Annotated in this window: 38 protein-coding genes, 1 tRNA gene and 2 rRNA genes; 24 read left to right on the plus strand and 17 right to left on the minus strand. The window is 54.0% G+C overall.

Annotated features, from left to right (window positions below):
• Positions 1–70: 70 nt before the first annotated feature.
• The 3 genes from zapG (at position 71) to degS (ending at position 3,166) form a co-directional block, all read left to right on the plus strand.
• Positions 71–469, plus strand: a complete 399-nt coding sequence (zapG, locus tag C0557_RS23305) for a Z-ring associated protein ZapG (RefSeq protein ID WP_074778608.1) — start codon at positions 71–73, stop codon at positions 467–469.
• Positions 470–640: 171 nt separating this feature from the next.
• The gene (gene degQ / locus C0557_RS23310; protein WP_074778610.1) at positions 641–2,011 is read left to right on the plus strand and encodes a serine endoprotease DegQ; all 1,371 of its coding nucleotides are present in this window, start codon (positions 641–643) and stop codon (positions 2,009–2,011) included.
• A gap of 87 nt (positions 2,012–2,098) precedes the next feature.
• The gene (gene degS, locus C0557_RS23315) at positions 2,099–3,166 is read left to right on the plus strand and encodes an outer membrane-stress sensor serine endopeptidase DegS (RefSeq protein ID WP_007369880.1); all 1,068 of its coding nucleotides are present in this window, start codon (positions 2,099–2,101) and stop codon (positions 3,164–3,166) included.
• Between the two features lie 54 nt (positions 3,167–3,220).
• Here degS and mdh read toward each other — a convergent pair whose 3' ends face one another.
• Positions 3,221–4,159, minus strand: a complete 939-nt coding sequence (gene mdh, locus C0557_RS23320) for a malate dehydrogenase (RefSeq protein WP_043956365.1) — start codon at positions 4,157–4,159, stop codon at positions 3,221–3,223.
• Positions 4,160–4,567: 408 nt separating this feature from the next.
• Here mdh and argR point away from each other — a divergent pair, with 408 nt between their 5' ends.
• The 3 genes from argR to yhcN (C0557_RS23335) all read left to right on the plus strand — a co-directional run bounded on the left by argR (position 4,568) and on the right by yhcN (C0557_RS23335) (position 6,042).
• Positions 4,568–5,038, plus strand: coding sequence for a transcriptional regulator ArgR (argR, locus tag C0557_RS23325; protein WP_074778612.1), 471 nt, complete (start codon positions 4,568–4,570; stop codon positions 5,036–5,038).
• A 378-nt stretch (positions 5,039–5,416) separates the two neighbouring features.
• Entirely contained in the window at positions 5,417–5,680 is a 264-nt protein-coding gene (yhcN, locus tag C0557_RS23330; protein WP_208661534.1) for a peroxide/acid stress response protein YhcN, read from the plus strand.
• Positions 5,681–5,778: 98 nt separating this feature from the next.
• The gene (yhcN, locus tag C0557_RS23335; RefSeq protein ID WP_035887996.1) at positions 5,779–6,042 is read left to right on the plus strand and encodes a peroxide/acid stress response protein YhcN; all 264 of its coding nucleotides are present in this window, start codon (positions 5,779–5,781) and stop codon (positions 6,040–6,042) included.
• A gap of 57 nt (positions 6,043–6,099) precedes the next feature.
• Here the strand turns inward: yhcN (C0557_RS23335) and C0557_RS23340 are convergent, their stop codons facing one another.
• From C0557_RS23340 to aaeX, 5 genes are all read right to left on the minus strand, one after another.
• Positions 6,100–6,369 carry a hypothetical protein gene (locus C0557_RS23340; RefSeq protein WP_043956362.1) on the minus strand — a complete coding sequence of 90 codons (270 nt, stop codon included), beginning with the start codon at positions 6,367–6,369 and terminating at the stop codon, positions 6,100–6,102.
• Between the two features lie 46 nt (positions 6,370–6,415).
• The gene (locus C0557_RS23345; protein ID WP_208661536.1) at positions 6,416–7,870 is read right to left on the minus strand and encodes an NAD-dependent succinate-semialdehyde dehydrogenase; all 1,455 of its coding nucleotides are present in this window, start codon (positions 7,868–7,870) and stop codon (positions 6,416–6,418) included.
• Between the two features lie 82 nt (positions 7,871–7,952).
• Entirely contained in the window at positions 7,953–9,920 is a 1,968-nt protein-coding gene (aaeB, locus tag C0557_RS23350) for a p-hydroxybenzoic acid efflux pump subunit AaeB (RefSeq protein WP_208661538.1), read from the minus strand.
• Between the two features lie 5 nt (positions 9,921–9,925).
• Positions 9,926–10,858 (minus strand): p-hydroxybenzoic acid efflux pump subunit AaeA, encoded by a 933-nt coding sequence (aaeA, locus tag C0557_RS23355; protein WP_208661540.1) that lies wholly within the window; start codon positions 10,856–10,858, stop codon positions 9,926–9,928.
• Positions 10,859–10,865: 7 nt separating this feature from the next.
• Positions 10,866–11,069 (minus strand): p-hydroxybenzoic acid efflux pump operon protein AaeX, encoded by a 204-nt coding sequence (gene aaeX / locus C0557_RS23360; RefSeq protein WP_007369870.1) that lies wholly within the window; start codon positions 11,067–11,069, stop codon positions 10,866–10,868.
• Between the two features lie 176 nt (positions 11,070–11,245).
• Here aaeX and aaeR point away from each other — a divergent pair, with 176 nt between their 5' ends.
• Positions 11,246–12,169 carry an HTH-type transcriptional activator AaeR gene (aaeR, locus tag C0557_RS23365; protein ID WP_074778618.1) on the plus strand — a complete coding sequence of 308 codons (924 nt, stop codon included), beginning with the start codon at positions 11,246–11,248 and terminating at the stop codon, positions 12,167–12,169.
• A gap of 39 nt (positions 12,170–12,208) precedes the next feature.
• Here the strand turns inward: aaeR and tldD are convergent, their stop codons facing one another.
• The 8 genes from tldD to csrD form a co-directional block, all read right to left on the minus strand.
• The gene (tldD, locus tag C0557_RS23370) at positions 12,209–13,654 is read right to left on the minus strand and encodes a metalloprotease TldD (RefSeq protein WP_074778655.1); all 1,446 of its coding nucleotides are present in this window, start codon (positions 13,652–13,654) and stop codon (positions 12,209–12,211) included.
• Between the two features lie 84 nt (positions 13,655–13,738).
• Positions 13,739–17,551, minus strand: a complete 3,813-nt coding sequence (gene yhdP / locus C0557_RS23375) for an AsmA2 domain-containing protein YhdP (protein ID WP_208661542.1) — start codon at positions 17,549–17,551, stop codon at positions 13,739–13,741.
• A 54-nt stretch (positions 17,552–17,605) separates the two neighbouring features.
• Positions 17,606–19,075, minus strand: a complete 1,470-nt coding sequence (gene rng / locus C0557_RS23380) for a ribonuclease G (protein ID WP_074778622.1) — start codon at positions 19,073–19,075, stop codon at positions 17,606–17,608.
• Positions 19,065–19,658, minus strand: a complete 594-nt coding sequence (locus C0557_RS23385; protein WP_074778624.1) for a nucleoside triphosphate pyrophosphatase — start codon at positions 19,656–19,658, stop codon at positions 19,065–19,067. The genes rng and C0557_RS23385 overlap by 11 nt, the downstream gene beginning before the upstream one ends.
• An 8-nt stretch (positions 19,659–19,666) precedes the next feature.
• Complete coding sequence (gene mreD, locus C0557_RS23390; protein ID WP_007369864.1) at positions 19,667–20,155, minus strand: rod shape-determining protein MreD; 489 nt, start codon at positions 20,153–20,155, stop codon at positions 19,667–19,669.
• Positions 20,155–21,153 carry a rod shape-determining protein MreC gene (gene mreC, locus C0557_RS23395; protein ID WP_007369863.1) on the minus strand — a complete coding sequence of 333 codons (999 nt, stop codon included), beginning with the start codon at positions 21,151–21,153 and terminating at the stop codon, positions 20,155–20,157. The genes mreD and mreC overlap by 1 nt, the downstream gene beginning before the upstream one ends.
• A gap of 64 nt (positions 21,154–21,217) precedes the next feature.
• Complete coding sequence (gene mreB, locus C0557_RS23400) at positions 21,218–22,261, minus strand: rod shape-determining protein MreB (RefSeq protein WP_006818047.1); 1,044 nt, start codon at positions 22,259–22,261, stop codon at positions 21,218–21,220.
• A 307-nt stretch (positions 22,262–22,568) separates the two neighbouring features.
• Positions 22,569–24,512 carry an RNase E specificity factor CsrD gene (csrD, locus tag C0557_RS23405; RefSeq protein ID WP_208661545.1) on the minus strand — a complete coding sequence of 648 codons (1,944 nt, stop codon included), beginning with the start codon at positions 24,510–24,512 and terminating at the stop codon, positions 22,569–22,571.
• A gap of 290 nt (positions 24,513–24,802) precedes the next feature.
• On the opposite strand from csrD, the gene msrP reads away from it, so the two are divergent.
• From msrP to C0557_RS23490, 17 genes are all read left to right on the plus strand, one after another.
• Entirely contained in the window at positions 24,803–25,801 is a 999-nt protein-coding gene (gene msrP / locus C0557_RS23410; protein ID WP_208661547.1) for a protein-methionine-sulfoxide reductase catalytic subunit MsrP, read from the plus strand.
• Positions 25,802–26,401, plus strand: a complete 600-nt coding sequence (gene msrQ / locus C0557_RS23415) for a protein-methionine-sulfoxide reductase heme-binding subunit MsrQ (RefSeq protein WP_208661550.1) — start codon at positions 25,802–25,804, stop codon at positions 26,399–26,401. It begins immediately after the preceding gene.
• A 234-nt stretch (positions 26,402–26,635) separates the two neighbouring features.
• On the plus strand, positions 26,636–27,088 hold the full coding sequence (gene aroQ, locus C0557_RS23420) for a type II 3-dehydroquinate dehydratase (protein WP_064563334.1): 453 nt from the start codon (positions 26,636–26,638) through the stop codon (positions 27,086–27,088).
• A gap of 21 nt (positions 27,089–27,109) precedes the next feature.
• Positions 27,110–27,571, plus strand: coding sequence for an acetyl-CoA carboxylase biotin carboxyl carrier protein (gene accB / locus C0557_RS23425; RefSeq protein ID WP_007369858.1), 462 nt, complete (start codon positions 27,110–27,112; stop codon positions 27,569–27,571).
• A gap of 10 nt (positions 27,572–27,581) precedes the next feature.
• On the plus strand, positions 27,582–28,931 hold the full coding sequence (accC, locus tag C0557_RS23430) for an acetyl-CoA carboxylase biotin carboxylase subunit (RefSeq protein ID WP_208661552.1): 1,350 nt from the start codon (positions 27,582–27,584) through the stop codon (positions 28,929–28,931).
• A gap of 108 nt (positions 28,932–29,039) precedes the next feature.
• The gene (locus C0557_RS23435; RefSeq protein ID WP_043956350.1) at positions 29,040–29,282 is read left to right on the plus strand and encodes a YhdT family protein; all 243 of its coding nucleotides are present in this window, start codon (positions 29,040–29,042) and stop codon (positions 29,280–29,282) included.
• Positions 29,272–30,723: a sodium/pantothenate symporter gene (panF, locus tag C0557_RS23440; RefSeq protein WP_007369855.1), complete on the plus strand. Its 1,452-nt coding sequence runs from the start codon at positions 29,272–29,274 to the stop codon at positions 30,721–30,723. The genes C0557_RS23435 and panF overlap by 11 nt, the downstream gene beginning before the upstream one ends.
• A gap of 11 nt (positions 30,724–30,734) precedes the next feature.
• Complete coding sequence (gene prmA / locus C0557_RS23445; RefSeq protein WP_208661555.1) at positions 30,735–31,616, plus strand: 50S ribosomal protein L11 methyltransferase; 882 nt, start codon at positions 30,735–30,737, stop codon at positions 31,614–31,616.
• A gap of 465 nt (positions 31,617–32,081) precedes the next feature.
• On the plus strand, positions 32,082–33,047 hold the full coding sequence (dusB, locus tag C0557_RS23450; protein ID WP_035888013.1) for a tRNA dihydrouridine synthase DusB: 966 nt from the start codon (positions 32,082–32,084) through the stop codon (positions 33,045–33,047).
• Between the two features lie 25 nt (positions 33,048–33,072).
• Entirely contained in the window at positions 33,073–33,369 is a 297-nt protein-coding gene (fis, locus tag C0557_RS23455; RefSeq protein ID WP_000462905.1) for a DNA-binding transcriptional regulator Fis, read from the plus strand.
• A gap of 163 nt (positions 33,370–33,532) precedes the next feature.
• Positions 33,533–33,694, plus strand: a complete 162-nt coding sequence (locus C0557_RS23460) for a DUF2556 family protein (RefSeq protein ID WP_007369851.1) — start codon at positions 33,533–33,535, stop codon at positions 33,692–33,694.
• 164 nt (positions 33,695–33,858) lie between these two features.
• The gene (locus C0557_RS23465; RefSeq protein ID WP_208661557.1) at positions 33,859–35,937 is read left to right on the plus strand and encodes a bifunctional diguanylate cyclase/phosphodiesterase; all 2,079 of its coding nucleotides are present in this window, start codon (positions 33,859–33,861) and stop codon (positions 35,935–35,937) included.
• A 344-nt stretch (positions 35,938–36,281) separates the two neighbouring features.
• A complete protein-coding gene (locus tag C0557_RS23470) occupies positions 36,282–36,503 on the plus strand; it encodes a hypothetical protein (protein ID WP_035888016.1) in 222 nt (73 codons plus the stop codon).
• A 477-nt stretch (positions 36,504–36,980) separates the two neighbouring features.
• Complete coding sequence (locus C0557_RS23475) at positions 36,981–38,006, plus strand: amino acid ABC transporter substrate-binding protein (RefSeq protein WP_074778639.1); 1,026 nt, start codon at positions 36,981–36,983, stop codon at positions 38,004–38,006.
• 72 nt (positions 38,007–38,078) lie between these two features.
• Positions 38,079–39,260 (plus strand): amino acid ABC transporter permease, encoded by a 1,182-nt coding sequence (locus C0557_RS23480; protein ID WP_208661559.1) that lies wholly within the window; start codon positions 38,079–38,081, stop codon positions 39,258–39,260.
• 9 nt (positions 39,261–39,269) lie between these two features.
• Positions 39,270–40,373 carry an amino acid ABC transporter permease gene (locus C0557_RS23485; RefSeq protein ID WP_208661561.1) on the plus strand — a complete coding sequence of 368 codons (1,104 nt, stop codon included), beginning with the start codon at positions 39,270–39,272 and terminating at the stop codon, positions 40,371–40,373.
• An 8-nt stretch (positions 40,374–40,381) separates the two neighbouring features.
• Positions 40,382–41,140 carry an amino acid ABC transporter ATP-binding protein gene (locus C0557_RS23490; protein ID WP_007369845.1) on the plus strand — a complete coding sequence of 253 codons (759 nt, stop codon included), beginning with the start codon at positions 40,382–40,384 and terminating at the stop codon, positions 41,138–41,140.
• A 207-nt stretch (positions 41,141–41,347) separates the two neighbouring features.
• Here C0557_RS23490 and rrf (C0557_RS23495) read toward each other — a convergent pair.
• The 3 genes from rrf (C0557_RS23495) to rrf (C0557_RS23505) all read right to left on the minus strand — a co-directional run bounded on the left by rrf (C0557_RS23495) (position 41,348) and on the right by rrf (C0557_RS23505) (position 41,707).
• Positions 41,348–41,463, minus strand: a 5S ribosomal RNA gene (gene rrf, locus C0557_RS23495).
• A 38-nt stretch (positions 41,464–41,501) separates the two neighbouring features.
• Positions 41,502–41,577, minus strand: a tRNA-Thr gene (locus C0557_RS23500).
• A gap of 14 nt (positions 41,578–41,591) precedes the next feature.
• Positions 41,592–41,707 (minus strand): 5S ribosomal RNA (rrf, locus tag C0557_RS23505).
• Between the last annotated feature and the right edge of the window lie 174 nt (positions 41,708–41,881).

Here is a 41,881-nt window from a genome sequence, read left to right on the forward strand (position 1 = left end):
GCACTATCAGGCGCAGGCAAGGAGCTTGCAGCCCACACCCTACGGAATCACACAATAACGGGAGAAGTACATGACCTGGGAATACGCGCTAATCGGGTTGGTTGTCGGCATTATCATTGGTGCCGTGGGTATGCGTTTCGGAAACCGTAAATTGCGCCAGCAACAGGCCTTGCAGTATGAACTGGAAAAAAACAAAGCGGAACTGGAAGAGTATCGCGAAGAGCTGGTGAGCCATTTTGCCCGCAGCGCGGAACTGCTGGATAACATGGCGCATGATTATCGCCAACTGTATCAGCACATGGCGAAAAGCTCGACCAGCCTGCTGCCGGAAATGTCCGCAGAAGAGAATCCGTTCCGCAACCGTCTGGCCGAATCTGAAGCCAGCAACGATCAGGCGCCGGTGCAGATCCCGCGTGATTATTCTGATGGCGCTTCCGGCCTACTGCGCGGCGGCGCAAGCCGTAAATAATCCCGCCCTGCCAACTGTTTTTTTCGGGCGCGTTCCCCGCGCCCACCCCATCTTCCGCATCACAGCTATTATTTAGTCATTCACCTCATTGTTACCCGGTTGAAATTTCAATAACATCAAACTGTTTTGGGGCGTCATTCCTTTCACTTCAGGTTACGAGAGCCAGCATCAATGAAGAAACCAACCCTGCTGTTGAGTGCATTTGCGTTAAGTGTCGGGTTAACTCTCTCGGCACCGTTTCAGGCGATGGCAGCAATGCCATCACAAGTGCCCGGTCAGGGCGCGTTGCCAAGCCTTGCGCCCGTGCTGGAAAAGGTATTGCCTGCAGTGGTTAGCGTGCAGGTAGAGGGGACGACACAAGGTCAGAAAGTTCCGGAAGAGCTTAAGAAGTTTTTCGGCGATGATGTACCGGATCAACCGCAGCAACCGCAACCTTTTGAAGGGCTGGGTTCCGGCGTGATCATTGACGCCGCAAAAGGCTACGTGCTGACAAACAACCACGTTATCAATCAGGCGCAAAAAATCAGCGTGCAGTTGAACGATGGTCGCGAGTTCGATGCCAAGCTGATCGGCAGTGATGATCAAAGCGATATTGCTCTGCTGCAATTACAGAACGCCAGCAACCTGACGCAAATTGCGATTGCCGACTCCGATAAACTGCGCGTTGGCGATTTTGTCGTTGCCGTCGGCAACCCGTTCGGCCTTGGGCAGACGGCCACTTCCGGTATTGTTTCCGCGCTGGGCCGCAGCGGCCTGAATCTGGAAGGGCTGGAAAACTTTATCCAGACGGATGCCTCCATCAACCGCGGTAACTCCGGCGGCGCGCTGCTTAACCTCAACGGCGAGCTTATCGGCATTAATACCGCTATCCTCGCACCGGGCGGCGGTAGCGTAGGAATTGGCTTCGCCATTCCGAGCAATATGGCGCAAACCCTCTCCAAACAATTGATTCAGTTTGGTGAGATCAAACGCGGTCTGTTGGGTATTAAAGGTACGGAAATGAGTGCGGATATCGCCAAAGCCTTTAATCTTAACGTTCAACGCGGCGCCTTTGTCAGCGAAGTGCTGCCTAACTCCGGTTCGGCAAAAGCCGGGATCAAATCCGGTGATGTTATCGTCAGTCTGAATGGTAAGCCGCTGAACAGCTTTGCCGAACTGCGTTCACGTATTGCCACGACAGAGCCAGGCGCGAAAGTGAAGCTCGGCCTGCTGCGCGATGGCAAGCCGCTGGATGTGGAAGTCACGCTGGATAAAAGTACCTCTTCATCCGCCAGCGCCGATCTGATTTCACCGTCATTGCAGGGTGCAGAACTGAGCGACAGCCAGCTCAAAGATGGTACCAAAGGCATCTCGGTAAATAATGTCGAAAAAGGCAGCGCCGCCGCGCAGGCCGGTCTGCATAAAGATGATGTGATCATTGGCATTAACCGTGAGCGCGTTCAGTCGATCGCTGAAATGCGTAAAGTGCTGGAAACGAAACCTTCGGTAATGGCGCTGCACATTGTGCGTGGCAACGACAGCATCTATCTGCTGCTGCGCTAAGTCCTTCACTCTCCGGACATCATCATGTGATGTCCGGAGAACTCATGTTATGCTGCTGCCGTTCTTCCTTTTAGCGATAATCCCATCATGTATGTGAAGATTTTACGTTCAGTTGCAATCGGTTTGGTTGTGGGTGGCCTGATCATCGTCGCCATGCCTTCGCTGCGCAAAAACATCCCACTTAGCGCTCCCCAGCTTGAAAGCGCTGACGAAACGCCGGCCAGCTATAACCCGGCAGTACGCCGCGCAGCGCCCGCGGTGGTCAACGTCTATAACCGCAGCCTGAATAGCTCCACTCATGATCGCCTGGAGATCCGTACACTTGGTTCCGGCGTGATTATGGATCAGCGTGGCTACATCATTACCAACAAGCACGTCATCAATGATGCGGACCAGATTATCGTTGCCCTACAGGATGGGCGGGTGTTTGAAGCACTGCTGGTTGGCTCGGATTCCCTGACCGACTTAGCGGTGCTGAAAATCAATGCAACCGGCGGTCTGCCGGTGATCCCCATCAATACAAAACGCACGCCGCATATCGGCGATGTGGTGCTGGCAATCGGTAACCCATACAACCTTGGTCAAACAACAACGCAGGGGATTATCAGCGCTACCGGGCGTATCGGCCTGAACCCGAGCGGGCGGCAGAACTTTTTACAGACCGATGCGTCCATCAACCATGGGAACTCCGGCGGCGCGCTGGTCAACTCGCTGGGCGAGCTGATGGGCATCAACACGTTGTCGTTTGATAAGAGCAACGACGGCGAAACACCGGAAGGCATCGGTTTTGCCATCCCTTTCCAGTTGGCCACCAAGATTATGGATAAGCTGATCCGCGATGGTCGGGTGATCCGGGGTTACATTGGTATCGGCGGGCGAGAAATTGCGCCGCTGCATTCACAAGGCGGCGGTATCGACCCAATTCAGGGGATTGTCGTTAACGAAGTGTCGCCTGGCGGTCCTGCCGCACGCGCCGGGATTCAGGTGAATGACGTCATCACCTCCGTCAATGGTAAAGCGGCCGTTTCCGCGCTTGAAACGATGGATCAGGTCGCCGAGATCCGCCCTGGTTCCGTCATTCCGGTTGAAGTGATGCGCGACGATAAGAAACTGACGCTGCAAGTTACCATCGAAGAGTATCCGGCAACTAACTGATTGCCATAAAAAAACCGGAGCACAGGCTCCGGTTTTTTTGGGGCAGCGATTGCGTTAGCGGTTAACGAAATCCACACCCAGTTGAATATCTTTTTTCAGCGTGTCCAGCATACCTTCCAGCGACTGTTGTTCATAAGCGCTAAGCTTGCCGATGGCATGACGCTCTTCAATGCCGTTTTTCCCCAGTAACAGCGGCTGTGAGAAGAAACGCGCATACTCGCCATCGCCTTCAACATAGGCGCATTCAACCACGCCTTTCTCGCCTTGCAGCGCGCGAACCAGCGACAAACCAAAACGCGCAGCGGCCTGCCCCATCGAGAGCGTAGCCGAACCGCCACCCGCCTTCGCTTCCACCACTTCAGTACCGGCATTCTGAATGCGTTTTGTCAGGTCTGCGACTTCCTGCTCACTAAAGCTGACGCCCGGTACCTGCGACAGCAGCGGCAGAATGGTTACGCCGGAATGCCCACCAATCACCGGCACTTCGATATCGCCCGGTGATTTATGTTTCAGTTCAGCAACAAAGGTATTGGAACGAATAATGTCCAGCGTGGTAACGCCAAACAGTTTGTTCTTGTCGTAGACGCCCGCTTTTTTCAGCACTTCCGCCGCAATGGCGACGGTGGTATTAACCGGGTTAGTAATGACACCAATACAGGCTTTCGGCGCGGTTTTCGCCACCTGGGTGACCAGGTTTTTCACAATGCCCGCGTTGACGTTAAACAGGTCGGAACGATCCATACCCGGTTTACGCGCCACGCCAGCGGAAATCAGTACGACATCGGCCCCTTCCAGCGCAGGAGTCGCATCATCGCCGGAGAAACCTTTAATGCTCACATCAGTTGGAATATGGCTGAGATCAACAGCAACCCCGGGGGTTACAGGAGCAATATCATAGAGAGAGAGTTCTGAACCAGAAGGCAGTTGTGTTTTCAGTAGTAGGGCTAGCGCCTGACCGATACCGCCGGCCGCGCCGAGGACTGCGACTTTCATCCTAAACTCCTTATTATGGTTAGCTAAATATCTTGTTACTCCGTTGCGGCGACCTTAATTCACCCTGATAATTATGGCAATGCATGCGCAAAAATTCTGCGGCATACTCCACTTTAAGATCTTATAAGAAGGTAAATACGTCGTCAGATCGGCAAACTAAGCAACTAACACTGAGAGTTTATAATATAGCTGCGATATCCACCAAAATAACATCAACTTTATAACATTTAATTTACTTTTTAATGTTATTTGCGACGTAAGGCACATGTGCCTGTCCTTCAGCGCAAGATTTGGTAAACTCCGCGCCTTTCAGCATACATTTCAGAATTTCCCACATGAGATTGTTTGCATAAAAATTCATTAATATGCATAATAATGTTGTTTTCACGGCCATATTACGGGTGACTTATGCGAAGCTCGGCAAAACAAGAAGAATTAGTTAAAGCGTTTAAGGCGCTTCTTAAAGAAGAGAAATTCAGTTCTCAGGGAGAAATTGTCCAGGCTTTACAAGAGGAAGGCTTCGACAATATCAATCAGTCTAAAGTCTCCCGCATGCTGACCAAATTCGGTGCGGTGCGTACGCGCAACGCAAAAATGGAGATGGTCTACTGCTTGCCGATTGAACTGGGCGTCCCGACAACCTCCAGCCCGCTGAAGAACCTGGTGCTGGATATCGACCACAACGATGCCGTGGTGGTGATTCACACCAGCCCGGGCGCTGCGCAGCTTATCGCGCGCCTGCTGGATTCCCTGGGTAAAGCGGAAGGTATCCTCGGCACCATTGCTGGCGACGATACGATTTTTACTACCCCGGCCAGAGGCTTCACCGTTAAAGATCTCTACGAAGCGATCCTCGTTTTGTTCGAACAGGAACTCTGATATCACTTTTCCCCCGCTTTGATTGCGGGGGAATGTTCTGCCTCTCCCCCTCTGCTCGCGACTTTTCACTCACATTAATTTAACAGTTAGTGCGATTTTCTGTTTCAACTCCCCGGTGCAGTGAATGCCATCGCACAAAAAATCAAATTCAAATATCTATATGATTTTCTTAGCTATCACCAATCATTTTTTAATCATATCCAGGTCTTTTATTCCTTATCGTTATAAAAAATGATTTCAATAAGGCTTAATTACCATAGAAATAATTAGCGTGGTATTAATTTTTTCAGTGACTAGTGTATACTTGATTTTGTGATGAGGGTCACGAAACAAGACCCCAATGAATTGAAGTAAAAGAATACGACGAGGTAAAGAATCATGAATATCAAATCAACTGTTGCAACACTCGGCATTCTCTCAGCACTGTCATTTGGCGCTTTTGCTGCCGATTCCATCAGCGCAGACCAGGCACAATCACGCCAGCCTATCGGTACCGTATCCGTAGGTGCTGTCGCCTCCTCTCCGATGGATATGCGTGCTGAACTGAACAAAAAAGCAGAAGAACAAGGTGCTTCTTCTTACCGCATTATCGAAGCACGTACCGGTGACAACTGGCACGCAACAGCCGAACTGTACAAATAAGTTTTACCGATAACCCTATGTCATCACTCAACGGCGCCAGGCACAAAAATAGCTGTTTAATCCTCCCTGCCGTTGAGACTCTCTTAAGGAGACAAACTATGAAACGCAATCTCATCATCGCATCCCTTGGCCTTGCATCCCTGATCTCTTTCGGCGCAAGCGCTGCAACGCTGGTTAACAGCGAACAGGCAAGCAACCTGCAACCTATGGGCAGTGTTTCTGTTTCACAGGTTGCTGGTGTACCGATGGATATTCGCCAGGAACTCTCCGCAAAAGCTGACCAGGCGGGCGCCAGCAGCTATCGCATCGTTGAAGCACGTACGGGTGACCACACCCACGTCACGGCAGAACTGTATAAATAAACCCTCGTCGTCTAGTCCGACGACTTGCCCCTGCCTGTCAGGGGCTTTTTTTTGCCTTCAGCGCACGTTAAAACGCAGCTCGCCTTCCAGCTCCTCTTCCGCTTCATCAAACAACAGGATCAATGCGCCAAAACGGCGGCGCTGTCGCTCCGGCAGATGAACAAACTCAATCTCCAGCGGTAAAGGTAATGCCCCCGCCATCACTGCATCCCACAGTGAATCAAGATCGTGAATTTTGTCGCTTCCCAGCTCGAACCGGCGCGAGAACTCGCGGTAGAACGCGCCCTGATCGTCGATGTTTTTAAAATCGAAAGTGTAGGTATTCATTATTTCCGCCACCAGCCCAACAGGGCGGCATCCGCCGCCCGACGCGTTATAATCCGCCGAGATGCAGGGTTTTCACCTCAAGGAACTCCTCCAGCCCCAGCACCGACCCTTCGCGACCCAGACCCGACTCTTTCACTCCACCGAACGGCCCCAGTTCGGTGGATACCGCACACTCGTTAATACCGATCATTCCGCTCTCAATGGCCTGCGAAACGCGGAATACCCGCTGCAAGTTTTGCGTATAGAAGTAAGCCGCCAGGCCAAACGGCGTCGCATTCGCGCGCTGGACGACTTCTTCTTCGCTGGTAAAGCGGAAACAGGCTGCCACCGGGCCAAATGTCTCTTCCTGCGCCAGCTTCATGCCATCGCTACAATCGCCCAGCACGGTTGGTTGCCAGAAGTTACCGCCAAGACTGTGCGCTTTACCGCCAGCCAGCACTTTAGCGCCTTTAGCCACCGCATCTTCCACATGCTCACGCACTTTCTCGACGGCGGCAGGCTCGATCAACGGCCCCACCACCACGCCCTCGTCCAGACCATTTCCCACTTTTAATGCGCTTACCGCCGTACTCAGCTTTTGTGTGAAAATGTCGTAGACAGACTCATGAATGTAGAAGCGGTTTACGCTGACGCAGACCTGACCGGCATTGCGGAATTTGTTCGCAATCGCCCCCTGAACGGCCGCATCGATGTCGGCATCTTCAAAGGCGATATACGGTGCGTTGCCCCCCAGTTCCATCGACACTTTTTTCATGGTTTCGGCGGCGTTGCGAACCAGCGTTTTCCCTACCGCAGTTGAGCCAGTGAAGGAGATCTTCCGCACCTCGTGGCTGGCCATAATCGCATCGCTGATTTCTGCCGTGTTACCGGCAACCGCATTGAGCACACCATCCGGTACGCCCGCTTTCTTCGCCAGCGCCAACAAGGCAAACGCGCTGAGCGGAGTATTGTTCGCCGGTTTGATAACGCCGGTACACCCTGCCGCCAGCGCTGGCCCCAGCTTGCGGGTCAGCATCGCCATCGGGAAGTTCCACGGCGTGATGGCAGCCACCACACCAACCGGTTCCCGGGTTGCCAGAATGCGCGAACCCGGCTTGATCGGTGGGATAATCTCACCGTTGGCGCGTTTTGCCTGCTCGGCAAACCACTGAATGAAGCTGGCGGCATACTCGACTTCCCCCTCAGCTTCTTTCAATGGTTTCCCCTGCTCGGTGGTCATTAAGCGCCCTAACCAGCTTTTATTTTCAATGATCAATTCATACCAGCGATAGAGGATGGCGGAACGCTCTTTCGCGGTTTTCGCCCGCCAGCCAGGAAAAGCCCGACTCGCCGCAGCAATGGCATCTTCGGTCTCTTTTTTTCCTGCTTTAGCGACGCTGGCGATGATTTCATCGGTGGCCGGATTCAGAACGTCAAATGTGGTGTCCAGGGATTTCCAGACGCCATCCACCAGATAGCCGGTCTGAAACAGTGGGTTGTCCTGCAATACCTGAGTTGTCATTTGCTCTCCCGATCGGTGTGTTATCAGTTCCCACCAAGTATAGCCATAAAAAAACCGACGCTTTTTGGCGTCGGTTCTCTGTTTAGTTGCTGGTCAGCGCATGCTGATATTTGTGGAGCATCCCGGTTAATCGCTGCACCGGCTCGGTCACCTGCGGCGGCGCATCCCAGATGCGCAGTTTCTCCTGGTAGATATCCAGCTCTTCCAGCAGTTGCGTAAAGTAACGCCGTCGTCTGTTATCCGATCCGGCCGAAATCACTTGCGACGCGGTACGGCGTAACTGGCGATGAAAAGCGGAAAGATCATCGTTGATCGGCACCGGCGCATCGCGCAGACGCTGGTGGGCAATAATCAACGTTAATGCCAGACGAAACTTCGCCACGTCGCCGGGGAATTTGTTCAGCAGTAAAAACAGTTGCTGATACAGCGCCGGCAGATGGTTCTCTTTACGTCGCGCCGTATTGGTGGTCATTGCCGATACCGCCGCCGAAACAAACTGATTCAACAACGTACGCCCGGTGCGCGCCTGCGAGTTATCCCGCACCAGCAGCAGAACCACCATCGCCAGCACCACGCCCACTAACTGGCCGAGCGCATTATCGAGAAACTGGCTGAATTTAAAGGTCATTGGGTTATCAAGCACCAGAATGTTGATGGTGCCCGCCAGCGTCGCCATCGATCCCAGACGGCGCTTCTGTACCTCAATGCCGATGAAAAAGGCCAGCACCGCCAGACTGATACAGAGCAGTAGCATGCTTTGTTGTGTCGAGGGAATAATCACCAGAAAGAACAATGCTCCGATCGGTAGCGCCCACAGCATGCCGTAGATAAAGTCTTTTGCCACCATTTTCGGGTTCGGCAGACGCATCGCCAGCGAGGTAACAACGGCAATCATGACCATTGATCCACTGCCGGATGTCCAGCCAGTCCATAGCCAGAAAAGCGTACCCAGCATGCATGATAAGGTGGTGCGCCAGAAGTTAACCATTGCGTGGTGACGTTCGGCGGATTCCGCTTTTACCACCACTTCGCCCTGGAGAACCTCTTCTTCAACTGCACTGATTTTGGCATTACCGATGACACCGCGTTTCAGCAGCAGATAGCGCGTCGCCGCGCCCACCCAACTGTAGATGGTTACTGGCGTATCACGCTCACCGGTCCAGGCCACCACCCGGCGCATGCGTTTCAACTGTTTATGCACATCCTGCACATTGTCGACAGGATCCGCGAACAGTTCCCGGAAGGTATCAGTGACCAGTTCCGGGCGCGTATTCTGAATAAGGTAGGTTTCGCAAGCCTGAGTAATCAGCGTCAACGACAGCGTGTTGATGACTTTTAACCGCCGGTTAGCACGCCCCCAGCGGGAGGATTCAATCTTCAGATTGCTGCGCATGCCTTCCAGCGCGGTGGTACGGCGCACCAGCGCAGCCCACGCTTGATCCACCTCTTCTCTATCGCCGTGCTTGATACACAATTGCATCAGTTGATAGTGCGCCACCAGCAGAGCGTCCAGCTCACGGTCAATCTCACGTTTGATCGAGCGTGGGGAAAACAGCAGATCGGCAACAATAGCGCAGAGGATGCCGACGACGATTTCGCTACAACGCTCCACGGCATATTGCGGCGCCAGCAGCGGCTCGGTCTGAATGGTCACGACGATGATTAACGCGGTATATCCTGCCAGCCCCCAGGCATAAGAGTTTTCAACCCGTACCAGCGAGGAGAGCCAGGTACAAAAACCAGCCCAGATACAACACACCATCAGCATCAGTAGCGGCGTGCGGATCAAGACAATGATGATCGCCAGACCGGCAATACAGCCGATAAACGTCCCGACAATACGCAGCATCCCGCGGTAACGGATAGCGCCAGAATAGGGCTCGCCACCGGCGGCAAACGCCGGGCCAGCCGCAACGATCGCGGCGGTCAGCACCGCCCAGCGCGGCGTTTCAAGCTGAAAGTGAAAACCGACAAACAGCGCCAGCACCACGGCAAAGGCCAGCTTGACGGCAAAGCGCAAATGCTGGCTGGCTATCGACAACAGCCCCATAGCGATTACCCCAGCTCACGCAGGCGGTGGGCCATTTTACGGAAGAAGGAGTCCTGGCTTTCGTCACGATCGGTTTTCCCGGTCACGACAACGGTCGCGGTCGTGCCCGCAGGCCAGAGATTTCCCAGCTGTTTGTCGAGGCGAATACGTACCGGCACGCGCTGGGCCAGACGCACCCATTCCAGGTTGGAATCGATGGTTGCCATCCCTTTGCTGTCGTTGCTGCTGCTGGAGTTGGTCACACCGGCGGCAATACTGTCCACCGTGCCTTTCAGCACCCGGTTACTGCCGAGCGGCGTGATCTCCGCCCGGTAGCCAGGACGAACGCCTTCGAGTTTGGTCTCTTCCATATAAGCCAGAATATAGAAAGAGTTCTGTTTCACCAGCGCCACAGCGGTGGAACCGCGGGTAATAAACTCACCGGCGTAAACATTCAGGTTGGTAACCCAGCCGTCAGCCGGTGCGCGGATGATGGTGCGCTCCAGATCGAGTTTCGCCAAGTCGCGAGCCGCTTGCGCTTTCGCCAGCTGGTGCATCGCCGTTTGCAGTATGTTGTTCGCCTGGTCGATCTCTTCGCGCGACATCGCCTGTACGCCTAACTGATTACGACGTCCGGCCTCGCGGCGCTTCTCGTTGACCAGTGCATCGTAATAAGCAACATCCGCCTCATCTTCTGCCAGCGCTTTCTGGTAGCGGGGCTGATCGATGGTGAACAGCACTTGCCCCTCTTTTACCAGTTGGTTGTCATGCACGTTGACCGAAGTCACCAGCCCGGTGACATCCGGCGCAATGGCAACGACATCTGCGCTGAAGCGCGCATCGCGCGTCCAGGGAGATTCGGTGTAATAGACCCAGGCGCGGAAAATTGCGATGAACGCCAGGATAACCAGAACGACCGTAATGGCGGTACGGGAGATATTTCTTGTTAGTGTTTTCACTTCGACCTCAAACAAACAGACGCGACAGCAGATAAAACAAGCAGCAGTACAGCGCAGTATTAAATAACGCGGGATGCCAGACGAAATCATAGATTCCGGTGGGGATCAGCACCCGTCGCACCAGCCAGAAAATCGCCAGTGACAAAATCAATTCGAAAAAAATCGGTGGGAACGACAAACCGAACACCACGATTACGGGAAACAGACTCATGTTGACCTTGATTCGAGAACAAGCAGGTGAAATTGTTTTTACGTCACCGCAGGAATAGGACAAGGAGTGCCAGGGCGAGAGTGACGTGAATATTCTTCAGAGATAGTATATTAACGTAACTGTTATGCTGTTATCTATATTGTGTGATCTAAATCACTTTTAAGTAAGAATGAATAATGGAACGACTAAAACGCATGTCGGTGTTTGCCAAAGTGGTGGAATTGGGTTCATTTACCGCCACCGCCCGACAGCTGGAAATGAGCGTTTCGTCCATCAGCCAGACGGTGGCGAAACTGGAAGATGAATTACAGGTCAAGCTGCTAAACCGCAGCACACGTAGCCTGGGGCTGACCGAAGCCGGAAAAATTTACTATCAGGGATGCCGTCGCATGCTGCATGAAGTGCAGGATGTCCATGAACAACTTTACGCTTTCAACAACACGCCGATTGGCACGCTGCGCATTGGTAGTTCTTCAACCATGGCGCAAAATGTGCTGGCAAAAATGACGGCAGAGATGCTGAAAGAGCATCCGGGGTTGACCGTTAACCTGGTAACCGGCATCCCGGCGCCGGATCTGATCGCCGACGGGCTGGACGTGGTGATCCGCGTCGGCGCATTGCAGGATTCCAGCCTCTTCTCCCGCCGCCTTGGCGCGATGCCGATGGTGCTGTGCGCGGCGAAAAACTATCTTGCCCAATATGGCGTGCCGGAAAAACCCACCGACCTGGCAAATCATTCGTGGCTGGAATATAGCGTCCGTCCGGATAATGAATTTGAACTGATCGCGCCAGAAGGGATCTCAACGCGGCTGATCCCGCAGGGACGTTTTGTCACCAACGATCCGATGACGCTGACGCGCTGGCTGACCGCCGGTGCCGGGCTGGCTTATGTCCCGCTGATGTGGGTGATCGATGAGATCAACAGCGGCCAACTGGAGATCCTGCTGCCGCGCTACCAGTCCGATCCGCGCCCGGTTTATGCGCTGTATACGGAAAAAGATAAGCTCCCGCTGAAAGTGCAGGTCTGTATTAACTACATGACGGAATATTTTATTGAAGTGGCGAAGGTGTATCAGGGAATGCAGGGGCGCAGTGCCTGAGCGGGTAATCCTCTCCCCACAGGGAGAGGATTTTAACGATTAAGCCGTACCGCCCACCGTCAGGTTATCTACTTTCAGCGTCGGTTGACCCACGCCAACCGGCAGGCTTTGTCCCTCTTTGCCGCATACGCCAACGCCGTTATCCAGCTTCAGATCGTTACCGACCATCGAGATCTGCTGCATGGCTTCGATCCCGGAGCCAATCAGCGTTGCGCCTTTCACCGCTTTGGTCACTTTACCTTTCTCAATCAGGTACGCTTCCGAGGTGGAGAAGACGAACTTGCCGGAGGTGATATCCACCTGGCCGCCGCCGAAGTTTGGCGCGTAGATCCCGTAATCAACGGACTCGATAATTTCCTGCGGCGTCGATTTACCGGCCAGCATATAGGTGTTGGTCATGCGCGGCATCGGCAGATGAGCATAAGATTCACGGCGGCCGTTGCCGGTCGGTTTCATGCCCATCAAACGCGCGTTCATCTTGTCCTGCATGTAGCCTTTCAGCACGCCATTTTCGATCAGCACATTGTACTGCCCCGGCGTGCCTTCATCGTCAATCGCTACCGACCCGCGACGATCGGCAATCGTGCCGTCATCAACCACCGTACAAAGCTCTGAAGCCACCAGTTGGCCCATCTGCCCGCTGAATACCGATGTGCCGCGACGGTTGAAGTCGCCTTCCAGACCGTGACCAACCGCTTCGTGCAACAGCACGCCCGGCCAGCCCGCGCCCAGCACCACAGGCAGCGTGCCCGCAGGCGCCGCAACAGCAGACAAGTTCACCAGCGCCATGCGCACGGCCTCTTTCGCCCACGCATCTGCACGCACATCGCCATCAACATCTTGCAGGAACCAGTCATAACCGAAACGACCGCCACCGCCGCTGGAACCACGCTCGCGTTTACCGTCATCTTCCACCTGCACGCTCACCGAGAGACGCACCAGTGGACGCACATCGGCGGCCAGCGTACCGTCGGTCGCCGCAACAAGAATCAATTCATAAACGCCGGTCAGGCTGGCGGTCACTTCCTGCACGCGCTTGTCGGCCGCGCGCGCCACTTTATCCACGCGGCGCAGAATATCCAGCTTCTCTTCGCGGCTCATGCTTTGCAGCGGATCAAGGCTGGTATAAAGCGCCGTATGTTCCACCGCACCCAGCGTCTTCACTTTGCCGTCGCCGTCTTCACGCACAATGGTACGCGCGGCCTGCGCGCTCTGCTCCAGCGCCAGCAGGCTTATCTGGTCGGCATAGGCAAAACCGGTTTTCTCACCGCTCACAGCGCGAACGCCCACGCCCTGATCGATATTGTAAGAGCCATCTTTAATGATGCTGTCTTCTAAAACCCAGGATTCGTGATAGCTCGACTGGAAATAGAGATCGCCATAATCAAGACGACGCGCGGTCAATTGACCGAGAATGGCAAACAGATCCTGATGACTCAGGCCATTCGCTGCCAGCAGTTGTTCACTCACCAGATTAAGACTCATCATTTTTTACTCATCGTTGCCGCCACATCGGGCAATAAAAAAAGCGATACAAGGAGCTTGAGGCAATTCGCCGATGCCGTCAAATCATTGCGTTTTGTCCGTGCGCGGCTGGCGCAGGACTTCGTTAATCTGCGGCTGATCGACCGGGCCAGTAATGCGGTAGCGCAGAATAGAGACTTTATTCCATAGCGGCCCCAGCACTTTACTGGCGGCAAACACTGCCGCGCCTACGATCGGGTTGACGGCGAAAGCGGCCGCCACGCCTACGGTTGCCGAAATTTCCGGGGCCACTACCGCTTCAACATCCAGCTCGCGGCGCACCAGATCGACCGAACCTTTCATCGCGATATCCGCTTCCAGCCCGTCCACCAGCGTATCGTCGCTGTGCAGCACGCCATCTTTGATCCATGCAGTGCTGCGGATCGAATCAAACCAGAACCCTTCACTGCTGAAGGTATCGCTAAAATCGAAGCGCAGTTTGCGCAGTAGCGCATCGACGCTGAACAGGCGCAACACCTGACCCGCATGACCGGTACTGATATCGGTGATCTGCCCTTTCCCCAGCCGCGTACGCAGAATGCCGTTCAGCGACTCTTCCTGCGGCTGCCACGGCGGGCTGCGCCAGTGCAGGTCGTAGTTGATATCGAAAGAGGCGTCGCGTACCGGCGTCGGCACGCCAAAGAAACTCATTGCTGAATCAAGTTTCTCACCGCGCAGCACACCTTTCAGCGAGGTGCGTTCCGCCCCTTCCCGGTTCACCCATTCGCCGTCTGCCGTCAGCCGCGCGGTGCCGCTGTCCACCAGGCCATTCGCCAGCGTCATCGTATCGCCATTAATCGAGAAATCACCGTCGATGCGGCCATATTTTTGCCCCCACAGCCAGCATTCAGCACAGCGCAACTGCAAATCCGGCCAGCCGGTAAAATCAATACGGGTTTTGCCGCGCAGCAACGTCGACGGCGACGAAATATCATCATCATTCGGCTGCGTATTCGACGGATTGTAATAGAGGTAACGAATGGCCGCCTGCCACGGCGCATTATCGCGCAGCGTCAGCGTACCGCTAATTTCCCGCGCCTGCGCCTCAATGGTCGAGCCGGAAAGCTGCGGCTGCGAGACGATACTCAGGTTATTCCACTGCTGCCCGCCCAGCGTCAGCGCTGGCGTGCGTAACGTGATGCTGGAGGGGAAACTCGTTGAATTACTGACATTATTCGCCACGCCCTTGCGGAACAGCGCCAGCCACTGCGCGCCGTTCATCGCGGGGAGATTCAGCTCCAGCCCGGCCTGTTCCGGCAATGGCGGAAGGGTGCGGCTATCCGACGCCCAGATCCCACGATCGAGCGTAAGTTTATTGTTAAGCAGCCAGCGGCTGTTGAAGTGATTATTGCTACCGGCGTTGCCGGTCAGCGCAAAGCTACGCAGATCGCCATCCACTTTTAGTTTTACCGGCAGCGCCTTACCTGCGGCTTTATCCAGCGGCGGCGGCAAGGTGCTGGCGATGTTACTCAGATCGCCATCAATATTGACCTTGTAGGTCGCACCGCCGCGATGCGGCAGTTCGACACCAACATCCCCTTTCCACGCCACGCTGCCACCGAGCGCAGACTCAAGTTGTGCGGGTAATACGCCCGTGCGCGCTGGCTGCCAGTTGCCGTTGAGATTGACCGCAACCTGGTACGCTTTATCGCCTTCGGTGGTGGAAAAATCGAGGTTCAGCGGCTGATTAAACCAGGTCGCCTGTAACGGCTCGCTCTTCAGGGTGCCATTATCGAAACTGAATTTGCCGCTGAGGTTTTTCAGCGTGCTGTTGAGCGGCTTGATAAACAAGCTGTTGTTACGCAGTGCCACATCGCCTTTGGCGACGGTCATCTCGCCATCCAGCGGAATATCAAGATGTAAGCGAGCGCTTACGTCGCCATCAAGTTGCAGCTCATCCAGCGCGCTGGCCAGCGTATCGTGCAGCGGCGTCTCTTTGAAATAGGGGCCAACTGCTTTGCCAGGGCCGTTAATATCGGCATCGATCAGCAGCTTCTCTTTTTCGTAATCCGGAATAATCGCGGTCAGATTGCTGGCGGTCACGCCGCCGAGGGCCACCTTATCGCTTTTCATCCACAGACCGTCATTGAGGAAATCCAGCTCGATATCCAGATTTTGCAGCGCCGGCCAGTCAGGCTGAAAAGCAAAGGTCGCATTGCGCAGCGGCACCAGCACTTCAAACTGACCTTCATTGTGCTTATAGGGGAATAAGTGCGGGTTACCGCCGTACACCAGCGTGGCATCCTGCGCCTGTCCGCCTTTAATGGCGGCGCTGAGATACGACACCAGCGCTTTGCCCATCAGGTTTTGTGGGAAGTAGCGCCAGGACTGCCCGGCGTCGGAAACATCAATCCCCGCCAGAATGCCAAGCCAGGGTTCATCACCTTGGGGCTGGAGATAACGGAAACCGCCGTGCGCATGCAGCGCGTTCGCCTGCACATCAATGTTATGCCCATCAAGCTGGAAGCCATGTTCGTTCTTCTGCCAGTTCAGCGTAGCGTCCGCTTGCTCAATCTCCAGCGGAGCCGGGAACACGCCGACGTATGGCATTTTCGCCTGTGTCACTGCGCCCGTTAAGCGCCCATCAGCGAGGCTGCCTTCCAGCTTGCCGCTGAAATGTTCAACGCCCGGCAACAACTGCCACTGTTTCCAGCGGATATCTTTCCACTGTGCCTGAAAACGCGTTTTGTCGGCTGCCTGCAGCGGGATATCCAGCGCCAGTTGCTCCAGCGAACCTTCCGGCTGCATGGTGCGCCAGATGTCGTACAGGGACGGCGAGATCTTCTGCGCAATAGGCAGCAGCCCTTCCAGCCCGCTCAGCTCAAGGTTGTTGGCGCGAACGCGTAATTCATCGCTGCGAACGCCGTTCACTCCGCCCGCTTCCTGCGCCGGAACCCAGGCGAAACTCAGCGCGCCCTGCGGCCATGCGCGGTCATCAATAGCGATACGTGTTACCGGCACATCAAACTGCCAGCCTTGCTGTTGACGGGAAACATGAACAGTCAGGTTATCGACCGTCAAACGATGGGTGGTTGCCTGCTCTCCCTGCCAGCTTGCGCCGCCTTTTTTCAGCCACGCATCGCCGCTTTCCACCACGCCTTTATTCAGCGTCATCCAGCCCTCAAGGCTAAAACGGGCAGAGTCGAGCGCCACGTTGTCCTGCATCCATGTGCCGAGCCACGGTTTAACATCAATATCATCGGCTTGCAGCCAGACACGGCCATTATTCAGCAGCCCGTTGTCGTCGCGGAGATCCATCCGAACCTGCATCACACCGTGCTGCCCGGTCAGGCTCGAGAGACTGACTTGCCCCTCAGCGCGGTGACGATCGTTGCCGTTAAGCCAGGTAAGCTGCGGGATCGCCAGTTCGGCGCGTTGGCCGGAAAGCGTCAGAAAACTGACGCGGCTGTCGCGAAGATCGAAATGATCGAACTGGCGTAAGAAGAGATCGCTGATGCGATCGCTGGCAATCGGCTCACCGTTGTCATTCCGTTGCAACGGCGTATTGGTGCGCGCGACCAGTTGATAAAAGGTGAGATTGCGGAACTGCCAGCGCAGGTGCAGCAGGCTCTGCCAGACATCCAGCGCCAGCGTCACGCGCTTAACGGAAAGATCGCCGCCATCATTCAGGCGGGCTTTGATATCGCGCACTTCCAGCTCAGGGCCGAAATTCTCCCAGCGCGCCTGCAACTGGCTGGCCGAAACCGGAATGCCGGTTTGCGCCGTGATGCGCGTCAGGATCTCCTCGCGCCAGTTATCCAGGTGCGGCAACACCAGGCGCAAACCGCTCACCAGCAGCGCCGCGATAACAATCAGCGTCGCCCCTGTAAGCAGCAATATCCCCGGCAGTCGCCTCACGCCTCTCTCCTTGTCAACCCAATCAGCCCCGCTCGTGCCGCAGCACGCTGCGCATTACATCATGACTACGTCAAACTGCTCCTGATTATAGAGCGGCTCGATTTGCACTTTTACCTGCTTGCCGACGAAGATTTCCACCTCGGCCAGCGCGTGCGACTCTTCGCCTTTCAGGGTTTCCGCTACCGCAGGTGAAGCATAGACCAGGAAGCGATCGGAATCGTAGGCATGGTGGACGCGAACGATCTCGCGCATGATCTCATAGCACACGGTTTCCACGGTTTTCACCGTTCCCCGGCCATGACAGGTGGGACATTCGTTGCACAGGACGTGCTCCACGCTCTCGCGCGTGCGTTTGCGGGTCATCTCTACCAGCCCAAGCTGGGAAAAACCGTTGATACTTGTTTTTACCCGATCTTTGCTCAGCGCCTGCTCCAGCGAATGCAGCACGCGGCGGCGGTGATCCTCATTATTCATATCAATAAAATCAATAATGATAATGCCGCCAAGGTTACGTAACCGTAGCTGGCGGGCGATCGCCTGAGTGGCTTCGATATTGGTGTTGAAGATAGTGTCATCGAGATTGCGATGGCCGACAAATGCGCCGGTATTAATATCGACAGTGGTCATCGCTTCGGTTTGATCGATAATCAGATAGCCGCCCGATTTCAGTTCGACCTTACGCTCCAGCGCGCGCTGAATTTCGTTTTCCACATCGTAGAGATCGAAGATCGGCTGGCGGCCGCTGTAATGTTCCAGTTTGCTGGTCATTTCCGGAATGTATTCAGCCGTAAACTCAAGCAGCGCCTCAAAGGTCAGCCGTGAATCAACGCGAATACGATCCAGATGCGCATCGGCAAAGTCGCGCAGTACGCGCTGCGCCAGCGCCAGTTCGCCGTAGAGTTTGCAGCGCGTCTGCTGGCGCTTCTTGCGCTCCATCACTTTCGTCCAGACACGCTTAAGATAAGCGGCATCAGACGCGAGATCCTCTTCGCATACGCCTTCGGCGGCGGTACGAATAATAAAGCCGCCCTGCTCATCGCAGTAGCTGGCGACGACCTGCTTCAGGCGGTCGCGCTCGGCTTCACTTTCAATACGCTGGGAAACGCCAACGTGCGCCGCACCCGGCATAAACACCAGATAGCGGGACGGTAGCGTAATATCTGTGGTGAGGCGCGCACCTTTGGTGCCGAGCGGATCTTTGACCACCTGCACCATCAGATCCTGCCCCTGGCGAACCAGTTCGGAGATATCGCGAACGGTGAAGTTTTTCTGCTCTTCCCCGGCGACGCATTCGGTGTGCGGCATAATGTCGGAGGCGTGTAGAAACGCCGCCTTTTCCAGACCAATATCTACAAAAGCCGCCTGCATACCCGGAAGTACCCTGCTGACCCGACCTTTGTAGATATTGCCTACTATCCCGCGCCGTGCTTCGCGCTCGATGTGAATTTCCTGAAGAATACCGCCGTCAATATAGGCGACGCGTGTTTCCGATGGTGTAACGTTGACCAACAATTCAGCCGTCATGATTATCTCTTCCTTCACGCAGTGCGTTAAAATTGCTCAGCAATTCCCAGGTTTCCACCAGCGGTAAACCCACAACGGCATGATAACTACCGTTAATTTTCCTGACGAAACACCCACCCAGCCCCTGAATGCCGTACGCGCCGGCTTTATCCAGCGGTTCTTTGCTTTCGACGTAGGCGGCAATATCCTTTTCTGATAACACTCTGAAGGTCACTTCTGTTTCCACCAGACAATCGAGCAGGTGCTGGCGATCGGCCAGCGCCACAGCAGTCATGACCTGGTGTGTTTGCCCGGAAAGCAGACGTAACATACTGGCAGCATGCGAGGAGTCTTTCGGTTTTTCAAGCACTTCACCATTAAATATCACAATCGTGTCCGCGCCTAACACCGGCAGATCGCGCGGCACCATCGCTACGCCCGCCAGCGCCTTCTCACGCGCAAGGCGCAGAACGTACTGCCGCGCGCTTTCTTGCGGCTGGCGTTGTTCTTCAATTCCCGGAACGATACGTTCGAAAGCCACACCCAATTGGGTGAGCAGTTCCTGACGACGGGGGGAGCCGGAAGCGAGCCAGATATCTGTCATAACAACCTTTATTGCACCGCAAACTGCTGGCGGATCTTACGCATTAACAGGAAGAGCCACGGCCAGAGCACGCCATTTACGAGGCTGCTCCAGAAAATGTCGGGCTTGAACGAAACGTTAATGACCAGGAACTCAGCCCAGAAAACAATCACTTCGGTCGCCAGCGACAACAACATTACCACCAGCGCCTGTTGCCAGAGCGCCAGATTACGGAATAACTGAAATTTCAGTGCAACCAGATAGGCGACAATGCTTAATGACAACGCACGAACGCCAAGGGTGGATCCGCTAATCAGATCCAGTATGGCACCCATAGCGAACCCCGTACCGACATTTACGCGGTGCGGGAGCGCCAGGATCCAGTAAAGCAGAATAAGCAGCACCCAGTTTGGCCGGTAAACAAGAATGTCGTCCGGCCAGGGCATGATTTGAAGCAACAGAGCAATGAAAAACGAGAGCCAGATAACCCAGCGCCCCTGGCTACGGTAACTTGCCACTATTGCCCTCCCGGAGAGAGTTGCGGCGGCGGCTGTGTAATACCGGTTGCCGGAGCAGGCATCGGCGCAGGCGGCCCCATCACATCAGGCGAAGGCAGAACCTGCGGCATCATTTGCAGTAGACGTTCATTCGCCACGCGGTGTACATCTTCCGGCGTCCGTGGATTGGTACCGTTACGATCCGCGCCCCACAGCAACAACAGATAACGTAAACGTTGCAGACCCGCCGTCGGACGCGCCTGAATCACCGTATACGCACGCTGCGTATCCAGTTTCACCGATGAAACAACGGCAACCGGATATCCCTCAGGAAAACGACCGCCAAGACCGGAGGTAACCAGCACATCGCCCACGCGAATATCGGTGTTCGCGGGAAGGTGTTCCAGTTGCAGATCATCGGTACAGCCGTTACCGGCGGCAATCACGCGGATGTCGTTACGCAGAACCTGAATCGGCAATGCGTGCGTCGCATCGCAAATCAGCAGCACGCGGCTGGTCAGTTTCGCCACTGCAACGACCTGACCGACGACGCCTTTGTCGCTGATCACCGGTTGGCCTTCGTAAACGCCGTTCGCGCTGCCCTTATCGATGACAACCTGATCGCTGTACGGATCGTTCACCGTTGAGATCACCTGGGTCACCATCTTCTGCTCATCCTGACGCAATGGCGATCCCAGCAGTTCACGCAGGCGCGCGTTCTCCTGTTTGTACTGACCTAACATCAACAGTTCGCTGTTTTTCAGCAGCAGTTCCTGACGCAATGCCCGGTTTTCAAGCTCGAGTTGGTCGCGCGATGCCAGCGTTTGCGACACGCTGTCGAGTAATTCACGGGGACCGTTGGAAATAAAATAGAAGGGACTGACGGCAGTATCCATGTACGTTCTGATCTGGCTGAACGTACCGAGGCGGCTGTCGGCGATGATGACTCCAAGCGCCACCAAAACCGCCAGAAAAAGGCGAATCTGTAGCGACGGGCCACGGCTAAAAATTGGCTTCATAGGCTTTGCGTATTCTCAGGCCAGACAGAACCGGAGCGGAATATCACTCCGGTTCTGACGCGGACTATTCTTCGCTGAACAAGTCGCCGCCGTGCATGTCGATCATTTCCAGCGCCTTGCCGCCACCACGCGCTACACAGGTCAGTGGATCTTCTGCAACCACAACAGGAATACCGGTCTCTTCCATCAGCAGGCGATCGAGGTTACGCAGCAGCGCGCCACCACCGGTCAATACCATGCCGCGTTCGGAGATGTCGGAAGCCAGTTCCGGCGGGCACTGTTCCAGGGCAACCATCACGGCGCTGACGATACCGGTCAGCGGTTCCTGCAGCGCTTCCAGGATTTCGTTGGAATTCAGGGTAAAGCCGCGCGGTACGCCTTCAGCCAGGTTACGGCCACGCACTTCGATTTCACGCACTTCGTCGCCCGGGTAAGCGGAGCCGATTTCGTGTTTGATACGTTCAGCGGTAGCTTCACCAATCAGGGAACCGTAGTTACGACGGACATAATTGATGATCGCTTCGTCGAAGCGGTCGCCGCCAATACGCACAGAAGAGGAGTAAACCACGCCGTTAAGAGAGATAACCGCAACTTCCGTGGTACCACCACCGATATCCACAACCATAGAACCGGTCGCTTCAGATACCGGCAAGCCTGCGCCAATTGCGGCCGCCATCGGTTCTTCAATCAGGAAGACTTCACGCGCGCCTGCGCCCTGTGCGGATTCACGAATCGCGCGGCGTTCAACCTGGGTCGCGCCAACCGGCACACAAACCAGAACACGCGGGCTAGGACGCATAAAGCTATTGCTGTGCACTTGTTTAATAAAGTGCTGCAACATTTTTTCGGTCACGAAGAAGTCAGCAATAACGCCATCTTTCATCGGGCGAATCGCTGCGATGTTGCCCGGTGTACGCCCAAGCATCTGTTTCGCTTCATGACCTACAGCGGCCACACTTTTCGGTGAACCGGCACGATCCTGACGAATGGCCACCACGGACGGCTCATTCAATACGATGCCTTGTCCTTTTACATAAATCAGGGTATTCGCGGTACCCAGGTCAATGGACAGGTCATTGGAAAACATGCCACGAAATTTTTTCAACATACTAAGGGATAATCCTGAAAGCTGGGGCGGATACAAAATCCGCTTACTTTACCAACCACACGCAGCAGCGACAAGGCGTAAGAATCATCTGCTACGGTGAAAATTAGTGCAGTTTGTTTCCTTTGTTGCAAAACGACACGACTTCGGCCGGAAGCAGAAAAAACTCTTCTGTTCCAGCGTATTGCTTTTGCGTTATTTCAAAGGTCAAACCGGCTTTTTATTACTGTCGCAATCCGGCAGGCAGACAAGCACACCCCCAAAAATGGCAGCGCGCATTATTCTACGTGAAAACGACTCAAACAGCAGTTCAAACCGAGTATCTTTGCGAATATTTTTTCACATTGGTATCGAGCGGTTGAGAAGACGCGAAGAAATCACCCTGTCCCCCGACAACGCCCCGATCCACCAGCGTCTGCCATTCAGCCCGCGCGCGAACGCCTGTCGCGAAAACGCGTGTCCGCGTGCCTTTGCACGCCTCCACAAGACTCTGAACCAGCAACTGATTTTCGGTACGCTTTTCAATGTTCCTGACCAGACCCGGATGCAGCTTTAATAACTCCACATCCAACACTTTAATCCAACTGGTGCTCACCAACGTCAGACCCGCCTGCACTACCGCTACGCGCGCGCCCAGAGCGTTAATTAATCGCACCACCGACTGTAACCGGCTGATATGTTGACAAACATCAGCCTCAGCAAGTTCAAAAATAATCCGTTTACGTTGAGATTTTTCGCATTCCATTAATGTGTCGCGCAGCCAACGCTGAAAACGCGGGCGTACCAGAGACTGAACAGTTACCTGCATCGCCAAATTTTCTTCCGGCCAGAACCCCAGGAAGGGAATAAGACGAGTGATCTGCTGGCGGTCATACTCTTCGGAGAGGCCAAACTGGAGCACCATCGGCATATATTCTTCGGCGATCACTTCTTGTTCCCCGTCGAAAATACGACACATCAGCTCACGGTGATGCACCAACCCGTCGCGATTGACCGCGGGTTTCTGGTAAACGCGCGGCCCGCCCCGGCTCAGCATCTGCTCTATCAGCGTCCGCCAGCGCACATTGCCACGCCCTTGCTCGGGTAATGAATCATCATAAACTGACCAACTGTTACCACCCTGCAATACCGCATTACGCGCCGCAGCTTCCGCGTGCTCCATCACTTGTTCCGTTGACTGACCGCTACGCCATGCACAAACCCCAATGTGCATAATATCTTCGCGGTTCTGTGCCTTATTGTGCGGCAGCCCATCGACAGATTTCAGGATCTGCCCGGCGATACTTTCCGCTTCCTTTAATGTCCGGTGCGGCAACAGCACGGCAAAATCGCTGCGGTGATAGCGCGCGAGCAGCGCGCCAGGGTAACGCATAATAAAAGTAGAAAGTAAGTTGATGAGGGTGAAGAAATACTCTTCCGACGCCGTGGTCAGCCCCCAGCTCTCGCGCATAAGATCAAAATCCGGCAGGCGGATCATCATCACGACCCCGTGCGAACCGACTTTTTCCTGATCTTCCAGCAGTGTCGCCAGTTGATTATCAAAAAACAGACGGTTGTTCAGCCCGGTACGCGTATCTTGCGCCGCATAAGAGCGGATCAGCGTATCCATCCGGCTGCGCTGATCGCTGGCGAACTGGATATCAGTCAGCAGCACATCCAGCGCGCTGCTGGTGCGAGATGGCCACTCGTAGATGCTGCCGCGCACCAGCGGGCCTCGCTCGCCATTAAGGATCCGCGTCGCTCGCCCTTCCAGCAGTTCCTGTCCGGAAAGCTGGCGACGCAGCCAGCGCACAGCAAGAAAGATAATGACGATCATAAAACCGATCGCGACAGTCAACGGTGCCGTATTGACCAGCGAACGAAAGTAGTTGGCCATCGGATCCTGGTAGATAAGCGAAATCGTAAGGCCGGGGTTTTTCAGCGCCGGAACGGACAATTCACGGGTCTGTAAACTACTGCCTGCCGGACGGTAGCTGCCGTTGTGCGCATAGCTGAGCAGGATTTTCTTCCCCTGCTTGATCTCAACTTTAATGATATCCAGCGGCACCATCAGCTCATCAAGTTGAGGTGAAAGCCGGTTGACAGGCATAGAAATCAGGCGGGTATCCACAACCGCTGCGACCGCCGCCACACGGTTAGCCACCTTATTTTGTATGGCATTATAAAAGCTCAGTGAGCAGCCGATCAGCGTGACGAAAATCGCCAACGCGGTGAGCAGCGTCACAAAAGCGGAAAATTTCGTCGTTAATCGCATCCCTGTGTTAACTCCGTTGTATTAAAGAACAAGACGATACCGACCCAGCGCTTTAAAAAGTAAGCACTAACTTTCAAATCTAACCGCGATATGGAATAGTCAGGAGTAAAGTTAGAAAAATCTGAGGCCGTTTTACCCCAGCGAGTATAGTCCTCATAAATATTTTTCCAATCAGCAATCGTCCGGATGATTGTTTTCAACAAAGAATCCCCAATGTTTGGTAACACACTCCCACTCGCGCTATCGCATCGCTTACACCATGCTTATTAACAAAATTCGCGGAGGATGCAATGAAGAAAAAACTGACTGAAGCCGACGTAACTGCTGAATCCGTATTTATGTTACAGCGCCGTCAGGTACTAAAAATGCTCGGTATTGGCGCAACAGCGCTCAGTTTGTCGCCGATGGCGCAGGCGGATCTGCTGGATTGGTTTAAAGGTCATGACCGACCAAAAGCGCCTGCGGGAAAACCCCTCGACTTCAGCCAGCCTGCGCAATGGCAAGCCAAACTTGCGTTAACACCTGAAGATAAGGTCACTGGCTACAATAACTTTTATGAATTTGGCCTGGATAAAGCCGATCCCGCCGCTAATGCCGGGGGGATGAAAACCGATCCCTGGACATTGACCATTGATGGCGAAGTGGCAAAACCATTAACCCTCGATCACGCAGCGCTGACGTCGCGCTTCCCGCTGGAAGAGCGCATTTACCGCATGCGCTGTGTCGAGGCGTGGTCGATGGTGGTGCCGTGGATTGGTTTCCCGCTGCATAAGCTACTGGCGCTGGTCGAACCCACCAGCAACGCCAAGTATGTCGCTTTCGAAACCCGTTACGCACCGGAGGAGATGCCGGGGCAAAAAGATCGGTTTATCGGCGGTGGGTTGAAATACCCCTATGTCGAAGCACTCCGTATAGATGAAGCAATGCATCCGTTAACGCTGCTGACGGTGGGTGTCTACGGCAAAGCGCTACCGCCGCAAAATGGCGCGCCGATTCGGCTGACCGTACCGTGGAAGTACGGTTTTAAAGGCATCAAATCGATCGTCAGCATTAAGCTCACCAGTAAACGACCCCCCACCACCTGGAACCTCGCCGCGCCGGACGAATATGGTTTTTACGCTAACGTGAATCCACATGTGGATCACCCGCGCTGGTCGCAGGCAACGGAGCGCTTTATTGGTTCCGGCGGCGCGCTGGATGTAAAACGCCAGCCAACATTACTGTTTAACGGCTACGCTGAGGAAGTGGCTTCGCTTTATCACGGGCTGGATCTACGGGAGAATTTTTGAGTGCGTTTAACAGCAAAACAGGTTACCTGGCTTAAAGTCGCGTTACATCTGGCGGGACTACTGCCTTTTCTCTGGCTGTTCTGGGCGGCAAATCAGGGTTACTTCAGCGCCGATCCGGCGAAAGATATTCAGCATTTTACCGGCAGAATGGCGCTGAAATTCCTGCTGGCGACGCTGTTGGTGACACCGCTGGCGCGCTATGCGAAACAACCTTTATTGATCCGCACGCGGCGACTGCTCGGGCTGTGGTGTTTTGCCTGGGCGACGCTTCATCTGACCAGCTATACGCTGCTGGAGCTGGGTATCAATAACCTGGCGCTGCTCGGCCAGGAGCTGGCTACGCGTCCTTATTTAACGTTGGGAGCCGTAAGCTGGCTGCTCTTGCTGGCGCTGGCGGCCACCTCAACGCAGTGGGCGCAGCGCAAAATGGGCAAACGCTGGCAACAATTACATAACTTCGTCTATCTGGTGGCGATCCTCGCCCCGATTCACTATCTCTGGTCCGTGAAGATTCTCTCCCCGCAACCGCTCCTGTACGCCGCTGCCGCGATCGTGCTTTTAGCATGGCGTTACAAGAAGTTCCGCCAATGGTGGCGTTAATGCAGCAATCTGTGCAGTTTCCCGCAAATCTATTATCATCCGCGTCCATATGTCAGCCGGGTGGTTAATAATCTTCCCTGATAAGACCAGTATTTAGCTGCCAAATGCTACGAAATCGTTATAATGTGCGACCTTGGTTTTCACGGCAGGGTTTTCGGACTTTAACAACGTGACAACCACGCAACGAAGGTATATTTTGTTTTTTACCGGAAAATTGCAGGAGATAGCAGCACAATGGCGGACAAATTGCGTATTTTGCTTTTGAACGGCCCCAATCTGAATATGCTGGGAACCCGTGAACCAAAAACCTACGGTTCACTCACCCTGCAGCAGATTGTTAACCGTTTAACAAATGAAGCGGAAGCGCTAAACGTCACGCTCACGCATTTTCAGTCGAACGCCGAGTTTGCGTTGATCGACCGTATTCATCAGGCAAAAGACACAATGGACTTCATCCTGATCAATCCGGCCGCTTTTACGCATACCAGCGTCGCGATTCGTGATGCGCTGCTGGCGGTGGATATCCCGTTTATCGAGATCCATCTGAGTAATGTCCATGCGCGCGAGCCATTCAGACATCACTCTTATCTCTCCGATATCGCTGTCGGCGTTATCTGTGGATTAGGCGCCGATGGTTATACATACGCTTTACAGACGGCGGTAAAACGCCTGTCACAAACACACTAAACAAGAGTACGGAACCCACTCATGGATATTCGTAAGATTAAAAAACTGATCGAGCTGGTTGAAGAATCAGGCATCTCCGAACTGGAAATTTCTGAAGGCGAAGAGTCTGTTCGCATCAGCCGCAGCGCGCCGAATGTTGGCTACCCGATGATGCAGCAGGCTTATGCTGCGCCGGTAGCCCAGCCTATGGCAGCCGCTGTCGCACCAGCCGCAACCGCTACGGAAGCACCTGCCGCAGCAGAAATCAGTGGCCACATCGTACGTTCCCCGATGGTTGGAACCTTCTATCGCACCCCGAGCCCGGACGCGAAAGCGTTTATCGAAATCGGCCAGAAAGTCAACGTGGGCGACACCCTGTGCATCGTTGAAGCCATGAAAATGATGAACCAGATCGAAGCGGATAAAGCAGGCGTGGTGAAAGCCATTCTGGTGGAAAGTGGCCAACCGGTTGAATTTGACGAGCCGCTGGTCGTCATCGAGTAACGAGGCGCACATGCTGGATAAAATTGTTATCGCTAACCGCGGCGAGATCGCACTGCGTATTCTTCGTGCCTGTAAAGAACTGGGCATCAAGACTGTCGCCGTGCACTCCACTGCGGATCGCGATTTAAAACACGTACTGCTGGCGGACGAAACGGTCTGTATCGGTCCGGCACCGTCCGTGAAAAGCTATCTGAACATCCCGGCGATCATCTCTGCTGCCGAAATCACCGGCGCCGTGGCGATTCACCCAGGTTACGGCTTCCTTTCTGAGAACGCCAACTTTGCAGAGCAGGTTGAGCGCTCCGGTTTTATCTTTATCGGCCCGAAAGCCGACACCATTCGCCTGATGGGCGACAAAGTGTCCGCGATTACCGCCATGAAGAAAGCTGGCGTTCCGACCGTTCCAGGTTCCGACGGCCCGCTGGGCGATGATAATGACGCTAACCGCGCGCATGCCAAACGCATCGGTTATCCGGTCATTATCAAAGCCTCCGGCGGCGGCGGCGGTCGCGGTATGCGCGTTGTGCGCAAAGATGCCGACCTGGCGCAGTCCATCGCCATGACCCGTGCGGAAGCGAAAGCCGCTTTCAACAACGACATGGTGTACATGGAAAAATACCTGGAAAATCCTCGTCATATCGAGATCCAGGTACTGGCAGACGGCCAGGGCAACGCCATCTATCTGGCTGAGCGTGACTGCTCCATGCAGCGCCGCCACCAGAAAGTGGTCGAAGAAGCACCGGCACCGGGCATTACCCCGGAACTGCGTCGCTATATCGGCGAACGCTGCGCCAAAGCCTGTGTCGATATCGGTTATCGCGGGGCGGGTACGTTCGAGTTCCTGTTTGAAAACGGCGAGTTCTACTTTATTGAAATGAACACCCGTATTCAGGTTGAGCACCCGGTTACCGAGATGATCACCGGTGTTGACCTGATCAAAGAGCAGCTGCGCATTGCAGCCGGTCAGCCGCTGTCCATCAAGCAGGATGAAGTTGTGGTCAGGGGCCATGCGGTGGAATGCCGTATCAACGCCGAAGATCCGAACACCTTCCTGCCAAGCCCGGGTAAAATCACGCGCTTCCACGCGCCGGGCGGCTTTGGCGTTCGTTGGGAATCGCACATCTACGCCGGCTATACCGTGCCGCCGTATTACGATTCAATGATCGGCAAACTGATCTGCTACGGTGAGAGCCGCGATGTGGCGATTGCGCGCATGAAGAATGCGCTGCAGGAGCTGATTATCGACGGTATCAAAACCAACGTGGATTTGCAGACCCGCATCATGAACGACGAGAATTTCCAGCACGGTGGCACCAACATCCACTACCTGGAGAAAAAGCTCGGGTTGCAGGAAAAATAATCTGTAATCGCTGCAAAAGGCCGGATTTTCCGGCCTTTTTTCTTTTTCTCTCCCCTCATCTTTTCCATAGGGTACAATCCCCGCTTTCTTCATCCACAAGGGAAAAAAATGGACAACCGTTTTGTTCAGGCCCACAAAGAAGCCCGCTGGGCGTTGTGGCTGACCCTTCTCTATCTTGCTGCATGGTTAGTATGCGCTTACATACCTGGTACGGAGCAGGGATTCACCGGGCTGCCGCGCTGGTTTGAGCTGGCCTGCCTGTTGACGCCGCTGGTCTTTGTGCTGCTGTGCTGGGCCATGGTGCGCTTTATCTTCCGCGATATTCCGCTGGAGGATAACGATGCAGAGTGAAATTATCGCCGTACTGGTTATCTACCTGATCGTGGTCTTTGGTCTCTCCTTTTATGCTATGCGCCAGCGCAGCAAAGGCACGTTCCTGAGTGAGTACTTCCTCGGCAGCCGTTCGATGGGCGGTTTTGTGCTGGCAATGACGCTGACGGCAACCTATGTCAGCGCCAGTTCATTTATCGGCGGACCGGGCGCGGCCTATAAATTTGGTCTTGGCTGGGTGTTGCTGGCGATGATCCAGGTGCCGACCATCTGGCTCTCTTTGGGTATTCTCGGCAAAAAGTTCGCCATCCTGGCGCGCCGTTACAATGCGATTACCCTGAATGACATGCTGATGGCTCGCTACCAGAACCGTGCGGTTGTGTGGATCGCCAGCCTTAGCCTGCTGGTTGCCTTTGTCGGCGCCATCGCCGTGCAATTTATCGGCGGCGCCCGTCTGTTAGAAACCGCGGCGGGAATCAAGTACGAATCCGGTTTGCTCATCTTTGGCATCACCATTGCGTTGTACACCGCGTTCGGCGGTTTTCGCGCCAGTGTACTCAACGATACGATGCAAGGTATGGTAATGCTGATTGGCACGCTGGTGCTGCTCGTCGGCGTGATCCATGCCGCTGGCGGGCTGCACAGTGCCGTAGAAACGCTGCAACAGATCGATCCGCAACTGGTAAGCCCGCACGGCGCCCACGATATCCTTTCACCCGCATTTATGACCTCATTCTGGGTGCTGGTCTGTTTTGGTGTGATCGGCTTACCGCATACCGCCGTTCGCTGTATTTCCTATAAAGACAGCAAATCTGTTCACCGCGGCATTATTATCGGCACTATTGTCATCGCGCTGTTAATGCTGGGAATGCATCTCGCTGGCGCACTCGGCCGCGCCGTGTTGCCACATCTTTCGGTACCCGATCAGGTGATCCCGACGCTGATGGTCGAGGTGTTACCGCCCTGGGCTGCAGGGCTGTTTCTTGCTGCGCCGATGGCGGCGATCATGTCGAACGTCAATGCGCATTTGTTGCAGGCTTCGGCCACGATCATCAAAGATCTGTGGTTAAGCGCCCAGCCGACTAAAATTCGTCATGAACCACGTTTAAAACGGATCTCCACCGTGACAACCCTGGTGCTCGGGGTACTGATGATGCTGGCGGCATGGCGTCCGCCAGAGATGATTATCTGGTTAAACCTGCTGGCGTTTGGCGGTCTGGAAGCGGTATTCCTGTGGCCGCTGGTTTTGGGGTTGTACTGGGAGCGGGCGAATGCTGCTGGCGCATTGAGCGCCATGGTCACGGGCGGCGTGCTGTATGCCGTTCTCGCCACCTTTAATATTCAGTACCTGGGCTTTCATCCGATTGTGCCCTCGTTGCTGTTAAGTTTGCTGGCCTTCGTCGTCGGGAACCGTTTTGGTCAACCGGCGCCGCAGGCTCCGACTGTTTCTGTTAATGAATAAAGAGTTACGACATGCCATGGATCCAACTGAAACTGAACACCACCGGCGCAAATGCTGAAGATCTGAGCGATGCTTTGATGGAAGCAGGTGCGGTATCCATCACCTTCCAGGATACGCACGACACGCCTGTGTTTGAACCATTGCCGGGCGAAACTCGCTTATGGGGCGATACCGACGTTATCGGCCTGTTTGACGCCGAAACGGAGATGGCCGATGTGGTCGCCCAGCTTGCGTTGCACCCACTACTGGGTGAAGGCTTCGCCCATAAAATCGAGCAGCTGGAAGATAAAGACTGGGAGCGCGAATGGATGGATAACTTCCACCCGATGCGCTTTGGCGAGCGGCTATGGATCTGCCCAAGCTGGCGCGATGTGCCGGACGAAAACGCGGTCAACGTGATGCTCGATCCGGGTCTGGCGTTCGGCACCGGCACCCATCCAACGACGGCGCTGTGCCTGCAATGGCTGGACAGCCTCGATCTGAACGGCAAGACGGTGATCGACTTTGGCTGCGGCTCGGGGATCCTGGCGATCGCGGCGCTGAAACTGGGTGCCGCAAAGGCGATCGGCATTGATATCGATCCGCAGGCGATCCAGGCCAGCCGCGACAACGCCGAACGTAACGGCGTATCCGATCGTCTGGATCTCTATCTGCCCAATGACCAGCCAGAGGCGATGAAAGCGGATGTGGTGGTCGCTAATATCCTGGCTGGCCCTCTGCGCGAGCTGGCACCGTTAATCAGCGTACTGCCCGTTGAGGGCGGCCTGCTGGGGCTTTCCGGTATCCTTGCCAGCCAGGCAGAAAGCGTCTGCGAGGCTTATGCCGATCTCTTCACGCTCGATCCGGTGGTCGAGAAAGAGGAGTGGTGCCGTATCACCGGCCAGAAGAAGTAGTGCTTAAGCGTGGCCTGCGGGCCACGTTTTTTATCTCCCCTGCCTTTATCTGCCGTCAGTCTGTAGGCGAAACACCCTTTGACAATTTTCCCGTCGCAATCCGGACGCTTTTCATGCACATCATCGCCCGCTAAAGCCGATGTGTGGCGGCCTGGCCGCGAAAAACCATCGGCATAAAAATGGGAGCAAGTTCGCAAAATCCGCTTTTTTCTGCTGTAAAAAACAACAATTCTGCCGCTGATGGCCAGGCAAAAAACGATAACTCGCGCGAATTTATTAGTTACATGAAATTTTTATCTTCATCATAACCACATGAAATATATAATTTAATTTTAAAATCGCTCTGGCGGACTGGCGATTCCTTGATCTACAACAGAGGATTGCTCAAAGTTTGGCCTTTCATCTCGTGCAAAAAATGCGTAATATACGCCGCCTTGCAGTCACAGTATGGTCATTTCTTAACTCATGCGTATCGGACATCACCAGCTCAGAAATCGCCTGATCGCAGCGCCCATGGCTGGCATTACCGACAGACCATTCCGGACGTTGTGCTACGAGATGGGAGCAGGTTTGACCGTATCCGAGATGATGTCGTCTAACCCGCAAGTGTGGGAAAGCGATAAATCCCGACTGCGGATGGTGCACATTGATGAACCTGGTATTCGCACCGTGCAAATTGCAGGGAGCGATCCGGATGAAATGGCGGAAGCCGCACGCATTAACGTGGAAAGTGGCGCCCAGATTATTGATATCAATATGGGTTGCCCGGCGAAAAAGGTGAATCGCAAGCTGGCAGGCTCGGCTCTGCTACAGTACCCGGATCTGGTGAAGTCTATCCTGACCTCGGTAGTGAATGCAGTGGATGTGCCTGTTACGTTGAAGATTCGCACGGGCTGGGCTCCGGAACACCGTAACTGCGTAGAAATTGCCCAACTGGCTGAAGAATGTGGTATTCAGGCTCTGACCATTCATGGACGCACCCGCGCCTGTTTGTTCAACGGAGAAGCTGAGTACAACAGTATTCGGGCAGTTAAGCAGAAAGTTTCCATTCCGGTTATCGCGAATGGCGACATTACTGACCCGCTAAAAGCCAGAGCTGTGCTCGACTATACAGGGGCGGATGCCCTGATGATAGGCCGCGCAGCTCAGGGAAGACCCTGGATCTTCCGGGAAATCCAGCACTATCTGGACACTGGGGAGCTGCTGGCCCCGCTGCCTTTGGCAGAGGTTAAGCGCTTGCTTTGCGCGCATGTTCGGGAACTGCATGACTTTTATGGTCAGGCAAAAGGTTACCGAATCGCACGTAAACACGTCTCCTGGTATCTTCAGGAGCACGCTCCGAATGACCAGTTTCGGCGCACATTCAACGCCATTGAGGATGCCAGCGAACAGCTGGAGGCGTTGGAGGCATACTTCGAAAATTTTGCGTAAACAGAAATAAAGAGCTGACAGAACTATGTTCGAACAACGCGTAAATTCTGACGTACTGACCGTTTCTACCGTTAACTCTCAGGATCAGGTAACCCAAAAACCGCTCCGTGACTCGGTAAAACAGGCACTGAAGAACTATTTTGCTCAACTGAATGGTCAGGATGTTAATGACCTGTATGAGCTGGTACTGGCTGAAGTAGAACAGCCACTGTTGGACATGGTGATGCAATACACCCGTGGTAATCAGACCCGCGCGGCGCTGATGATGGGCATCAACCGCGGCACGCTGCGTAAAAAACTGAAAAAATACGGCATGAACTGATTCTGAATCAGTCAGTTGTATTGATAAAAAGGCGCTAACCGGCATGGGGAAGCGCCTTTTTTATTGCCTGAAATGACGCTAAAAACCCCGCTTTCCCGCTCTTTGTACGGTTGCGGATTCGTGTATATTTTCAGCCAATGGTTGCAAGAAAGGGAGATACGGAATGATTCGCAAATATTGGTGGCTGGTCGTTTTCGCCCTCTCAATCCTTGCGCTGGATGGCTTAATCATGCACTGGGTGGAGTACATCACCACCGAGGTCGATAAATGCCGCAACATGAATTCCGTCAATCCTCTCAAACTGGTGAATTGCGATAATCTGTAAGTGATTGCTTGTAGCGAAAGTTCGCGAACTTGCTGCTATCCCCTGCATATATCGGGGATTTAAATCATTTTGCGTCATCTTTAGTCGATGATAATGTCTCAGCCCTTTTCGCCCGTACGACCGTAGTAATACGTAACGATCTTAGTGAATGAGTTGATGACATCATGCTGGTTAGCCAATACGACTATATCCTTGTTGTTGTTTCTTTTATTGTCGCCATTCTGGCCTCTTACACTGCCCTGAATATGGCCGGACGCGTCACCTCCAGTAGCGGAACCGCGTCGTGGGTCTGGCTAAGCGGCGGCGGCGTGGCGATGGGGATCGGCATCTGGGCGATGCATTTTATTGGCATGCTGGCGATGAATATTTCGATGAGCATGCTGTATGAACCCATTCTGACTGCCCTTTCGATGGCCATCGCCATCGGCTCATCACTGTTCGCCCTTTGGCTCGTCAGCGGCCCGCAGCTTCATCTCCAACGCCTGATACCCGGCGCCATTATTATGGGGTTGGGGATTGTCGCTATGCATTACACCGGCATGGCTGCATTACAGGTTTCACCCGCTATCGTCTGGAATATGAACTGGGTCGCGCTGTCGGTGGTAATTGCCCTGGCGGCATCCTTCGCTGCATTGTGGCTCACTTTCCGTCTGCGTCATGAAGCCGCTCAAGTGGCGCTGATGCGCTTTGGCGCGGCGATCCTGATGGGGATTGCCATTGCCGGAATGCACTATACCGGCATGATGGCGGCGCAATTTCCTCCACAGCATGCAACGGGGCACCACGGATTCAACAACAACTGGCTGGTCATTCTGGTCAGTATGATGGCGTTCTCGGTTCTCGGCATTACGCTGCTGGTCTCAATGTTCGATGCTCGTTTACAGGCGCGGACTTCCCTGCTGGCAGCGTCACTGGCGGCGGCTAACCGCGAGCTGGCGCGTCTGGCCCTGCATGATACGCTGACCCGTCTGCCAAACCGCGTATTGCTGGAAGACCGCCTTGAACAAGCGATTAATAAAGCCAGACGCGAAGGATCTTTCTTTGCGCTGATGTTTATGGATCTGGATGGTTTCAAAACCGTAAATGATGCCTGGGGGCATGATGTTGGCGATAAGCTTCTGGTAGCAGTTACCGATCGTCTGCGGCAGCCGCTGAAAGGGCAATATACGCTGGCGCGTATCGGCGGCGATGAGTTTGTTCTGCTGGCGGAAGTCAGTGCCCCGGATGAAGCCGCAACGCTTGCCAATGCGCTGGTCCGCGCAATCGACAAACCCTTCAATATCGATCCTTACGACGTGATCGTCACGCTGAGTGTCGGGATTGCCCTCTACCCGCACGATGGTAAAAACGAGCGCGAGCTGATGTTTAACGCCGATGCGGCGATGTATCACACCAAACATATGGGTCGTAATGGCTATCACTTCTTCCAGCCCTCGATGAATACACTGGCGCAAACCCAACTGCAACTGCTCAACGATTTGTGGTTAGCGCTGGAACGCCAGGAGTTTCGCCTGGTCTACCAGCCGAAATTTAAAGCGCCGTCCGGGCCGGTCATTGGTTTTGAGGCGCTATTGCGCTGGCATCATCCTTTCCAGGGTGTTCTGTCGCCGGACGTGTTTCTTCCGCTGGCGGAGAAAACCGGCCTGATTGTGCCGCTAGGTAACTGGGTGGTGGATGAAGCCTGTCGGCAGCTTAGCGAATGGCGCAAACAGGGCCATCTGGAGTGGTCGATTGCCGTTAATCTTTCCACCATGCAATTCGAGCAAAATGGGCTGGTACAGACCATTTTGGAGGCGCTGAAAAAACATAATGTTCCACCAGAAAAGCTGATTCTTGAGGTGACGGAAACCACCGCCATGAGCAATCCTGATGAGAGCGTGCGCGTATTAACCGAGTTAACGGATGCGGGTGTGCAGGCCTCGATTGATGATTTCGGCACCGGTTACTCCAGCCTGCTTTATTTAAAGCGTCTACCGGCCTGCGAGTTAAAAATCGATCGCGCCTTTGTTCGGGAACTGTGTAAAGAGGGTGAGGATGCGACGATTGTTTCGGCGATCGTCGCGCTGGCCAAAACGCTGAACCTGAAAGTTGTGGCGGAAGGGGTGGAAACGGAAGAACAACAGGCTTTTCTCACTGAATTGGGCTGCAACACGCTACAAGGTTATTTATTAGGGAAACCAGTAAGTGCGGAATCCATTACCGCTTATGGTAATAAACTTACCCCACCGGATACCTTTTCCTGAAAATAATTAAGCAGTTAAATCAAGGCGCTTAACAGCGCTTTTATTTTACCTGAGCGATAAACTGGATTATTATTCGCACACCGTTAATTTCACAGTGCCGTGCCTGGTTGGCCATTAATCAATATGTTGTAGTTGAACCAGCGCTATTTTTATTCTCTGCTTCATCTTTTCTGCATTTTCTATTCCGGGCCGCACTTTTCTCTCCATGATGTTTACACTGCACATACTTTGAGATTATTACCCCAGGGAATCGCCGTTACCGGATGGTAAAATAATCAACATCGACTCAGTAGAGATATCACGGGTATTGATATCGGGAGTTGTGTTTATTTCGAGGTAACATTATGAAAAATTTCATCGCTGTAGCATTACTGACAACACTGCTTGCCGGTTGTGCTCATGATTCTCCTTGCGTGCCGGTGTATGACGATCAGGGTCGCCTGGTGCATACCAATACCTGCATGAAAGGGACAACTCAGGATAACTGGGAAACCGCCGGAGCGATTGCAGGTGGCGCAGCGGCGCTGGCCGGTCTGACGCTTGGCATCGTGGCGTTGACCCGATAAATTATCAAAAGCGCGGTGAGCCGCGCTTTTGCTTTATTGTGGTGCACTCTTTTTCCCGCCAGTAAATGTCCAGCATTTCATAGCTGCCGTTATTCAAAAATAAATCATTAACCGCCGCGTATTAATATCCTGTTTTTGTATATCCGCCCTTTCTTCGTGAGCTGATTCACACTCTCTGCCCATTCACTATATTGCTTATATTCACCTGCGAAACTTGTCTGTTAATAAAAAGTAATTCCTGTAATTTTTTTGCTCCATTTTGTGGCGCAGGTTGTAGTTTTGCACCACGATGGAGCGCTGGTTTTATTTTTTCCTGTCTACACTCTCAATATTGCGTATACGCCCCTTTCAAACACGTCATTCGCAATATTGGCATTCCCTTTGCTTAAAAGAGAATGGCCATAGCCACAGACAGGTTTCAGGCGTTTCCCGGACGCCTTTATATAACGATAAATTTTTCGCCACACAGGATACATTATGAAAAAGATGATGATCGCCAGCCTGGTCGCTGCCGGTACGCTGTTTGCTCTTGCAAATCAGGCGCATGCCGGTACAACGCTGGATGCCGTTAAAAAGAAAGGTTTTGTACAATGCGGTATCAGCGACGGCCTGCCTGGCTTCTCCTACGCGGACGCGAGCGGTAAATTCACCGGTATCGACGTAGACGTTTGCCGTGGCGTTGCCGCCGCCGTTTTCGGTGACGACAGCAAAGTAAAATACACCCCGCTGACTGCGAAAGAGCGTTTTACCGCGTTGCAGTCCGGCGAAGTGGATATTCTTTCCCGTAATACCACCTGGACTTCTTCCCGCGACGGCGGCATGGGGCTGTCATTTACTGGCGTAACTTATTACGACGGTATCGGCTTCCTGACCCATAACAAAGCGGGTCTGAAAAGCGCGAAAGAGCTGGATGGCGCAACCGTTTGTATTCAGGCCGGTACAGATACCGAGCTGAACGTGGCGGATTACTTCAAGTCCAACAACATGAAATATACCCCGGTCACCTTCGATCGTTCTGACGAATCGGCAAAAGCGCTGGAGTCAGGCCGTTGCGATACATTGGCTTCCGACCAGTCTCAGCTGTACGCGCTACGCATCAAACTGAGCAACCCGGCTGAGTGGATCGTCCTGCCGGAAGTGATTTCGAAAGAGCCGCTGGGTCCGGTTGTTCGCCGTGGCGACGACGACTGGTTTGCCATCGTGCGCTGGACGCTGTTCGCGATGCTGAATGCGGAAGAGATGGGCGTTAATTCGAAGAACGTTGATGAGAAAGCCGCAAACCCGGCGACACCAGATATGGCTCACCTGCTGGGCAAAGAAGGCGACTTTGGTAAGGATCTAAAGCTTGATAATAAATGGGCTTACAACATCATCAAGAAAGTCGGTAACTATTCCGAAATCTTTGAACGTAACGTAGGTTCTGAAAGCCCGCTGAAAATCAAACGTGGCCAGAACAATCTCTGGAATAACGGCGGTATCCAGTACGCTCCGCCAGTGCGTTAATTCGCAAGTGCTGTAACGGGCACCACCTCGCGTGGTGCCCAGCCCAGAGTCATGGTTACTGAGGTTTTTGCTATGTCCCATCGCCGCCCAACCGTGAAAGGCTCCTTCTCCCTTTCTAACCCTGCGGTTCGTGCCTGGCTGTTTCAAATCCTTGCGATTGTCGCCGTGGTCGTTATCGCAATCTATTTGGTACACAACACGGTTACTAACCTGAACAATCGCGGGATCACCTCCGGCTTTGCGTTCCTCGATCGCGCCGCTGGTTTCGGTATTGTTCAACACTTGATTGATTATGAGCAGGGCGACACCTATGGCCGGGTGTTCCTTGTTGGTTTACTTAACACCTTGCTGGTCTCGGCATTGTGTATTGTATTCGCCTCTTTCCTCGGCTTCTTCCTTGGCCTGGCGCGCCTGTCGGAAAACTGGTTACTGCGAAAACTCTCGACGATTTATATCGAAACCTTCCGCAATATCCCGCCGCTGCTGCAAATCTTTTTTTGGTACTTTGCCGTACTGCGTAACTTGCCCGGCCCACGCCAGGCGGTTAATGCGATGGATTTGCTGTTTTTAAGCAACCGTGGCCTCTATATTCCTTCTCCACAAATTGGCGAAGGTCTGCTGGCCTTTGCTGCCGCTGTTATCGTGGCAGTGATCATTTCTGTCGGTCTGTTTCGTTTTAATAAAGCCTATCAGATCAAGACCGGTCAGTTGCGTCGTACCTGGCCGGTTGCGCTGGGGTTGATTATTGCGCTACCGCTGCTGACACACTGGGTTTTCGGCGCAGCATTGCACTGGGAGATTCCGCAACTGCGCGGCTTTAACTTCCAGGGCGGAATGGTGCTGATCCCGGAACTTGCCGCGCTGACGCTTGCGTTATCCGTTTATACCTCAGCGTTTATCGCTGAGATTATCCGTTCAGGCATTCAGTCCGTTCCTCATGGTCAGCATGAGGCCGCACGTTCTTTGGGGCTGCCGAATCCGGTGACGCTGCGCCAGGTCATCATCCCTCAGGCATTACGCGTCATTATTCCGCCACTGACCAGCCAGTACCTGAACATTGCGAAAAACTCCTCTCTGGCGGCCGCTATCGGCTACCCGGATATGGTGTCACTCTTCGCGGGAACGGTGCTGAATCAGACCGGTCAGGCCATTGAAACCATCGCTATCACCATGTCTGTTTATCTGCTTATCAGTCTGTCGATCTCGCTACTGATGAACATTTATAACCGTCGCATTGCACTGATTGAGCGCTAAGGAATTACGATGACAAAAGCTATTCTGTCTCCCTCTGCGCGCCAGACACCTGCAAGAAGCAATGGCGCGGTGTTGTGGGTACGAAAAAACCTGTTCTCCAGTTGGTCTAACTCGCTGCTAACGATCGTTTGTCTGTGGCTGATGTGGGAACTGATCCCGCCACTGCTGGAGTGGGCGTTCTTTCAGGCGAACTGGGTGGGTTCAACCCGGGCGGACTGCACAAAAGCGGGCGCCTGCTGGGTGTTTATTCATGAGCGTTTTGGCCAGTTTATGTATGGCCTCTACCCGCATGAACTGCGCTGGCGTATTAATCTGGCGCTGATTATTGGCCTGCTCTCGATTGTGCCGATGTTCTGGAAAGCTTTACCAAGCCGTGGCCGCTACATTGCCTGCTGGGCTGTTATCTACCCGATCGTTGTCTGGTGGTTAATGTTTGGCGGCTTTCTGGGACTGGATCGCGTTGAAACCCGCCAGTGGGGCGGTCTGACGCTGACGCTGATTATCGCTTCTGTCGGTATTGCCGGGGCGCTGCCGCTGGGCATTTTGCTGGCGCTGGGGCGTCGTTCAAAAATGCCAGTCGTGCGTATTTTGTCGGTAGTGTTTATTGAGTTCTGGCGCGGTGTGCCACTGATCACCGTTCTGTTTATGTCCTCGGTCATGCTGCCGCTGTTTATGTCGGAAGGAACCAGCATTGATAAGCTGATCCGCGCGCTGGTCGGCGTAATCCTGTTCCAGTCTGCTTATGTGGCGGAAGTGGTGCGCGGCGGTTTGCAGGCGCTGCCAAAAGGCCAGTACGAAGCCGCAGAGTCTCTGGCACTGGGCTACTGGAAAACGCAGGGCCTGGTGATTCTGCCGCAGGCGCTGAAGTTGGTTATCCCGGGCCTGGTGAACACCATTATTGCGCTGTTTAAAGATACCAGCCTGGTGATCATCATCGGCCTGTTCGATCTTTTCAGCAGCGTGCAGCAGGCTACGGTCGATCCGGCATGGCTCGGCATGTCGACTGAGGGCTATGTTTTCGCCGCGTTAGTTTATTGGATTTTCTGTTTTAGCATGTCGCGCTACAGCCAGCATCTGGAAAAGCGCTTTAACACCGGGCGTACACCGCACTGAGGAACACCATGAGTAATATGATTATGCAACCTGCCGACGCGATGATTACGCTCGATAATGTGAACAAGTGGTACGGGCAGTTCCATGTCCTGAAGGACATCAATCTGAACGTTAAGCAGGGTGAACGTATTGTACTCTGCGGCCCTTCCGGTTCAGGGAAATCAACGACTATCCGTTGTATCAACCATCTGGAAGAGCATCAGCAGGGCCGTATCGTTGTTGATGGTATCGAGCTGAACGAAGATATCCGCAATATTGAAAAGGTCCGCCAGGAAGTGGGCATGGTTTTCCAGCACTTCAATCTGTTTCCGCATCTCACCGTATTACAGAACTGTACGCTGGCACCAATTTGGGTGCGCAAAATGCCGAAGAAGGAAGCTGAAGCGCTGGCAATGCACTATCTTGAGCGCGTGCGTATTGCCGAGCATGCGCACAAATTTCCCGGACAGATTTCGGGTGGTCAGCAGCAGCGTGTGGCGATTGCCCGTTCGCTCTGCATGAAGCCAAAGATCATGCTTTTTGATGAACCCACGTCAGCGCTGGATCCGGAAATGGTGAAAGAAGTGCTGGATACGATGATTGGGCTGGCACAATCTGGTATGACGATGCTGTGCGTCACCCATGAAATGGGCTTTGCCCGTACCGTCGCTGATCGCGTGATCTTTATGGATCGTGGTGAGATTGTTGAGCAGGCGCCGCCTGAAGAGTTCTTTGCGAACCCGAAATCAGAACGTACCCGCGCTTTCCTGTCGCAAGTTATCCACTGATCGTTATCGCCGTGTTTCAGGGCCACCCGCAGGTGGCCTTTTTTATCGCTCTCGTTCTAATGTCAGGTGTTTTACGAGAGGTCGTTGCAGCGCAACATTTGAGGCACTGAACACGAATTGATTTTTGCTAAGAGATAGTGTTTGCGGATAAGCAACAGATAAAACAAAAGGCCCCGTCTTTCGACGAGGCCTTTTGTTTTGTTTGATGCCTGGCAGTTCCCTACTCTCGCATGGGGAGACCCCACACTACCATCGGCGCTACGGCGTTTCACTTCTGAGTTCGGCATGGGGTCAGGTGGGACCACCGCGCTAGTGCCGCCAGGCAAATTCTTTCTAAGTGCCGAACTTTAACCGCTATAACTGGTGCTGATACCCAGAGTCGAACTGGGGACCTCACCCTTACCAAGGGTGCGCTCTACCAACTGAGCCATATCAGCACGCTAAATTTGATGCCTGGCAGTTCCCTACTCTCGCATGGGGAGACCCCACACTACCATCGGCGCTACGGCGTTTCACTTCTGAGTTCGGCATGGGGTCAGGTGGGACCACCGCGCTAGTGCCGCCAGGCAAATTCTGTTTACCGTCATGCCCTCAGGGCACACCGGTCTAATCTGTATCAGGCTGAATATCGTCTCTCACCGCCAAAACATCTTCGGCGTTGTAAGGTTAAGCCTCACGGTTCATTAGTACCGGTTAGCTCAACGCATCGCTGCGCTTACACACCCGGCCTATCAACGTCGT

Source organism: Kosakonia sp. MUSA4, assembly GCF_013085925.1.
Classification (GTDB): domain Bacteria; phylum Pseudomonadota; class Gammaproteobacteria; order Enterobacterales; family Enterobacteriaceae; genus Kosakonia; species Kosakonia sacchari_B.

What these genes read in the sequence shown, in the direction of transcription:
- zapG (WP_074778608.1), top strand. Translation starts at nt 71, where the DNA reads ATGACCTGGGAATACGCGCTAATCGGGTTGGTTGTCGGCATTATCATT.
- degQ (WP_074778610.1), top strand. Translation starts at nt 641, where the DNA reads ATGAAGAAACCAACCCTGCTGTTGAGTGCATTTGCGTTAAGTGTCGGG.
- degS (WP_007369880.1), top strand. Translation starts at nt 2,099, where the DNA reads ATGTATGTGAAGATTTTACGTTCAGTTGCAATCGGTTTGGTTGTGGGT.
- mdh (WP_043956365.1), bottom strand. Translation starts at nt 4,159, where the DNA reads ATGAAAGTCGCAGTCCTCGGCGCGGCCGGCGGTATCGGTCAGGCGCTA.
- argR (WP_074778612.1), top strand. Translation starts at nt 4,568, where the DNA reads ATGCGAAGCTCGGCAAAACAAGAAGAATTAGTTAAAGCGTTTAAGGCG.
- yhcN (WP_208661534.1), top strand. Translation starts at nt 5,417, where the DNA reads ATGAATATCAAATCAACTGTTGCAACACTCGGCATTCTCTCAGCACTG.
- yhcN (WP_035887996.1), top strand. Translation starts at nt 5,779, where the DNA reads ATGAAACGCAATCTCATCATCGCATCCCTTGGCCTTGCATCCCTGATC.
- C0557_RS23340 (WP_043956362.1), bottom strand. Translation starts at nt 6,369, where the DNA reads ATGAATACCTACACTTTCGATTTTAAAAACATCGACGATCAGGGCGCG.
- C0557_RS23345 (WP_208661536.1), bottom strand. Translation starts at nt 7,870, where the DNA reads ATGACAACTCAGGTATTGCAGGACAACCCACTGTTTCAGACCGGCTAT.
- aaeB (WP_208661538.1), bottom strand. Translation starts at nt 9,920, where the DNA reads ATGGGGCTGTTGTCGATAGCCAGCCAGCATTTGCGCTTTGCCGTCAAG.
- aaeX (WP_007369870.1), bottom strand. Translation starts at nt 11,069, where the DNA reads ATGAGTCTGTTTCCCGTAATCGTGGTGTTCGGTTTGTCGTTCCCACCG.
- aaeR (WP_074778618.1), top strand. Translation starts at nt 11,246, where the DNA reads ATGGAACGACTAAAACGCATGTCGGTGTTTGCCAAAGTGGTGGAATTG.
- tldD (WP_074778655.1), bottom strand. Translation starts at nt 13,654, where the DNA reads ATGAGTCTTAATCTGGTGAGTGAACAACTGCTGGCAGCGAATGGCCTG.
- rng (WP_074778622.1), bottom strand. Translation starts at nt 19,075, where the DNA reads ATGACGGCTGAATTGTTGGTCAACGTTACACCATCGGAAACACGCGTC.
- C0557_RS23385 (WP_074778624.1), bottom strand. Translation starts at nt 19,658, where the DNA reads ATGACAGATATCTGGCTCGCTTCCGGCTCCCCCCGTCGTCAGGAACTG.
- mreC (WP_007369863.1), bottom strand. Translation starts at nt 21,153, where the DNA reads ATGAAGCCAATTTTTAGCCGTGGCCCGTCGCTACAGATTCGCCTTTTT.
- mreB (WP_006818047.1), bottom strand. Translation starts at nt 22,261, where the DNA reads ATGTTGAAAAAATTTCGTGGCATGTTTTCCAATGACCTGTCCATTGAC.
- csrD (WP_208661545.1), bottom strand. Translation starts at nt 24,512, where the DNA reads ATGCGATTAACGACGAAATTTTCCGCTTTTGTGACGCTGCTCACCGCG.
- msrP (WP_208661547.1), top strand. Translation starts at nt 24,803, where the DNA reads ATGAAGAAAAAACTGACTGAAGCCGACGTAACTGCTGAATCCGTATTT.
- aroQ (WP_064563334.1), top strand. Translation starts at nt 26,636, where the DNA reads ATGGCGGACAAATTGCGTATTTTGCTTTTGAACGGCCCCAATCTGAAT.
- accB (WP_007369858.1), top strand. Translation starts at nt 27,110, where the DNA reads ATGGATATTCGTAAGATTAAAAAACTGATCGAGCTGGTTGAAGAATCA.
- accC (WP_208661552.1), top strand. Translation starts at nt 27,582, where the DNA reads ATGCTGGATAAAATTGTTATCGCTAACCGCGGCGAGATCGCACTGCGT.
- C0557_RS23435 (WP_043956350.1), top strand. Translation starts at nt 29,040, where the DNA reads ATGGACAACCGTTTTGTTCAGGCCCACAAAGAAGCCCGCTGGGCGTTG.
- panF (WP_007369855.1), top strand. Translation starts at nt 29,272, where the DNA reads ATGCAGAGTGAAATTATCGCCGTACTGGTTATCTACCTGATCGTGGTC.
- prmA (WP_208661555.1), top strand. Translation starts at nt 30,735, where the DNA reads ATGCCATGGATCCAACTGAAACTGAACACCACCGGCGCAAATGCTGAA.
- dusB (WP_035888013.1), top strand. Translation starts at nt 32,082, where the DNA reads ATGCGTATCGGACATCACCAGCTCAGAAATCGCCTGATCGCAGCGCCC.
- fis (WP_000462905.1), top strand. Translation starts at nt 33,073, where the DNA reads ATGTTCGAACAACGCGTAAATTCTGACGTACTGACCGTTTCTACCGTT.
- C0557_RS23460 (WP_007369851.1), top strand. Translation starts at nt 33,533, where the DNA reads ATGATTCGCAAATATTGGTGGCTGGTCGTTTTCGCCCTCTCAATCCTT.
- C0557_RS23465 (WP_208661557.1), top strand. Translation starts at nt 33,859, where the DNA reads ATGCTGGTTAGCCAATACGACTATATCCTTGTTGTTGTTTCTTTTATT.
- C0557_RS23470 (WP_035888016.1), top strand. Translation starts at nt 36,282, where the DNA reads ATGAAAAATTTCATCGCTGTAGCATTACTGACAACACTGCTTGCCGGT.
- C0557_RS23475 (WP_074778639.1), top strand. Translation starts at nt 36,981, where the DNA reads ATGAAAAAGATGATGATCGCCAGCCTGGTCGCTGCCGGTACGCTGTTT.
- C0557_RS23480 (WP_208661559.1), top strand. Translation starts at nt 38,079, where the DNA reads ATGTCCCATCGCCGCCCAACCGTGAAAGGCTCCTTCTCCCTTTCTAAC.
- C0557_RS23485 (WP_208661561.1), top strand. Translation starts at nt 39,270, where the DNA reads ATGACAAAAGCTATTCTGTCTCCCTCTGCGCGCCAGACACCTGCAAGA.
- C0557_RS23490 (WP_007369845.1), top strand. Translation starts at nt 40,382, where the DNA reads ATGAGTAATATGATTATGCAACCTGCCGACGCGATGATTACGCTCGAT.